Here is a 57,671-nt window from a genome sequence, read left to right on the forward strand (position 1 = left end):
ACTGACTAAGAAAGCGGCTTTAGATAAATATCGGCAGTGCTATGTTTCTTTTTTAAAAAGACGCTTAGATAATGTTCCGTGGTACAAAAATTCCATAGACTAGTACACATTCGTGCAACATCGCATTCATGTTCGGCCTGGCCACAGGAATGCTTATTTGTTGTAGCGCGTTACTTATTGTCAATGTTCTTTATGGGTTTTATCTATTATTCCCAAAAGCGTCATTTCAATTTGATTGTTGTTAATTTCTTGTCAAGAAAGAATTGTGTGAAATTTACACTTTATCCTTTAGGTTATCCATAAAAACTTCTGAATTCATAATGTTGCCTTCACTTCGATCTATACAGGCTTTTATATATTCAAAATGTTTTTTATCCAATTCATCCGAACTGTTGGTCGCTGTGTTATTAGCAAACTCATGGTCTTTACTCATCAGAAATAAGTATATGTACATTTGATTTTCAATACTTTCTTTAAAGTATGCTTCAAAATAAACTTTTTCATTTTCCAATGTTTTCTCAGCACTTTCTTTATTAGCCTTTAAAAAGGCTAACCATTCTTCGGCAATGCGCTCTTTTCCCTTTATTACTTTTAATCTATATAATTGCACATCCATATGTATTGTCTTATTTTTTATTAATTGTTATTTTTTTATAAATCTATTCAATGATATTCAATTTTTTGTATTTTATTCAATTTGTTATTTTACAATCAATTGTAAAAAACGGAGATAAAGAATATGACGAAATATGGTGCGTATTCGATATGGATGTGCAAAAAGGCCAAAAGGAATTTTCAGATTTTGATAGTGCTATTGATAAGGGTTTGAATACCTTACTTATTTAAAAGTAATTTAACCGCTTTGTCAATGCTCATGCCCGATTGTTCAAGTAATTCTGATGCTTGCTCGGAATTTAAATTGAATTGAGATGTAAGTATATTATGGGCCCGATCCACTAATTTATTATTTAAGCATTTCATGTCAATCAGATAAGAACCTTTAACCTTACCTAAACGGATCATTAGTGTGGTAGATAAAAAATTAAGAACTTTTTTCGTCGATGTTCCGGCCTTCATTCTGGTAGATCCTGCAATAACCTCATTACCTGAATGCAAAGGAATTATATAATTACAAAATGGAAGCTTCTTGTAAAGAGCCGATGTCATGATAAAAATGGTTAAAGCAGCGCGACTTTGGGCAAATGCCAGTGCAGATTGAACATAAAATGCCGTTCCACTAGCAGAAATTCCAATTACAATGTCGTTTTTGTTGATATTTAGCAGTAACATTTCTGGCGCTGCACTGGCATCCTCTTCAAAATTCGATTCAATTTCATAAGCAGCATCAACTATACCCCCGGCAACGAGGGTAATTATATGACTTTCAGGAAAACCGTAGGTGCAGGGAATCTCAACAGCATCCATGGCGGCAATTCTTCCACTAGTTCCTGCACCTACATAAATAATTCTCCCCCCTTTTTCTAACCTTGTAACACATTCCTCGCATACGTCTGCTATAATGGGCAAGTTAGACTTTAACGCCGTTCCCGCTTCTTGTTCTGCTTTCCAAAGTGATTCAATTATTTTAGAACTACGCATATTTTCAAGCTGCATTTTATGGTCATATGGCATCTCTGTAACGAGGGTATTATAGGGTGGCTTCCATTGTTGTTTTAGTGCAATTGAGTTGGCATTTGCTAAAGCAAGAACACCGATTAACTGCAATTGATTTCCTTCTTCCGCCCTCCTTACTGTCAATGCATGATCACTATCTTTTAAAAAATCATCGATCGTCTCTTGCAACCTTTTTTCTAGCGGAAAACTCGCATAGCAACTTACGTCTGCTAATCCTCCACAAATAATTATCTCATCAAGTCCATATATGATTGAAGTACTGTATATGATGCATGCCAATTCAAGTATATAAGCTTCCCGTAAGTCTTGATATGATTTTTCGCAAAATATGTCAACAAGATTACTATTTTTCGATTTTGCAGCCAGTTTAGATGCGCTGGCTAATTCATTGAAGTCACCATAAATAGTTTTAATACTGCCTATGAGTGGCAATAATTTAGCAGGTCGCCACCTTCTGCCATTTCGCCAAATTGAGAGTCCTAATCCGGTACCAATAGGCATAATACCAATGGCTTTCTTCCCATTAAGATATCCTGACTCCGCCAGACCTATCGCGGCAGCATCAGCATCATTTATCAAACTTACAGTCGTTTGATAATTGTTTTCCAATGCATATATCCAATCACGGCTTTTTAATAAATTCAAATAGGGATCGATAGCTATTATTTTAGTGCCCGCATAATCGACAATACCTGTGGTTGAAATTCCTATCCCCTTCAGTTCGCCTTTATTTATATTGAATGAAGTAATTATTTCATCAAGACTTTCAACTAAATCCTTCGGATTGGCATTTGCTTGAAATGGACTTTTTACTTTTTTTACTTCAAGATATTTCATCTTATTAGCAGACTTATCTGTCGATTTGAATAAGCCTTTATAATAAGTACCTTTAATCCAGGTTCCTCCTATATCAAATCCTAAATAGCTCATTTGTATCAATAATTATTAAGGTAAAGTTATTTCTTCGCCATATTTAATCCAAAGCGTTGTAGCCATATCCACTGATTCTCCAATGGGTCTATGCGGAAAAATATCTTTGGAACTTGACCATTCTTCCATCCGGTCTTGAAGCTTATCTTGGAATTTAATTTCGACTGATTCAGTCTTGATGATGTGATGCATAATTTTTCTTTTTTAATAATTCAGATTTCTTGAATTTATAAACAGACATTTGTTCCAATCCCGGATCCGGAATGATAGATCTTATGATACAGGCAACAATAATGTATGGTTTAATGCCAATTTTAATTGTAGACCGGATTCGAACCTATATCAGTACATGGCACAATCGGGTAATTAACTGCATTTAGATCAAGCGCATTATCTTTATCATCATCAAAAAAAGTTGATTGCATTGATGTACCAGGATCATCTATGACATATTCGTATGACATCTCGGTGAATGTTAGATTTTGATTTTTATCTATATAGTAGGGGGTTGAGGTTAAATTACCCCACATGAGCGGAAATTTTTTTTAAAGTTTTGAGGTAGTTTTCGTACCGGCGACATTCATTCGGCAATGAGCTGTAAAATGGCTTAGCGTCGAAGGAACCGTTACAATCCGGGCCTTTGGCAATGGCAATACCACTTACTACACTGATGAAAAAATTCAATCTTTTAAAGCAACAAGGGGCGCAATAGAAGAATGATGATCCTTAACTATGGCCTTGCCGCTTCATACGCTTTTTGCAGGAATTATGCCATTGACAGAACCTATGCCCCGGATATTTTAACGCTAAAAATCCCCGCCTCAATTTCCGTTTTACATAACCCAGCTCACTTGATTTTACAATACTTTTTTTATACATTGAAAAATTTATTAGCTGATCACATGAAAACTGTTAGCACGGGAATTCCCCTTTCACAGAAAAATGATCCAATTGAACGTAAGCACCCCAGTAAGAATAACTATCCCTGGTCCGAGTCAACCGATTCTGAAATATGGAAAGCATACAAAGGGGGAAATAAAGAGGCTTTCATATACATATACAAGACTTACAACCAACTCCTTTATAATTATGGAATGCAATTTTGTTTCAACCATGAAATGATCAAGGATTGTATTCAGGAGACATTTTTTTATTTACAAAAAAAATCAAAGCATCTCTCCGAAGTCAGGTCGATAAGATATTATTTGTACAAAATCCTGAGGCGCAAATTGATGGCAGACATGGCGGAAGAGAAAAAATACCGGTTGATCAAGGAACCGGAAGGTAAAAAGTTCGAGATCATTATTTCACCGGAACTAAAATTAATCGATGCTCAACTGGATGAGGAAAGAAAAAGTAATTTACAAATGGCATTAAACAAACTTCCCGAAAGACAAAGGGAAGCAATCCTGCTTTTTTATTATGAAGGCTTCACACATGATGAAGTGGCACAAATAATGGGATTAAAGACTGATAAATATAGCAGAAAACTTATTTACAGGGGCATTACCACACTGAGAAGGCTTTTGTTGTCAGCAGTCTTATTGATGTTTGGCTACCATATCACACCAAAACTTTTAAAAAAAATTTTCGCTCATGTGGGGTAATTTAACCTGAAACCCCTACTACATAGATAACAATCAAAGTCGATTTGGATTTATTTATGTAGTATGAAATACGAAGCGTATAAGGTAGAAGACTTTATTCAGGATGAATTCTTTATTAGCTGGGTACGGGAACAAAGCAGTGAAGCCAATTATTTTTGGGAGAATTGGATAAAAACACACCCCCATAAGAAGCGGGAAGTCGCTCTGGCCAGAGAGATTATTATTTCTCTGAACTACGGCCAAAAATTTAATTTCCCTGAGGCGGATTCCAACGAGGTATTGGAAAACCTCATCAGAGAAAACAGCAATTTCGAAGAAGCTCTTCTAAAAAAACCCGATAGATTCATATTACTAAGACGGATTGCCGCAATAATTACCATTTCCATTTTAGCAGCCCTGAGTTTCATTTATTTCAATATCCGTCAAGATCAGACCATTGCTCCTGGCTTGCTCACAAAGTCGAGTGTGGGCAAGTTCAGCAGTACATATACCCTGGAGGATGGCTCGGTAGTGAAGCTCAGAGGGGACAGTTATATCCGGATACCTGAAAAGTTTCTTGAAGATATACGCGAGATCCATCTTGTTGGGGAAGCCTATTTTGAAATAGCAAAAGACAAAAGCAGACCATTTTATATTAAAACCGGGGATGTCACAACCCTGATTACCGGTACTTCTCTGGGAATAAAATGTGATACACTTTTGAATAAAATCCAGGTGATGTTGGTCAGCGGTGAAGTAATTGTGAATGACATAAATGGAAATTCCATTACGCTAAAGCCCAATGAATCGGTAGTTTATCATGAAAACCGGATCTCAAAGGAAAGCTTTGACTATGAAGTAAGCCTGGGCTGGACAGAAGGTAAATTGGTATTTGCGGAAGCTGAGGAAGAGGAGGTAATCCGTCGGTTGGAGCGCTGGTACCGGGTTAAGTTCGTGCTACCGGATGGTTACTTCTTCAAAGGGAAGTATAACGGACGGTTTAATAACGAGAGTTTATCAAATGTGCTGGACGGGATCAATTATACCTCCGAAAAATTCAATTACAAAATCCATAAAAAAGAAATAATAATTACACATTAATCAATAAAGAAATGTTTAAAACAAGCTAAAAAGAGCCGGATTTAATATAAATATCAAATCCGGCTACCTATCCAATATCTCAAATATCCACAAATCGAATATTGAATAGGTTTCATTAAAACTATTACATTTTAATACCTCTAAATTATGAATGAAAAATTACTAAGACAAATCTTGGTCATGTCTAGGCACCTATTGTTTGGTATAATTTTACAGACCTTCTTGCTTAACTTGCTTTTGGCAAGAAATGGAACTGCTCAAAATGAAAGCATACACAACGTTCGGGTAAGCTTAAATTGGAAGAACGTCAATTTGGACATGGCGCTAGCCGATTTGGAAAATAAAACGACATTCAGTTTTACCTACAATAGCGCTGTTATTGATAAACTTCAAAAGTTTAATATCAGGAGCAGGAACCAATCTCTGGCCCGGGTGCTTATGTTGATGTCCAAAGATGCTAACCTAAAATTCAGAAGGGTCAATGAAAACATCCATGTCTCACTCAAAACAGATAATTCTGATCCCTATTTACATAGTAAAGAATATGAAAATTACGATCGGATAATTTCCGGTAAAGTTACCGATGAGAATGGTGAAGAATTGCCAGGTGTGAATATCAAGGTAAAAGGTTTTGAAATAGGAGTGGTAACCAACGTGGACGGCACCTACCAACTAAGTGTTCCCGATGAAGCCACCACGCTTATTTTTTCCTATATCGGCTATATTAGCGAAGAGATATCGATAGCAGGCAGGTCTGAGATCAATATTAACTTACTTCCGAACGTAGAAAAGCTGGATGAAATTGTTGTAGTCGGTTTCGGTACGCAAAAGAAAGAAAGTATAGTAGGGTCCATGTCATCAATAAAACCTTCGGAATTAAGAATCCCTGCAAGTAACCTTACCACTGCGCTTTCAGGTAGAATGTCCGGTCTTATATCCTATCAAAGAAATGGAGAACCAGGAGAGGATAATGCACAGTTTTTTATAAGAGGGGTAACGACCTTTGGGTTAAAGACAAGTCCTTTAATCCTGATTGATAACGTCGAATTATCAACTGATGATCTTGCAAGACTTCAACCTGATGATATTCAAAGCTTTTCAATTTTGAAGGACGCTACCACAACTGCCATATACGGAGCGCGTGGCGCCAATGGCATTATTCTGGTGACTACAAAAGAGGGTGTACAAGGAAAAGCGAAGGTTACTGCCCGCATTGAAAATTCATTTTCCACACCTATTAAAGATATTAAGTTTGCAGATCCTATCACCTATATGAGATTACATAATGAGGCTATAAGAACGCGCAATCCGCTGGAAGCATTACCGTATTCCGAAACAAAAATAGCAGGTACAATTGCAGGGGATAACCCTGTCGTGTTTCCTGCTACTGATTGGCAGCGTGAATTATTTAAAGATTATACAACCAGTCAGAGAGCCAATGTTAATGTTAACGGTGGCGGGGATATCGTAAGGTATTATTTAGCTACATCATTTAGCAGAGACCAGGGGGTATTGAGCGTGGATGAGCGCAACGATTTTAACAGTAATGTGGATCTGAAAAGGATATCTGTCAGGTCGAATGTAAATATCGATATGACCCGGTCTACTGAGGTAATCATAAGATTTAACGGAACATTCGATGATTACAGAGGTCCCATAGATGGAGCAACCGATATTTATCGCAAGGTACTCAGAACAAACCCGGTGCTTTATCCAAAATACTTCGAACCCGATGAAGATACAAAATTTAAAAGACACATCTTATTTGGAAATTCCGGTGGTGAGAGTGGACAATTTGCTTTAAACCCTTATGCTGATCTTTTAAAAGGCTACCGGGACTATAGCAGAACTTTACTTCTTTCACAATTGGAAATTAAGCAAAACTTAAATTCAATTGCGCAGGGACTGTCAGGTCATTTGCTTGTCAATACCAACAGAAGATCTTTTTTTGATATCAGAAGGCAGTATGCGCCATTCTATTATTCTGCCTTGTTTAATAGAGAAACCAAAACGCATAAATTACTTCCGCTCAATGAAGAATTCGGTAGAGAAGATTTAGATTACAGTGAGGGGCCGACCGATGTAAGCACTTCATTTTATCTTCAGGCTTCCGTGGATTATAAGCGAATATTTAATAAAAAACATGAAATAAGCGGATTGCTTGTTTATCTGCAAAGATCTTCTCTTAGAAACAATGCCGGAAATCTTCAAAAATCCCTTCCATTCCGAAACATGGGACTTTCCGGAAGATTTACTTATGGATTAAATAGTAAATACTTTGTAGAGTTTAATTTTGGTTACAATGGATCCGAAAGATTTGCTAAAAATAACCGTTTCGGATTTTTCCCGTCATTTGGGGTGGGGTGGTCTGTCTCGGATGAACCATTTTTCGAAAACCTCAAACCAACCATTTCCAGACTTAGAATAAGAGCAAGCTACGGTTTAGTGGGTAATGATGAAATTGGCAGTGAAGATGACCGGTTCTTTTATTTATCCCAGGTCAACCTGGATAACAACGCTCGTGGAGCGCTTTTTGGAACAGATTTAGACAATTTTAGAGCCGGAGTAAGTATTGACAGGTATGAGAATGAGTTAATTTCCTGGGAAACAGCTACCAAAGTCAATTTGGGACTGGAGATGAATCTGTTTGATGATAAGATCGTTATCCTGGCTGATGTGTTTAAGGAAAATAGGGAAAACATTCTTATGAATCGGGCTTTTATACCGCCAAGTTTGGGGTTAGAAGCTAGTGTAAGAGCGAATATTGGAAAGGCTGAAAGTCAGGGAATTGATTTTTCAATTGACTACAATGAGGATTTTGGCAATGCATTTTGGATGACAGGCAGAGTTAACTTTACCTATGCCGTCGGTAAATTCAAGTTATTTGAAGAACCGGATTACAGCCAAACTACTCCCTGGTTATCACGTAACGGGCAGCCAATTACCCAGGAATGGGGCTATGTTGCGGAAAGATTATTTGTAGACGAAGCGGAAGTATTGAATTCTCCCATGCAATTTGGTGATTACGGCGCCGGAGATATAAAGTATAGAGACATCAATGAGGATGGCGTTATTGATTTTAGAGATCGGGTGCCCATAGGACACCCAACCAGCCCTGAGATTGTATATGGCTTTGGTCTGTCAATGGGGTACAAAAACTTCGATATTTCATCATTTTTTCAAGGGTCGGCCAGAAGCAGTTTTTGGATAGACGCCGAAGCGACCGCACCGTTTGTGGATCCCGCATCATCAGGAGCTATTGAAAACAATGCGTTGCTTCAGGTATATGCAGATAGCCATTGGAGCGAGGAAAACCAGGATATTTATGCTTTATGGCCCAGGCTTTCCGCGCAACTTGTTGAAAACAACCTGCAAAGAAGTACCTGGTTCATGAGAGATGGTTCTTTTATCAGACTAAAGCAATTAGAGATCGGTTATACCCTTCCGAACACACTACTTGATAAATGGAAGATTGGGAATTTGAGGGTTTATGTGAGTGGAACTAATCTCCTTACTTTCAGCAAATTTAAATTGTGGGACCCGGAAATGGCCGGCAATGGTTTAGCCTATCCCATTCAGAAAGTTTACAATTTAGGTCTAATGGCTTCATTCTAATCTAAGAAATAATGAAAATGCTAAGAAATATTTTAATGGCCACAGCGCTCATTGTTCCGACGAGTTGTCAGGATTATCTGGACGTTGTTCCTGATAACGTAGCAACGATTGACAATGCTTTTTTTGATAGAGCATCCGCAAGAAAATATTTATTTACCTGTTACTCATATCTACCCGGCTTTGCTTCAATGACCAGTAATCCCGCAATTTTTGGAGGGGACGAATTTTGGATAAATGAAGAACTCAGAAGGAGTACTTATTCGATTCCTCAAAATATAGCCCGTGGATTTCAAAATGCCAATGCACCCTATTTGAATTATTACGAAGGTGAAAATGGTGCCAGCGCTTCGATTTACCAAGGCATAAGGGTCTGTAATACATTTATCGATAGAATTGATGAAGTGCTTGAAATGAATTCAATTGAAAAAGCACAATGGAAAGCCGAGGCTAAATTTCTCAAGGCTTATTATCATTTCTATCTTATGAGAATTTACGGACCAATTCCCCTGGTACAAGAAAATGTGCCGGTTAGCGCCGAGCCGGAAGATGTAAAATCAATAAGAAGTCCATTTGACGAATGTGTAGATTTTGTCGTTGCCTTATTGGATGAGGCTGCCAATGATTTGCCTAATGCTGTGCAGGATCAGGTCGATGATATGGGTAGAGTGACCAGACCTATTGCGCTGGGTATAAAAGCAAAAGTATTGGTAACTGCCGCAAGCCCGTTATTCAACGGGAATAGTGATTATTCAGGTTTTACAAACTCAAACGGAGCATTGCTGTTTTCCGCTTTTGATGCGCAAAAGTGGGCAAGGGCTGCAGCCGCAACGACCGAAGCCATACAAAATGCGCAGGAAGCGGGAATCACATTGTATCGATTTACGGATGATCCACTTAACGTCATATCTGATTTTACCCTACAGAAACTCACTTTAAGGGGAAGAGTGACGGAGAGATGGAATTCAGAGATAATTTGGGGAGATTCTAAAGGTAGCAGCAGCACGAATGCACTTCAGCGTTATGGGCAGGCCAAATTGATCAATGGCGTATTTTGGGCTGCCCCTCAGGCTTTATCACCTACATTTAGAATTGTCAAACAGTACTATACCAATCATGGCGTTCCAATCGATGAAGACAAAACCTGGACCGGAAAAGATATCTTAGCTTATAGAACAGCGGTTTCAGATGATAGTTTAATCGTAGAAGAAGGTGAAGAAATTCCGGAGCTGCATTTTGAGCGTGAACCCAGATTTTATGCTGATTTGGGTTTCGATAGAGGCGTGTGGTATGGTCAAGGCAGATTTGATGAAAACAATCCTTATTTTGTTTTTGCAAGATCCGGAGAAACTGCCGGAAAGAGAACAATTATGAACTTTAGCATTACCGGCTATTTCGCTAAAAAATTGGTGTTTTATAAGAATTCTTTTAGCACCGGTGACAATTATTCCGTGACAAATTATGCCTTCCCTATTTTAAGATTAGCCGACTTGTATTTGCTTCATGCCGAAGCCTTAAATGAAACCGGCGACCTTTCCGGCGCTCAAACCTATGTCGACCTTGTCAGAAAAAGAGCAGGATTAAGTGGCGTGGTTGAAAGCTGGGGTAATTTTGCCACTGATCCGGGTAAACCTACTACCCAAGAAGGTCTGAGGGATATTATTCAGCATGAAAGGTTAATTGAACTGGCTTTGGAGGGGCATAGATTCTGGGATATAAGAAGATGGAAAAAGGCGACTGAATTAATGAATGGCCCAATTCAGGGATGGAATATTGAGGGGAAAACAAGAGATGACTTTTATACCTTGACAGCGCTGTATGATCAGGAATTCGGTATGAAAGATTATTTCTGGCCGATTAGAACTTTTACTTTGACTGTGAATACCAATCTTGTGCAAAACCCAGGTTGGTAACAATGAAAATATGGTATACCATGAAAAAAAATATTTACTTTTTTGTGCTATTAATAAGTACAACAATATTTTTCTTCCAATGCGAAGAAGATGAACGTTCACCTATCTACAATGACGGTGTTGCTCCCGGTCAGGTTATAATATCGGAGGTAAAACCAACACCGGGAGGGGCAATCATTAAATACAAGTTGCCAACGGACGATGATTTGCTTTTTGTGGAAGCGAAATTTACCCTGGAAAATGGCAGAAAAATGCAGGTTAGATCTTCAATATATGTTGACTCTCTTAGCCTTGAGGGATTTGGCAGCATCGGTAAATTTCCGGTAGCGCTTTATGCGGTCGATAGAGGTGGCAATAGATCAGATGCCTTAACGGTAGAAATCGAAACGCTTATACCACCGGTTAAGACTATTTTTTCATCTGTGGCATTAATAGAAACTTTCGGGGGTATCAACGTAAGCTGGAAAAATCCAGGTAAAGCGCCAATTTCAATTATAGTAATGCAAAGGCCCGATAGTCTGGAAGGCGTCGTGGAGTTGGAGGAGTTTGAAACGATTTATTCCGAAGGGCAGGAAGGAAGCCAGTCTTTGAGGGGTTTTGGTAGCACAGGGCATAGATTTGCAGCCGTGGTTAGAGATAGATGGGATAATTTATCGGATACCTTAGAGGCATCTTTAACGCCTTTGTTAGAGCAGGCATTAGACAAGCTGAATTTTAAGGAGATCATATTACCGGGAGATACGCCTGCCGTTCCCAGATGGAATCCCTCATCGAATTCTACTATGCCCTTATTGTGGGATAATAATTCAGCCAACAGACTGATTTGTCCGGATGGAGACATGCCCGATAATTACTTTTATACTTTCGATCTGGGAGTAGAGACAAAGTTGAGCAGGATGAAATTTTGGCAATTTACTCATGGCAATGGTACATTCCTGTACTTCGATGCTCAATATGAAGAATTCGAAGTTTGGGGGGCAAAAGAATTAGACCCCTCGGGAAGCTTTGAAAATTGGACAAAGTTACGCACTTGTCAGGTTGTTAAATCTTCAGGCCTTCCCCTGGGAAGAGAAAATTTTACCGTGGAAGATAGAGAGATTGCCTTTGCAGGTCATGACTTTGAATTTCCGGTTGAATCTCCGGAAGTAAGATTCATCAGAATTAAGGTTACCAAAACCTTTTCTAACCTAACATGGGCATCATGCGGTGAAATGAGCTTTTTCGGTCAAATAAATGAGTAATTGATATGAATAAATTTGATATGAATCTTTTAGGTTTACTGGCTTTACTGATAGTCATTGGCTTGTATTCATGTGATGATATGGACGATAACTTTGAACAATATATCCAAAATGGGGAGGTACTTTATCTACCCCGTCCTCTAAATGTTAAAACCAAATCCGGAAATAAAAGGATAGAAATAACATGGAAATTAACGAGTACTCACGATGTAAAAGAAGCCGTAATTTCTTGGAATGATGGTAATTTGGCAGTTCCTGTTAACGCCGAAGACACTGTCAAAAGTGTCATTATACCTAACCTGGCCGGTGGAAATTACATCTTTGAATTGTATACCCGGAATAATGCAAGTAATCAATCTCTGGTAACGGATGGAATTGTTGGAGTTGTGTATGATGAAAAGTTTCGGAGTAATTTGAAGGCAAGGCCCGTGGAGAAAATATATTTTGATGATCAAAACAGGGGTTATATGAAGTTTACGCCGGCAGGAGAATTAATACGTGATAGTGAGGTAAAGTATATTGATCTATCCGGAGCATTGAAATCAATAACGGTCAAACGTGACAGTATTTTTGTAGAATTACCAAACATTGACGCAACAAAAGGCATAGAACACAGAACCTTTTTTGTGCCAACCCCCTCTGTTAATGGTGTCGAAACTTCGATAGATGCCTTTGATTCGGATTGGTTTAACAATACCTATTCAAAATTTGCAGGGGTTTATCTATCTACCGGGCAAATGGACCATTATCAATTAGCTCAACCCGTAACCTGGGTAAGCTTTGAAAAAGAGTATGAAATGGTTAATGAGAACACCATCATTGGTCGTTTAGGGAATAATTGGCCGTCTTCACGAAACTGGAAGATTATCATTACAGTTAATGGAGACAATTCAATCGATTTAGCCCCCGCAGATGGACTTTCGGATACCTTGGAAAAAGTTGCTGATTCTGTCAACGCTTATAATCCTGCCACGAAGGAAATAGTATTAAACTATCGCCTATTCGAGGGGGGGTTTGTTCAATTTAATGAAACGCTTGTTTTAAAATAGCATTAAATAAACAACAATTTTTTTTGAGGTGGTCTCAGAGTCATTGAGACGGCCTCTACTTTTTTTACAAATCCGGTTTTGACTATTATTCTAAATATCAAATAAGAAAAAGCATTTTTTAAATAATTGACAATTTATTATGAAACATTCTTATTTTATCCACCTAACAGCATTTATAATCTTAATTTTCACATCCTGTACATTAAGAAACAAAGAAACTATAAGCCCTGATATCACTTCCGCCTATGGCGTTATCCAACGGACTATTCCCGGAATAGAGCAACATATCATCCTCGAAAAGATAGCAGGTAATGGTACCAATGATGTCATTGAACTTGAAACAAAGGCCGACAAACTGATCATTCGCGGAACAAGTGGAGTAGCCATGGCGTCGGCTTTCAATTATTACCTTAAAAACTATTGCAATGTTCATATTTCGTGGTGTGGTCAACAAGTGAATATGCCAGAGCAGTTGCCCACGGTAGATGAGAAGATAAGGATAGAAACGCCTTACCGGTACAGGTATTACTTGAACTATTGCACCTTTGGTTACACCATGGCATTTTGGGATTGGGAACGCTGGGAGAAGGAAATAGACTGGATGGCTTTGCAGGGGATTAATATGCCGCTTGCTATTACTGGCCACGAAGCAGTTTTAATGAAGGTTTATCAGCAATTGAATTTAACCAAAGATGAAATTAAAAACTTCATTTCAGGACCTTCTTATTTGCCATGGTTTATGATGGGAAATTTAGACAGTTTTGGCGGTCCTTTGCCGGATATATGGTTCGAAGAACAAGAGGCTTTACAAAAAAAGATCCTTAAACGGCAGCGATCCTTGGGAATGAAACCCGTATTGCCGGCATTCACCGGACATGTCCCGGAATCGATAACAAAACATTACCCCGATGCTAAAATTACCAAAATGAAACCCTGGGGGCAATTTCCGGGAACCCATATACTTTCGCCTGAAGATGAGTTGTTTCAGAAAATCGGCAGGCTATACATTTCGGAAACCATTAAAATTTTTGGAACAGATCACCTCTACAGCGCTGATACCTTCAACGAATTGGATCCGCCGACAAATGAACCTTCCTACCTGACCGAAGTATCCAAAGCGGTATATTCCTCGATGGCATCTGCCGATGCTAAGGCCATATGGGTCATGCAAGGATGGCTTTTTCTTCACCACTCCAAATATTGGACGCAAGACCGTATAAATGCACTACTCGCCGGTGCGCCTGATGATAAAATGATTATCCTGGATTTGTTTTCGACAGCAAAACCTGTTTGGAACAGAACCGAAGCCTATAACGGCAAAGCCTGGATTTGGAATATGTTGCACAATTGGGGAGGTAAGCAGGGAATGTATGGCAGAGCAACAAGTATTGTGGAAAATTTACCTGCAATTACTAAAAATCCTGATGCTGGTAATTTATGTGGCATAGGATTAACGCCAGAAGGAATAGAAGTAAATCCGGTTATTTTTGACCTTTTCGGAACAATGGTCTGGGAAAATGAAAGTATTGATCTGGATCAATGGATTGTGGGATATGTGCGCCGCCGGTATGGTACGGAGAATCCGGATCTGCAAGAAGCATGGCGCATATTAATCAATACAGTATATTCGTGTAAGACATTGCGCCACGGTCCGCAGGGGTCGTACTTAGCCATGCGTCCGACACCTTCATTCAAAGAGGGGCCATTTGCCCGCGCAAATATTTTTTATGACGTTGAAAAGGTGAAACAGGCACTCAATCATTTCATCAATGCAAGCGATGATTTCAAACATTTGGAAACTTTTAGGTATGATATAGTGGACCTGACCAGACAGGCTATGAGCGACAAATCCCAAGAGTTACTTCATGATCTGAAAAAGGCATACAACGAAAAAGATATTGAGGCATTTAAAGCAAGAAGTCAATTCTATCTCGATGCCATAAAAGATTTGGATTTGGTGCTCTCCTCCGATTCAATGTTTTTGGTAAGCACCTGGCTTAACAAAGCCCGCAACCGCGCCCATAATGAGGAGCAACTAAGACTTTACGAGTTTAATGCCCGTAATCTTATTACCCAGTGGGGGCCAAAAGACACAGGTTTGAAAGATTATGCACAACGTCAATATGGTGGAATGATGGGCGATTTTAACTACAACCGATGGAAATTGTTTTTTGATGACGTCAACGCAGCACTGGCGTCGGGTAGAAAACCGGACTGGAAGACAACCAATTCAAAAATAAGTGACTGGGAAAATGATTGGGCTAATAACACCGACCCCTATCCGACAAAAGTAGCCCCTCATTACATGGAGCATATCAAAATGGTATTTGAGAGATATCTGGCTGATTGATTTAAGCTTAAAGATAACAGCATAAAGTCCGTATGGCAAGAAGATTAATATCGAACTTTTTTGTCTCGGATTTGCGAGAAATACTAAAATTTAAGCAAATTGCTTAGAAGCCCCTCTGTATTGGCACAACGCATTTTTTTGTTTTCCTCCGGGCTTATCAATCAAAAGGATAGGTACAATTTGTACCCATCCTTTTGCAAGTTCTTTATTTCTTAACTTCATTCATTTGACGTATTGCCTAGGGTCTTTGCTATCCGTCAAAACTGCTACAACATCGTCTCCTGCGAAATACCATTTCTGGTCTTCTTCATTGAAAGTCGTATGTATTTTTTTATTTTGAAAGAGTTTAATATTACTCATTGCCTATTTGTTTTATCTTTTCTTCGCAAATCTCTTTCGTCAAGTCTTTGAGTTGACTTACCTTGTTTGCCAAATACTCCAAATCTGATTTGGAAATACTGTATTCATCCATTTTGTAACGAGCATCAATATAAGCCTTTTGTAAAAGTTCAAAAAGATGTTTCTCTTCATCAGTTTCTCTGCGAAAAATATGAAAGCGAGTATCACAATTTCTTACTCTCAAATCCAATCGTTCTAAATCATGCTCTTTGGGTCTGTAATCAGTAAAGACTAATAAGATGGCGGTGTAATATCTTTCAACAGATTGATGGAGTTGAAATGCTGCTAAGTGATAATATTGCTCCCCAAAGTTAAATTTATATGTTTCGAAAAAACCATTCGCACTTGTAAACCATTGATCAAAATAATCTTGTGCCTTTTGTTGAGATTCTTTAGGAGTTAACTTTTTAGGATTTTGTAATTTGAACTTACCGCTATCAAATAAGACTATCCCCTCTTGCTTGATATCTTTAAAAAAGTAATTACCCATGGTAAGCGCTCGATTCAGGTGTTTTATGGAATGAAAAATCAAGCTAATACTGGTCAAAATTTTCCCGACAGATTCCTTTGCGACTTTTTTTTCTATAGTGTAGTTATTCTTTAAATCATCATGAGTAGTAACCACCAAAATATCGTAATCACTTTTGTATTCATAAATTGTTCCTTTTTCTGCATACATATCTTCTACCCAATTTCCTCTGGCATAACTACCGAACAAAATTACCATTTCTACGCCTTTGCAATGCTTTAGTAATTCGGCAAGCAGATCGAGTTCCTTTTGTTTTTCTAGGGGTAAATGGTTGACTAATTCGTTCATAAATACAAGTTAAAAAAATATTCAGGCTTTTCAGTTTATGGATTCTTCTTTCGTCTCTATATTATGCTCCATAACGCCAGGTTAAAATCTGCAGGCTTGCTACATGTTTATACATATAAAAGTAGCTGATTCAAATGCTCTTTGCAAGTAGCTCATTAGCCAATGGGTCATCCGGATTACTTCATCTTGGTGAGCTTTCAACGTCTGTCAGCAACTGTTTTATATGATATAGTATTGGCTTTTCGGCCATAAACCACCTTTAAATTTAGGCTATTGGCCATAGCCAATGTCCCTGGAGTTTGGCTTTTTTTTCACTTTCTACTGTACACCAGCGCACCGGCGAGAGGATTAGTTTTATTTCTCTGGCTTTTGGTCTGATGCTGATTTTTGACGAAGCCGGAGAAATTGGTGCTCAGGGCTTTGGCCTACAATTCGACTCGGAGCCGATTGACCAGGTCTCTGCTGGTAAAACGGTTCAGTTTTTTTGCCGGATACCATTTGGGCCTGGGCAACATCGCGTTCCTGTTTTTATCTTTAAGGGAAATCCTTAATTTAACATGGGCTTCAGTCTATGTTAAGTTCAGGCCCAAAAAGTAGCAATCGAAAATCATAACACGTTTAGGAATACCGATTTTGAAATTATTGAAACTGTTTATGATGAAGTGCCTTTTTGTACTTTGAGGGTGACCAGACATCAGCCTTCTGATGTTTTCGGATTAGGGCATAAGCTAGCAGTTCTAGAAGAGAAGTACAGAAATGAGGGTAGCTTTTAAGCTACATATAGATAAGTGGAGTCAAATAAGAAATTAGAATTTAGAGTAATAGTAACCTTTCCTCGTTTTTGTGAATAAACGGCCGTAAGGAATAAGCCCACCGAACGACTTACCCCATCCAATCCAGTTCTTTAAATTTGAGAGTGTTTGGTATTTACATTAACTAATGAAAAAGGAACATTTCGAAAATTTTTGATGAAACGTCCCTTTATGTCGGGCCGACTGGCTCTCGATCGAACTTTTTCATGGAGGATTTGAAGAGGTTGGAGAGGTATTTTGAGTTATTTGAGTGATTAGTGATAATGTAGGCTTACCTCTCTTTCGTGTAAGGTCGAATTCGGGAGTGATAGGATAGCAAACAGCCATTTAGCATGTGTGCTCATTTTCTATTTAAGGCTCACTTAATTAACCCTAGTCACAGTCACAGATCCTGCGCATCCGCCTTAAAAACATGAAGGGCGTGGTCACAGACTAACGCCTAGGCATTTCCTTTTTTATGGAATACCATCACCTGGAGAGTTTACAGTTACAAAAACATATCTCTTTCCAAATAAATACTTGACTTTACCAATAGTGAAACTCGCTGAAATGACTAAAGATAAAATGCAACATCTTCTTTCCAGGCTACTGCTGACAGAACTACGCAAATTGGCTGGTAGGTTAAACTTAGATTTTAACCAAAATAAAAGAAAGAGAAGATGTTGTTAAATTGATTGTTGAGAATTGTGATGTGAATACCATTCTTGAAAAATTAGAAATTTCTGCTGAAACAAAATCTGAGGATGAGGCATTAAAGATTGCTCGCAAGAGACTCAGGGGTCAGAATCGAATGCTACTCATTAAGTTTTTAGGGTTATTGATCGGCGCAATAACCTTAAATTATGCTATAAAGAAATTCAACCTTTCTTTATACGCAATCTGTTCAAACTCATAAACGTCCAAGAGTACAGGAGCCTTTTTTCCAAGAACCAAGAAGTTATCATATTTTGACTGTATTATTTCCATAATTGTTTATATTATCACTCAATTAGGCAATTTAGTCACATAATGAAACAGGCAATACGGAAATCACCTATTCCCAAATCCAAGACTTATCGTATCCATGAGCTCATGGATCCATATTTCGACCCTGATTGGCATTTTCATTTGGAATACCAGTTGGTGGTTGTGCTGGAAGGAACAGGCACAAGGTTTGTCGGTGATAACATAAGTCATTTTGAAAGTGGCGATATGGTATTTACCGGATCAAACCTGCCCCACGTATGGAGAAGTGATGAGCAATATTTCCAAAATCTGGGATTGAGAACCCATTGCATAGTTATTTATTTTTCAGCCGATTTTATGGAAGAGGCCTTTTTGAACAAGGACGAAATGATGAACATTCGGGAGCTGATACATCGTGCAAACAGGGGATTGGAAATTACAGGCAACACCAGGGATATTGTCCGGAAAATAATGAAAAACATGCTACGCCAGGAAAGTTTTGACGGTGTTCTGTCTTTACTGCAAATCTTAAACATTCTGGCAGCCTCTGATGAAGTAGAATATATCAATAAGGAAGGCTACTTAAATACCGTTACTGATTCTGACTCGGAACGCATGCGTGCAGTGCATTCCTATGTGTTGAACAATTTTAAAGGTGACATCCGGTTAAAGCAGGCAGCATCATTGGCAAACCTTACTCCTACTTCATTCAGCAGGTACTTTAAAGCCCGGGCTAACAAAACCTTTTCGGATTTTGTGGCCGAATTACGTATTGGTCTGGCCTGTAAATTGTTGCTTGGTAAGGACATGTCGATTGTGCAAATAGCCTATGAATGTGGCTATAAGACCTTATCAAATTTTAATCGAAAATTCAGAGAGCTCACAGGCACTAGTCCACTAAAGTATAAGAAGGCATATAGTAGAATCAGGTAAGATTTACACAATGATTACGAGCCTGGTAAGAAGAGCAGGTAGATCACATCCGCTATTTTTCACCAACCCACTCCAAACTATTCCTTAGTATGGTCTGGTATGCTGGCAGATTGTGGGCTTTTTCATCATGCCCCAGGGTGTTGCACACTATTTTAGCCTTTGCATGTTTTACTGTCCATATTACCGGAAACTCCTCACCGGACTCCAGGCCCTTGCCTATAGCTAATACTTCAATGTCTACAGCATCAGGATCTTGTTCCCAACGATAGAGTTCATCGGTAATCCTAAATTTAGACGGTACAGCTTTCATAATCGGATGGTTGGGTTTTACAACCCTTACTTCAAATTCCTGGTATTTCTCGTGCGATCGAGATCCACCCCCAACGAGCTGTCTGTTGTACTCCGGCCAATCTTTCCAGTTGTACCAGGTAGCCGGGTGATAAATGAGCATACCCATTCCCTGGTTAACGCGGGACATGATTTTTTTACGTGTTTCCATATCAAATGGCTTATTGTTACAAATGTAGAGCACATCTGTATCTTCCAGTCTTTGTCCCAATTGTTGGGACTGTTCTGTATAAGTGACGGAAGCCTTTCCGTCATTACTCAGTATTTTTCCATCCAACACACCAAAATGATTGATAAAATCATGTGAACCACCTCCGCCCATCATCGACACCTTAATCGCATTGGGATCTTCTGAAAGATAGGTTCCGGGTGCATTGACTATTATCACTCCCTGCATAAGGCGCCAGTGACCGGGGAAGGTACATACAAATGGATAGCGCCCTGGCTTGTCCGGCACTTTAAACACAACAGAACCTGTCTCCCCGGGATCCAGCATTTTGGTCGTTCCCAAAACATACCTGGAATCGGGAACATAACCCGATTCGGCCGCATCAGGAGTTTGCAGGAAGCTATCGACCATTTTACCGAACGTTTCCAGGCTGCCTGCCTCGATAACGACCAAGTTATGAGGCATCTGGTCTTTATTGTTCAATACAATCTCAACAGTTTGACCGGCTGTAGCATAAAACACTTTTTTATCATAAGCCATTTTCTGGTTGACCGTATTCACTTCAAATACTACGTCAGCTTCAGGCTTAACTACTTTTCCGATACCCACATCAATATAGCGATCACCCCCATTATCATGGCAATGAACGGCAATTAAATTTTTCCCTTTTTTAAATAATTTCCCTAATTCCAAATCCAACCTAATATATTTATACGGCTTACTCACACCGTCCTCAGCAATTAGCAACTGACCATTGACATAAACCGAGTAGTTGTCATCATGGGTAATCTTCAGAACAGGCGCTTTTATCTGTTCGTTCAGATTTACCTCCCTTCTAATCCAAATATCGGATTTAGACCACATTGTTTTCACATGCAAGGCTTTTTCACTCCCAAAAAGCGATTGCCCATTCGACCAGGAAGAATCATCGAAATCATCTGCATACCAGTTATCATTGGGTTTGTTTTCGGTATAACGCCAGGTTACTTTCTTTTCTTCAGCAGAGGGAATCACCATTTCGACCATTTCCGGATCAATTATTTCATAATTAAGTTCCCGGTAATAAACTTTTATCGCAGCGCTTAACCATTTATCCGAGGTATTCACGGGATCTTTTGCGGCACTTTTTAATGCTTCATTCAAATCATAGGTTTCGGGAAGCTCGCCCGCTCTCAGTATCGCTGCCAGGCGGATGTGTAAGTCAGGGTCTTGCAACAGTTTAGACTTCACCAGCAGACTGGTTCCGGTCTCCGACTCAGGTAGCAGTGCAAGTCCTGCCCTCCTTACCGCACCTGACTTATTTGATAGTGATTTTTCTACAATCTCAGTATTTGATTCATTGAGTGCCCCTAAACCCTTCAATGCCCACAATGCGTGCACAGCTACGCCATTTAGCCCGCTTGATTCAACATTTTTCTCATTTCCGGCCAGCTCAATAAGTTTCGGAATTAACTCATTTTTATTGCCTTCGACAATCAGGCGTTGTGCCGTTATACGCCAAAACATATTGTCACTTTGCAAACCCTTGATCAGCTCATCCTTGTCATTCGGGTCAATTTTAGTTATATCCGGTTCATCACCGTCTTCATGTCGGATAATATAAATCCGTCCATGACGCTTATCCCGATGCGGATTGATATGAGCGTTACCTTCTCCTTTGTCGTCATTCCATATCTGGTTTTCCATTCCCCTCTTGTCAGGATTGTGCTGGATTACAGGGTTGTACCAGTCGGCAACCCAAAGATTGCCATCCGGGCCGGTTTCTGAAAAAACCGGCGATGTCCAGGCATCGGTACTGGCAAAAATATTCCCTCCGTCCACCTCCTTATAACCTGCCCCATCTTTCTCAATCTTAGCAATGTGAACAAGATGCCCGGTGGGTTCATTCACATACATCTGGTTTCTGTATTTTTCAGGATAGTTCCTGGCCGTATAGAAATTGGCACCGGCTGCTGCTGTATATCCACCACGTACATCAACCTGCTGCAGGGGTACAGTGCTGACAGGCGAAATTTCATAGTGCCCTTGTATAAAATCCGCATTGATGGCCCAAGAGGGTAGTTTATCGAGGTAATCATAGTGTCTTAAGGGAATACCTACATAACAACAGTGGTTGTTGTTGGCTGTTGAACCAAATACCTCGAATTCTTCTGTTATCCCCAATCCCCAGGTGTTGTTATTGAATTGTCCTACCGGTTCGAAATACTGACCATCTTTTGTAAAACGATACACCCCCATTTTGAAGCTGATCTCTTTTCCTCCAATTTGATTTTCAAAGCCGGAATATCCTACGGCACCCCAAATTAAATTATCTGGTCCGTAGCGCAGCCCGGAGGGACCTGCATGTGTATCGAAGGTACCGAAACCATCGAACAAAACTTTACGCTCATCCATTTTATCATCACCGTCAGTATCTCCCAGGAAAACCATTTCCGGCGCTTGTGCCACAATCACGCCACCTTTTACGATTACTATACCGGTAGACAGGCTTTGCTCCGTAGCATAATCCATAAACTTGTCTGCCTTGCCATCACCATCGGTATCCTCGCAAATGGTAATCCTGTCGCCTCCAACATCGTTATTTAATCCATGAGGATAATCCATGGACTGAATAACCCATAGCCGGCCACGTTCATCCCATGTAAAAGCAATTGGGTTGATGATATCCGGCTCGGATGCATATAAAATAGTTTCAAATCCTTCAGGCGCCTGGATGTGCTTTTGAGAATCTTCCGGGCTAAGGGGGTTCTGAATCCTTGGCTCGTCACCACTATAAGTCAATTCCGGCAACTTAGCTTTTTTAGTAGAGCATGCCGTGAAAAGAGTCAATATGAACAGAAATGATGATAAGTTAAAAATTGTTATTTTCATTTGTTAAGGATTTAAAATCACTAACTGCGGTATTTCCTTGATAGGCAACTGATTTAACTAATTATAAATCTGAAGATTCATTGAATTAACTTATATCCCGAATATTTAATTTTGTCGGTACCGTGAATAAGGCAAGTTTTCATATTCATCTATGGTACCCGCTTCCCACCCGCCGGAAGGAGTCAGCATAGCCAAAAATTCCAACTCGTCCTCCCCGGCGTTAAAAGTAGCATGTACAACATTGGGGTCGATATAAACAGAATCACCTGGTTTTAATAGCTGTTTTTCACCTTCAACCCACTGTTCTGCCGTTCCCTTTAAAATATAGATTATCTCATTCATCTCAGGATGCCGATGGAAGTTATGCATACCTCCTTTTGGCATCACTACTTTTACCAGATAGGTATCTGCCTGCTGTGTTATATCTGCATGGTAGTACCAATGATGATTTCTGCCCAACAGTTTCTCCCCGACAGTATCTTCATTTTTGACAAATCTCCAATATTTGACCATATTCAATTACCAGGACAATTTCAATGACTTAAACTTTCTGGTTAAGTCCGTCAGTGATTGCTCCACTCCCATTCTTTCAAGTGAAGAGGCACCAACGAATCCATGTGCGTCGGTCTTATCCAAAATGACGCGTACATCATCCGGCGTATTGACCGGGCCTCCATGTGCCAGGAAAAAGGTATCCGGGTTAGACCTCTTGACAGCATCGATTATGACCTGCGTCCGTTCAATCGCCTCATCCATGGTGCAGGTAGCACCTTGTACGCCGATCGAGCCACCTACTGTGGTTCCGACATGGGCAATAATAGCATCAGCACCGGCATCTGCCATTTGTACAGCTTCTTCAGGCCTGGCAACATATACTATAGAAAACAGGTCCATTTTGGTAGCAAGGCCAACCATATCGACTTCTTTTTGGAAACTCATCCCTGTTTCCTCCAATACATTTCTGAAATGCCCGTCCACAATAGAATGGGTAGGAAAATTGTTTACTCCCGAAAAACCCATATCCTTCACCTGTCCCAGAAAATGCCACATTCTTCGTCGGGGATCCGTTCCGTGTACACCGCAGATTACCGGTATTTCCTCTACTACCGGCAGTACTTCGAATTCCCCTATCTCCATCGCTACCGCATTAGCATCCCCATAGGCCATCATGCCCGCGGTAGAGCCGTGGCCCGACATTCTGAAACGACCGGAATTGTAAATAATAATCAGGTCAGCTCCTCCCTTCTCGATAAATTTAGCGCTGATACCGGTTCCTGCCCCTGCTGCTATAATAGCTTCATTTTTATCTAATGTGCTTTGTAATCGTTCTCTAACCTCCTGTTTTATATAGGGATTTCCTTTCCCCGTCCATGGATTTGGCATTGTGTAATAAAGTTTATAAGGTCTGTATTAAATCTAGTGTTACTATTCTTAAATTTCTTCTTGTTTGTATCCTCCTTGCCTTCTAAAATATAGTATCAAAAATAAATAACCCACCGCCATGACCCCAGGCACTATTGCAGTCAAAATGAGTGCTTTGCCAGCACCATAAAATCCTGCTTCATTGACTGGTTCGATGTCTTCAGAGGCAAAATCTTTGGCTTTGGTCCACCATGTATTCAAAGCGGTTAAATTGGCACTATTACTCAAGGCTCTCCCCGAACTCTCCCACCTTTTTATATCCGATTGTAACTGGGCTCCATTGTCTTTTAATATGGCAACTTTACTGCCGTCAAGACCTTTTATAGGTTTAAAAATCAAAAAGTGATTTTCATGATCCGCCTGGTACCGGTCGTAACTTTGAGGCGCCTCCATTTTAATTTTTTCAGAGGCATAATAGTCCTGCTTGTATCCAATGCCGGGGCCTCCCAAAAATCCGGCCGACAGCATTCCAATGCCTCCTATCATTCCCATAGTAATTGCTCCACCTTTGGGAAATCGCTCGCCGACAACGCCGAGCATTGTTGGCCAAAAGAATGTTTTACCTATTCCATACATTGTCACCGCCACTACCATCACCATGCCGGTGGTAGAATTTCCCAGAATGAATAATCCGATAGCCCCTAAAACAGCGCTGACAAAAAGTAAACCGAGTGGAGAAATACGGTCGACTATAGGCCCTGCGAAAAAACGCAAGACAAACATCAATGCTGAGGTGTATACAAATAGCATCACACCTTTCGAGCCGCTTTGTAGTATGTTACCGGTGATATTCTGAATCCACATGTCAGTGCCCAATTCAACATAACCAACCAAAGCATGCAATAACATCAGAAATAATAAAATAGGCGAAGCAAATTGCAGGAACATGACTTTGTAACCGACACCTGCCGCCTTGGCTTCTGAGATTGGGAATTTTTCCTTGAAGATCATCACACCATAAATAAGTACCGGAATCAGGAAGAATCCCAACAGGACTTCCCAGGTAACATAGTCATGAAACGCCACAGAAAGCAATCCGCCAAGTATCATTCCTCCCGGCCATCCCGCGTGTAAAATATTCAGATAGTGTGTTTTATTTTTTGGATACAGTGTTGCAACCAGAGGGTTGATAACAGACTCACATATTCCGTTCCCCACGGCAAAGAGGAAAGTACCGGAATACAAACACCAATAAGCTGACGCTCTTCCCATGGATTCAAATACATATTGTGTGGATATGGTAATGACAAAGGATAAAAAATGCAGGAAAAAGGCCAGAACAATCAGGGGCTTGTATCCTACTTTATCAGCAATCAGGCTAAAAAGAATAATAATAATTCCAAAACCAGCAAATCCTCCACCGGTTATAGTGCCCAATTCAGTCATGGTAAACCCAAATTGATTACCCCAATCTACCAGTATAGCGCCTCTAACAGCAAATCCCACTCCAGCCGCTACGATTGTAAAAAAACTGGCCCATAATAATCGACGCCTATGTATGTTATTATTTCCCATATCAGAATTTAAGGTCAGGTAGGTGCATGGTTATAGACTTTATAACACTTGAACCACAAAATAGCGAAAGAATTTTATAAATATCTTTCTGTTTTGTTGCCAATTCTGACTGTATTATATCTCAATTACACTAATTTAATCTGAAATAATAACATTTTAATCACAAAAAAAGACCTCTACTGAAATTCAAAACCTCTTGGATTTGACATTAGATTTTGCAGGCACAAATTATTTTAGTTATTTTTCGATCATTTTCAAAAGCACATTTAGAGATTGCTCCGCGAATAGCACATCATTGATATTGGCATCTATCTCTATCACCTTAATGGAACTATTGGCATGTTCTTTTATGGCATCAAACAACACCTGATCAATTTCCGGATTATGAAATGTCCCTCCTTCGCTGCTAATCCTGGATATTCCCTTTAGTGGTAGCAGTATGGCTACTTCTCCTTTTGAATTGTTTAATTTTTCTGCCAGTCTTGTTCCCAAAATTCTATTTTCCTCTTCATTGGTTCGCATTAGGGTTACATCGGGTGCCCAACTGTACAACTGTCGGGATCTGTATCTTTTCGGTACCGAATCCACGTGTCCGAAGTTTACCATGTCGAGGCAACCGGGTACAACTACCTGTGGAATTCCCATTTGAGCAGCAGCCGTAAGACGATCTGGTCCGGCGCTGCAAATGCCGTCACACAAATCATCAGCCAATTCGGTTGTCGTAATGTCTAAAACCGCGTCGAAGCAGCCTTCCAGAATCAGAGACTCCATGGCTCTGCCACCGACCCCAACAGCGTGGAAAGTGAGCACTTCATAAGCCTTTGTTTTTAGTATCTCTGAGCACTTATCCACACAGGCAGTAGTGTTGCCAAATATGCTGATGGCTATGCTACCGGATGTTTCGTACTGTTCTTCGATACCGGAATTGACCATTCCACATATTGCCCCCGAAGCCTGACTTATTATTGCTCTACTAATGCTATTGAGGCCTGCAACATCAACGACAGAGGGCATCAAAGTAATGTCTTTGCTGCCAATATGGCGAGACAGGTCTTTTGTTGCCAGCGTACTCAAGCAAAGTTTTGGTATGCCGAAAGGGATTGGCTGCATGGCCGACAAAGCGATATAGGTACCTCCACCTCCACCCATTCCAATGGCACCATCTATTTTTCCCTGTGATAAAAGTTTCTTTATAATATAAGCGGCCCCTTCACCCATTTTCTGAATAGCCTGTCCCCTATCTCCTGCTTCACGAAGTGCTGAAAGGTCTGTTTCTGCTGAAACGGCAACTTCCTCGGCTTCAAAATCCACCGGGAAGCGGTTTGTTGTGCCTAGTACACCTGTGTTGATAGATATGACCTCCACTCCCTGTTCCAGCAAGCATGAACGGAGGTACATAAAATCTTCACCCTTAGTATCAAAGCAACCAAGCATTACAACCGTTTTGTGATTAATAGAGGAATTGTTCTGTTTTAACATGTCAGTTTATATGGCTTTTGTTGGTTTAAACTTTATTCATTCTATTATTAATTTCCAAACAAATAATGCTTTTTATATTAAAAAATATCGAATTCCGCTCTCTCCAAACTTTTATCTTTTCCCCGGCTATTCCCTATTTTTCATCATCCCTGAATTTTAAGTCTCGAAATTGTAAACAGCGTGGAAAACTGTGAAGAACCCAATGTTACTTAGAGTTCAAAGCTCCATAAATCAAAAGGAGCTATATCCATTGCGATCGCCATACGGAAATTTAGCACGGAAACGTAGTTAAAAAAGACAATTGAGCAGTGTAAAATGAAGCGAATTGAATATATTGAAGCGACTTCGATATTATATATAATTGATATTCAATATATTATATCAAATAATAATGTATTTGGCTCCTAAATATCTATGCGTTGAATTGGTGAAAACATCATGTCTTCCACACCGTCAATCTTCACGCCGACCCGAGCATAAACATAAGACTGATCGGGGGTCATTTCCGGGATGCCGGTAGAGAGATCTATGTCAGAAAGATCCGTAATATCTCCACCCCCCAATTCAACCGAGCTTATACTTGTTTTAGCATCTACAAAATAAGTTTTGCTGATATAAAGATTCACGCGTTCGACATTACGTTGGTCCGCGCCGGTGATAATCTGGTCTAAACCAAAAGAGGCATTTACATCATTGCCTGAGGCATTGAATTGCGGATTGGAGATCATGTAATAGGGCAATACCTCTATGTCCAGTGTTCTGTTTCCATTCAAGCTGACCAGGATCGTATCTGAGTTTGTTTCCTGATTTTGAAGGGTAATGAATGGGCCCTGATGAGAGGGGATGACCAGCCTGTATTCGGCATCAAACAATACGGTGGAAAATCCCCCTTCCTGACTTACCGTTACTGTGATCGGTATCTCCTGTTCCCAACCGGATTCCCACAACTGAAACTCTACCTCATTATAGGCAATGCCAATGGGCTGTCCCTGGTATACAATTCTTCCTTCAAATATTGATCCCGGCTCTTTAAAATCGTCAAACTCACAAGATGCCATCACTACCAAACCAAATACTGATAGCATTAAATTTCTAAATTTTGATTTCATAAGGATGTAGTTTTAAGTAGTACTATTAATGATTTGGATTCCTGACCAACTTAGGATTTCGATTCAAAAGGTCATCTCCAATTCCGGAGTAGTAATTTCCCAGTCTGAATCTGTCCGGGTTGGTCGCTTGACTAGGTAATACCTCCTTAAAGACCCATTTGCCATGATTTGACTCACCCGGAGCATGGATTTTATAAGGCCATAAGCCAAACGGTCGTGTGCTAGGCTCCATAGCATTTCCCGGATCATTTGTAAGCGGTTCACTGGATCCGTCCCATACAATGTGAGCAAGCCTCCACCGTTTCATATCCCACAATTGATGGCCTTCGAAAGCCAGCTCAACTTTACGCTCGTGTACAATACGATCAAAGGTGATTTCACCAGGAGTAAGACCTGTAGGCATTCCTGCTCTTGACCGGACCTGATTCATATATCCGGCAGCGATATCAACCATTCCCAATTCGAAAGCAGCCTCGGCAGCATTCAGTAAAACCTCACCATAGCGGTATCTGACCCACCAAACCTCACTTTGAACGCCCCGTTGTCCGGATCCTGGCGTTGGATCAAGATACTTACGAATGTAAAAACCGGTCTGTGCACTAAACTCCAGGTTATCGATAGGACCACTGAAACCCACCACCTGGACATCTTCTTCTACACCAGGCAATGACGCCTTTGCTCCGAATTGATCTCCTGTGATCACTGTGTTATCAGACAGCAGATAACCAGCCCAGATCTCCACATCGGTTTCTTTGAAGCGGGTACCAGGAAGCAATACCGTTCCCCTCAACCTGGGATCCCGGTTTTCAAACAAGTCGGTAGGCTCATCATAATAGAGGTAATCCAAGTCATCAGTTGTTCGGATAGGGAGTGGTGAAAAAGTATTATCTAAAAGTTCAAAGGACTGCACTAAATTCAAAGATGGATTGATCCTGCCTCCTTCTTGTTCTTCTGACTGGTATCTTGGTTGGTTAGAAATGGTAAACCCATGTGTTTTCCCGCTTTGCAACTTAAAATCCTCTACAAAGATTACTTCAGGGTTGTTATTCTTGTCCAGAAATAAGTTGGCAAAATTGTCTCCCGGATCCGGATTCCGGTCATATAAAGCGTAACCGGACATTTCTGAAAAAGCATCTAACACGGTTTGATAATAATCCGCAGCCATGGTGGCAGGAATGCCTACCTCACCACCGGGCAAAGATACATCGGGTGTGGTTGCTCCATACTTGGCGATAGATCCGGCATAAAGTGCTGCCCTCATTGTCATGGCAAGTGCCGCGCCTTTGGTAGCACGTGCTTTAATAGAGGGGTCATCAGGAAGTATGTCTTTAATAGCTTGCATTTCACTGATTACAAAATCATAGATCTCATGCTCCTTGACCCGGGGATATTGCAAATAGGAAGGGTCGCCGCTATAATCGTAAGTGAGTGATTCCAGAATAAGGGGTACCCCTCCCATGCGCTTTACCATCTCAAAGTATACGGCCGCCCTCAGAAAGCGGGCTTCTGCTAAGAATCGCTCACGTACATCTTCGGATAACCGAACGGCTTCCTCTCCTTTTGAGATAAACAGATTGATCTCACGTATGAATCCATAATCCCAATATCCCCAATCAAAGTAGCTCCAATCCTGGTTATGGTGACGCCCGTACGATCCAAAAGAGGAGGCAAATGCTTCATCAAAGTTGGTAAATTCTGACCAGTTTTCAATGGTTTGGTAATCGGGGTACCGGCCATATAGATCAGCCAGAACCGCTAGTACAAGGCCTTCACTCTCCCAAACCTGTTTATCCAGGAGAATATTCCTGGGATCTTTATTTAAAAATTCATCATCATTACAAGCTACACCCAAAAAAAGTAGTAGCAATATCATTATTAATAAACTGTTTTTCATATCGCTGATTATTTAATCACAGATAAAAGGATTATCTATGAGTCATTTAAAATGAAATATTTGCACCTACATTTAACAGCCTGTTTTGAGGATACTGGAGGCCATTTTCATCCAGAATCTCCGGCTCAAGGCCCAAGTGCTTTACATTGTCAAATGAAAATAGGTTGTAAGTATTCACATATACTCTTACCTTTTGAAGCTTTACCTTACTAACCAACGCTTCGGGGATCGAATAACCTAACTCTAAAGTTCTCACTCTCAGATAGCGAACATCGGTGATCCAAAAGTCAGAATCCCAATAGTTGCTATGGCCTCCCTCATTGAACCGAAGGGCCGGATATTTTCCAGGGATCCACTCACTGTTCGGGTCAAATGGATCGGCTCTGTGCCAACGGTCGTCATAAAATTCCTTGAGCAGGTTGCCCGTGTTCTGAAAAGCGACTCTCATCTCCCATCTTTGCACAAACGAATACATAGCTCCTCCGGAAAAGTCCGCTCTGAAATCAAAGTTCTTCCAGCCTAAAGCCATGTTGAAACCAAAATTAATCGCAGGATTGCGGTCTCTTGCGTGACCGATAGGTCGCCTGTCTGCTTCATCAATTCGCTTGTCACCGTTTATATCTCTATAGATAAGGTCACCGGGAAGAAGGGTTTTATTTCCTTGTCCGTCAATGTTTACGGGGTAGCTGTTAATCTCTTCCATAGATTGAAATTGTCCAATCGTTTCGAGTCCCCAGATGGTTCCGCTCCATCGGTTTTCCCAGCTTTCCGTATAATATTGTAATGAATTTCCATAGTCCAATTCCGGTTTATAGCGATCGAGGAATCTGGATCTTGAAAAGGAAAAATTAGTGCCAATATCAAAGGTCAAAGCACCTGCATTTCCTGAATATGTCAATGATGCTTCTCCGCCAATTTGTGCATCACTCCTCAGGTTTTCCGGTGCCGGACCATGGCCGAGCAAAGCCGGGAGAAGTACATCTTGTCTTATTTGCGGTAATCCGCTACGTTTTCGGTAAAAATAATCAAGGGAACCGCTTAGCTGGCCATCTAAGAATATCATGTCGACCCCTATATCGGTAATTTTGCTGGTCAACCAGCTAATATTATCTATAGGAATTCCCCGGTCCCTGGCTCCGTTAATCAATTCACCATCGAGGATCACTTTTGATGAGGCGTAATTATAGCCTGTGATATAATCAAATGATCCAATACCTAATATTCCTCCATTGTCATCACCTAACTCACCATATGAGGCACGTATTTTCAGATCATTAATGACTTTTGATATCCCTGATGACTCATAAAAACCTTCACCACTGATTCTCCATCCCAGGGACACCGAAGGGAAGATCCCCCATCGTTTATTGGATTTAAATTTCCATGAAGCATCTCTTCTGCCTGCAAGTTCTACAAGATATTTACCATCATAGTCATAGCTGATCCTACCTACATACCCGGCTCTTGCTTCTTCAAAGTCACGATCATTGTAAGTATCCATATCTGCGAACTGGAGAAGAGGAAGTTCATTGGTTTTAGGTACTGTATGAACCCATACTTCTATGTTTCGTCTATCTATTCGCTCGGCTACCAAGGTAGCGGAAATATTATGATCCCCAAATGACCCTAAGTAATCCAGTTGGATCTGTCCCACGTTTTCAAGTACTTTGCGCGTTCCCCGCTCCCTCCATGGATTAGTACTGCCGGCGGTTCTGATATACTCATCGTTTACCTCATCATAGGTATAAGCATCATAAGTATATTCATGACCATTCATCAGACGATCTGCAAGATAATACGAATAAAGTCCTTTGACTTTGAGTCCCTTTAAAGGAGTATCGTATTCGGCGTTAAAGTTGAGCTGCATAACGCGCCAGTCCTCTCTCCAATACCCGGAAATCGCCTTATTGTGAATCGCCCAATTGGTTTCTGTATGACCCTGGTCCGCAGGATAATCCGGATTATCATTGGCATAAGGCCGTTCCATAGGTCGGTTGCGGAAAAGCGCAAATCTTGGCAGCCAATAATCGTCGGCTCCGGGGATACCCGGTTGATCACGGGTTTCAATCCTTCCATTGATCTGAGTTCCTATTTTAAAGCGATCATTGATCTGTACATCCACATTGGACTGGAGATTGGTTCTCTCAAAAACATATTCTCGTCCAAGTACTGAAGACTGATCCAACCGGCCCAGGGAAATATAATAAGAAATCTTGTCAGACCCTCCGGTTGCATTTACATTGATTGAAGTTAATGGCGCATTTTCTTCAATGATAAAATCATACCAGTCAAAACTTTGATAGCCTTTCTCGGTACCTTGTTGCCACAAAGCCAGTTCTTCTGAAGTAATATCAGTGGTACCATTCCGGTTCACATCGGCATCTACTTTGCCGGTCATCCATTCTCCTGCATTGACAGTCTCAGGAAAACGCGACCAATTTTGCCAACCGGTATATACATCAATGTTAAACTGGTTACCACTGGATATCCGACCTCTTTTGGTGGTTACGATCACCACACCATTGGCCGCACGGGAACCGTAAATTGATGCCGATGCATCCTTAAGGACTGTAATGCTCTCGATATCGTTAGGAGAGATATTATTGAACTGGCCGGCGTCCTTTTGAATACCATCTATTACATACAAGGGATTACCCATATTACGTATCTGGATATTAGCGCTGGAGCCGGGCCTGCCATCTGCCTGGCGGAAAGTAAGGCCGGGTATCTTTCCTGCGAGCATGGCACTCGTAGTAACCGCATGAACACTTTCCAGGTCTTTGGCAGTAACATTAGAGATAGCTCCAGTGAGCGAGTTCTTATTTTTGGTCCCATACCCTACCACAACTATTTCTTTCAGGCTTGTCAGATCCGGTTCCAACATCATATCAATCGTTGATCGATTACCAATTTCTACCTCAACAGACTTATAGCCAATGAACGATATGATAAGGGTTTGAGCTTCATCCGGAACCTCAAAGCTGTAGTTCCCATCCACATCGGCGATGGTCCCTATTGAACTTCCCTTAACTGCAATTGTGGCACCAGACAATCCTTCTCCGTTTTCATCTGTAATCCGGCCTGAGATAGTTTTGTCATCTTGTCCAACAAATTCTTCTACGAGACCATTGTTGATCCTTCTTTTTTTAACATGGATGTTCTCGCCGATCCGTCTAAATTGAAGATCAGCTTTTTGCGAGATCTGTTCCAGTATTTTGCCAAGGTTTCTATTCCCGGATAGGGTTACCCGCTTGTTTGTCAGGAATTTATCATTGTAAGTGAAAACAAAATTTGTCCTGGCCTCAATATCTTCAAATACATCGAGGATCTCAGCGTTCTTTACATTGAGATCGATCGCTACTTCATACAAGCTTTTATTCTGGGCGCCAATATCTTCTGCATGGAGCAGCGAAACAAAAAGGGCCTGCAAGAATAGTATGTAGAACAGGGATTTCGACACAATCAGTATTTCCTTCAGTAGATTTTTTTTCATACTTTTAAAGGGTTTTTAGTGAACATTTGAATAGCTAAGAACCAGCCCTTGCAGCCGCAGTTCCCCAACTCGATGGATGCGAGGGTTTTGGTTTTTTGCCGTCAAGCCGGCATTCTTTTGAACCTAAACCAGATTCGGTAGATGAATGATCTTAGTTATCTTCATAGATTATTATTTTTTTATTATTAATAGAATACTTAAAATTTGATGTATAACTTATCCCTTTCAGGATCAGCTCAAGAGACTTGTTTTTGTAGCTTCCACTGTATTTTCCTTCCAATTTCACTCCCTTTGATACCTGTATCTCCACTCCATACCAGCGCTCCAGCTTTTCGAAAATGTTCGGAAGAGTTTCATTATCGAATGTGAGAATACCCTTTGTCCAGGCGATGAAATTAGCTTTGTCGAGTTTTGTTACCGTAATTTCTTTTGCCGACTTGCTAAACGTGCCCATATCGGAAGGCAGAAGAACTTCCGAGGTGCCATTGGGGCTATTGATCTCTACCTTTCCGGTCACCACACTCACCAGAACCTTATCGTCCTCAGTGTAGCTGCGCACATTAAATGAGGTCCCGAGCACTTTGGTGGTGAGACCTGAGGTTTTAATCAAAAAAGGCCTGTGAACATCGTGCTCAACATTAAAAAATGCCTCTCCTGATAAAATCACCTCACGGGCATCACCACTGAATTTTTCAGGATAAGTCAATGAACTTCCTGCATTGAGCATGACCCTGGTGCCATCGGACAACACAATATTTTTCTTCTGACCATACACTGTTTTGCTTACCAGCATATGCTCGGAACTGTCATAACTGTCAGGTCTGAAATTACTCCTTTGGGTCATCATCAAAGCAGCAGCCAAAATCAGCACTATACTGGCAGCTACTTTCATAACATCTTTCGTAAGCCATGGAGTCGATTTATTATTTTTAGCTTCGTTGAAACGAAGAAGGGTTTCAAACATGGCTGAATATTCCGGATCACTAAGTTTAGCTTTATACGCATATCCAACTGAAGTGATTACCTCACGGGCATGCTCCACTTCTTTTAACTTATCAGTATGGTCAAATAGCCATTGTTTCCAGAAATGATCCGACTTATGATCAGGGTGCAATACCCATTCTACAAAGTATTCATCCTTGAGAAAATCACTTACATCAAAATCTTTATAGTCCATTAATTATCAAAAGTCCTTTACTGTAAAAGTCCAGGACTATCTCAATGACCATAGCAAAGTGAAATATTTATAATTTATTAAATAAATGAGAAAATTTATTGCAAAATAATTAGCGAAAGCATTCTTATATTAACGATTTAACAACAGTGGTTAAAGTCAAAAAAGTAATCATTGTATCACGATAAGGATCCAGAAGTTCCCCAAGAGAGTCGATTGCACGGTAAACCAAAGCCCGGGAAGACTTTACTTTGATACTCAACATTTCAGCGATTTGATTGTATTTAAGACCTTCATAAAAATAGAGTACCAAAGCTTCCCGCTGTAGTGGTGGCAGCTTATTCAGGCTGTCTTGAAGGATCCGTTGTTTATCCGCGTCGAGCTGAGCATTGATCATTTTTGTTTCAGCGGAAACGGAAATCGTAAATAATGCCTTAGGGAGAAAGTTTTCTGACGGTCTTTGTCTATTGTTCTTCTGAATAGTCTTTATCAGTTTGTTTCTGAAAGACTTCAGCAGATAAAACTTGATGGATGAGGTTGGGCTGAGATGGTCTCTATGTCTGATCAGCTCCATGAAAAGATCCTGCAAACAATCCTTTATCAGGTGTTTGTCAGAAGAAAACTGAAATCCATAGTTGAAAAGCAAATTGGTGTAATTTCTGTAAATATAGGTAAGTGCGGATTGGCTTCCGGATTTGAATTGCTCCCATATAAGATCTTCACTTTCGTTTGGAAGCTTTTCATTCTCAAATTCTTGAGATTTAATTAGCAGCTTATCGAAGCTTTCGGAAGCTATCATTAAATTTATTTCTTTAACAGACTTATAAATCTATTAAAAAGTAGCTTACATATCAAGTTATAAGATCATTAACAGGTGAGATTTGATGACCCCAAAAAACATTTTTACAGATAACCTGTTCCAAATTTTGCATAGCTTGAACTAATTGGGTTTTCATGTCATCTGTACTTGATTTTCCATCAGCGTTTACTGCTACTACCTGCCCGGAAACATAGATTGTACCTTCTGCCTGGTTTACTTCAACTGCTTGTACATACCTGCGTTCATCCTGCTATTGCCAGGGATTAATTACTCGTTTTTCCATTTGTTTTGCTTTTTTAGTTTGCGCCACTGTTGGTACAACAGTTAATAATGCTATTGCTAAAATCCATCCTATATTTTTCATGAGTTTATTTGTAAATGTTTACTACAAAAATGAGCACAACGCACACATTTTTTACGTGACAAACCTCACAATTACAAACTGACCGAGGTAAGACTATGAAGAAAGTCTGTTAAGCGTTTCGCGCGAAACACCCAAATAGGAAGCAAGCTGGGTTTTAGGCACTCTCTGAAATAGTGGTTTAATCCGCTCAATCTTAGTTTCCTACCTTTCCGGAATCTCCAAAAATTATATTCATTATACAAGCCCCCAAAAAAACATCTGAATATTTCATACTTCGGGTATCGATCAGGTGTTGTTTAATGCAAAAAGAACATGCCAGTGGTTCCGTTAAGGTGATAAAGACAGATACTAATATCAATAATGTTTTATTTGCCGAGCAATCTGTAAATGTGCTTTTAGAAATGATCAGAAAATGAATAAAATAATTTGTGCTTGCAAAATTCAATATCGAATCTAAATCCAAGAGGTTTTGAATTTCCGAAGATGTCTTTTTTGTGATTAAAATGTTATTATTTCAGATAAAATTAATGTAACAATGATATAATACAGTCAGAGTTGGCAACAAAACAGAAAGATATTTATAAAATTCTTTCGCTATTTTGTAGTTTATGTGCTATAGAGTCTATGACAATGGACTTACCTGACTTTAAATTCTGATATGGGAAATTCTACCACTGGCATAGTGATGGCAGTGGTGGTGACAATTTATGGAATAGGTATAACAGTCTTTTGGCCAACAATGCTGGGCGTTATCAGCATGCGATTTCCCAAAGGCGGAGCAGGTTTTGTGTATATTTTTTTTATCGCTAAAAGTGACGAGCAACCAGATATTCAGGACTTGAATAACATCAATCTTAGCCGTGAAATACAGAAATTAACACCTGTACAAAGGATTAAAATTCTACCTGTTGGCCTTGATTAGCTGCAATTGGTAGAGATCGTCATTTTCGATGACCTATCTTCTTAACACGGTCGGGATGAACAAATGTGATCAACAGCGCACATAATCTTCCTGGCAGCGGTAATTCATTACAGATTCTCAACTGTCGATTTGTAAAATAATTCATCTATTAATCACCAAAAGTATGTTTAAAGGAACAAATTCATTTTTAAAAAGTGTAACTTGTTTGTGCTTTTTACCAATGCTGTTATTTGCATTACAGACACGCGCCCAAATCACCTGGCCCGCCGGTCAGCTTCTTCCCTCTTTTCCCGCTACAGCTCCCACACAGGATTTAATTTATTTACGGACTAATCCGGCCGAGGAAAAGTACTTGTTTTCGTCTTTGAAAGGTATTGTCAACATGACATCCCCTCGCATATTTGTTTATGATGGTGATGCTCATGCCGAAGGTCCCTATACATGGCTGCAGTCTTTAGGGTTGAACTGGGTAGAGCATTCCGATAACTGGTCTTTGATTACGAAGTATCGCGATGAAATAAATGGTTTAATTGTTTACGATTCGGCACAGATTCATACTGTTAATCTGGCCACTGCCTTAGCCAAGGATCTAAAGGCGGTCATTGCGTCTCCTTCGTTGTTATCAAAGCTGCAATCGGCCCCTTATAATTTACCGGTGCTCGCGGACTTACGCGGCCAGTTCACCAGTAAGTTAGACGTGTATCAAACTTTATTTGACACGTATTGGCCAGCTATGGATCATCGCCTGCTCACAGGGTTAAACCCCGAAGTACATCAAGCCTCGCTGCGCGAATACGCGGTTGCTATAGAGGGTGCCGTCGTTTGGCTTGACCCTGACGTACCAGACGAAAGCGAATTGCTGAATAAATTTTTATCTTCTATGCCTGCCGGTGCCAACTACATGGGGTGGTGGCCGGAAGAAGAGCCGGGCGTATCCAGGGTATCCACCTATGGGATTACTACCATAGCGAGTGACTGGTGTGCCAACTTAACGGTGCATAGTGGTATGCCCCGGACAATCGATGTGAAACCGATCCCCCCCAAGCCCAAACTCGAAAATAAAATTTATGTGGCGTTTACTTTAAGCGATGGCGACAACCTGCAATACGCCGAACATTTGATGCGTAAGCTTTGGGATAACCCCGATCGAGGCAAGGTTCCCGTCGGCTGGACGTTATCACCGGCGATGGTGGATGCCATGCCAGGTGCCTTGAATTTCTATCATCAATCTTCCACACAAAACGACAACCTTATTTCCGGTCCATCCGGATATGGCTATACTTATCCAAATGAGTGGACCGATCAAAATTTGCTCAACCAGTTTGCTGCCAAAACAGAAGAATACAACGAACGCGCCGGCTTTCGTGTGATTACGGTTTGGAACGGTATAACAGGTGGCATTAGCCAAAATACAGGTGAAACATATGCCACTTATGCGCCTTCTTTGCTTGGTTTAACCGGACAGAACACGGGAGGCCCATTGAGTATTTACAATAATAGTTTACCCGGTAAGCCGCTATCCTGTAACTATTGTACTAATGAACAGGGTATGAAAGACCACATAACTTCTGCGTCTATTGGATGGGATGGTACTGAACCGAGATTCGTTATTATTCAGGCTCAACCCTGGACAGGGAATAACCCTACCACTTTCAAAAATGTCATGAATTCACTCAATTCAAACTATGTTGTGGTCCGGCCCGATCACCTCTTTCAACTCCTGCGTGAATCAAAAGGGCTGACGGTAGACCCCTTTGGCGATCCGGTGGCTACAGTGTATGCTGACTGTGGCTACTCCGGAACAGAAGCAGTGCTACCCGTCGATAATTACACATCGGCTAAATTGCAGGAAAAGGGAATGGCAAGCCATGACATATCCGCTTTAAAACTCGCCCCCGGATACGAAGTGGAATTGTTCAGAGAGGATAATTTTACAGGCCATTCTGTTATCGTCAACTCAGACTCAAGTTGCCTGTATCAATGGGACAACAAAATAAGATCACTAAAGCTACGAGCTATCACTACCGGTGGCGACGGCCTGATCGGAAATTATTTCAACGGAATGAATTTTGAAACCTATGTAAGCACCCGTAAAGATGCTTCCATTAATTTTAACTGGGGCGACAGATCGCCTATGGAGGGTGTTGGTAATGATTCTTATTCTATTCGATGGACAGGTTTTGTTGAACCGCTCTTTACAGAAAAATATACATTCTACCTAACCAGTGACAATGGGCGCCGGCTCTGGATTAACGATCAACTCGTTATCGATAAATGGATTGACGACTGGGATATTACCTACACCGGGGAAATTGAACTGGAAGCCGGGAAAAAGTACACCATCAGAATCGAATACTTTGAAAATTTCGGTGGCGCTAATTGTAAATTCGAATGGTCTAGCCCATCACAAGCCCGGGAAATTGTGCCGCAGTCTCGACTTTTTTCAAGACTAACACCGCCTGTCCATGGCGACGGAGAAGGACTGACCGGAGACTATTTCAATGGAACAAATTTTGAAACGTACGTCAGTACGCGCATTGACCCAACGATAAGCTTCCTCTGGGGCGGAGGTTCTCCGATGGACAGTATTAATAATGATTTGTACTCTATTCGTTGGACGGGGACCATTCAGCCTCGCTATTCAGAAAACTATAAGTTCTATTTAACGAGCGACAATGGTCGTAGGCTCTGGATTGACGATCAACTAATCATCGACAAATGGATTGACGATTGGGGCATTACCTATACCGGAGAAATAGCGCTGGAAGCCGGGAAACAATATAAGATCAAAATCGAATACTTTGAAAATTCGGGTGGAGCGGATTGCCAGTTTGAGTGGTCAAGTACCTCGCAGCCACGGGAAATTGTTCCATCATCACAATTTTTCCCAAGATTTATTGAGGGAAATGGAGACGGGTTAACGGGCACCTATTTCAATAGAATAAACTTTAGAAGATATGCCGGAACACGTATTGATTCTGTTGTTAATTTCAACTGGGGGGAAGGGTTCCCCTTTGGAAGGTGTTAACGGTGACACCTTTTCTATTCGTTGGACGGGCGCTATTCAACCCCGCTATACAGAAAAGTATACATTCTATTTAGCCAGCGATAATGGACGCAGACTATGGGTTAATGGTCAATTAGTCATTAATAAGTGGATTAATGACAGTGCTACATATTCGGGACAAATACGATTGGAAGCCGATAAAAAGTACAAGATCAAAATTGAATATTTCGAAAGTGTGGGTAATGCAAATTGTGTCTTTGAGTGGTCAAGCTCATCGCAGCCTCGCCAAATTGTGCCGCAGTCACAGCTTTACTCCGTAGCTGAAGATCCCGTTGGCGGTGGAGATGACGGTGAACATTGTTGGCATATCTTCTTTTACCCCAATCCCGTGCGGGAAACCTTGTACTTAAGGAACGTAGACTCACCAGTTGATATTGCCGTATTAAACAAGCTGGGACGCCAGATCATGACCGCCCATGGAACCTCATTGGATGTTAGCGATCTTAATTCCGGCACCTATTATTTAAAGGTTAAATCAAAAAGAGGCTGTCGAGTATTTAGATTGATAAAGCAATAATGAGATTTTGCTAACAGGGCAAACGCATGGTTTGCCCTGTTTTGATTGCATGTCAGTGCCAAGTCAACTATTTTTGCCAAGTGCTCTAAATTACCCCCCATTTCAAGAAGGAGAAAAAATTATACTTTCGAAAAAAGGGCTAATAGAATGGTTAAAAAGCGGTAATAGAAAAACCAGCCAGCAAATTGAATCCGAGTCAGAAGAATTTTTGCAGAAAAGAAATTAGGAATTAAATCAAAAACCCAACCGAAGAAGTTGATTTATTTAAGATTTTTCACACATACTAAAAATACCAATGTCGACGATTTTTTTTCGTTGATTGAGGAAAAATGTTAAAAAAAAGATGGTCTGGGAAAAATTTTGAGAGTTAAAAATATATGTCACCCCATAAGATCCATTGTTCTCAAAATATTTCCATAAAAAGTAGGTTTTTCCTATTCCAAATTTTCCGGAAAAATAATTCTGTCATTTCCTTTTAATCGAAGATGGGAATCAAATTGTGTGAAAGGAAGATCTCCTTATTCACGGGAACCTAGCAATGATTTAAACCCGAATGATGTAATAGAAATCTATTCCGCATCCCAACTGAGTCATCTAATGCGTTTTATACTTCCATATCTGCTTTTGTTTTTGTGATGCTAAATAATCAATTATTCTATAATCAAGCTAATGCACCAAATAGTATTGCCCAGACCATTCGGGCATTATTTCCTCTCTTGAGAAACGCTGTGGCATTGCAGTTAATGCTGCCTTTTTTCTCAAACAATTATTTGCAAATTTGGGACTGGATATTATGAAAACTGCATGGAACAGGCAGAGCAAATTACCTTGCACCACTCAACTATTATATTCAATTTAAAATGCTGATATTTGTGAAGGGCACAAAGTATGTTTAAATGAGAGAACAAGTTCGCCAATGGATATCAGCTATTTCTAAGGGGGATGAATCGGCATTTAAAGAATTTTTTAATTATTACCACCCACGTTTGTATGGATACGCTCTGACAATGATTCAATCTCACAATCCCTCAGAAGAAGTAGTTTCTGATGTTTTTATGAAGGTATGGACCGGTCGTAAAAGGCTTTCTGCCATTGAGAACGTAAACCACTATATGTTTCGAGCGGTAAAGAATCAGGCTCTCAATTACCTTGAAAAAAGAAAACTGGAAACAGTCGATCTGGACAAGGTGCAAGATAATAAAATAGGGGACTTTATTCAACCCGACCTGTCGGTTCTCAACAGAGAACTCGCAGATCAAATTCAAAGCGCCATAGAAAGCCTACCGCCGAGATCAAAGCTCATATTTGGTTTGATAAGGATAGACGGTATGAAATACAAGGAAGTAGCAGAACATCTGGACCTTTCTGTGAAGACTGTTGAAAACCAAATGACCATAGCAATCAAAAAACTCAGAGAGAAATTGTCTCCATATTTCAAAGATAATCCACAAAAACTCTATTTCTTATTGTCATTATAGACTTTTGTTCAGTTTCCACCTAATGATGCCTAACTGGAACTTTAAACTTCTTCCCGGCGACTTTCATTATGCTAACCAGGTAAATTATCCGATTTGAAATAATAAATACTGATCGGGTTTTCAATCTCTCGGTTTTTAACTCAGCATTCTTTGCAAATTATCTAATATTAAGATATTGATTTATAGATTATTATGACTGGAGTTTTATAAATATCTTGTCCCTTTTGGGGGGTAAAAGGAAATCTCCTGTTTATTCTTCAAAACATGTTTTTAGGCAAATACAGTTTGAATGGAACGCGAGATTGAAAACCTGATCTTAAAGAAGCTCACTGATGATATCAGTGTTCAGGAAGATAGCCAGCTTAGGAGTTGGCTGGAATCATCAAAAGAAAATGAAAAGGAATTTTCTGGTTTTCAGAAAGCCTGGGAAAAGAGCCGCTTGATTTGGCAGGCTGATCACACAAAGGAATCCTACCAAAAGTTAGCGGAGAATCTCGAATTTGATGATACTTCCACTAACGCTAAAATAGTAGCATGGCAGAGAAGTTCAAATATCCGGAGAGTGGCGGCCGTAGTTGCACTCCTTCTTGGAATTTCATTTGCAATTTACTTTTTCAATATTCAACCTAATGCCTCAAATCCCGAATTAGTGGTAAGTACCATTGTAAAAAACATCCCAAAAGGAAAAAAGTTGCAAACAAGACTACCGGACGGTACCAAAGTTATGTTGAATTCCGGTAGTTCTCTTGAATACCCGGAAAACTTCCGGGAAGAAAGGGTAGTGAAGTTAGCCGGAGAGGCATTTTTCGAGGTAAAAAGAGACGAAAGCAGGCCTTTTATAGTGGAATCCAAAGATTTAGCCGTAAGGGTGCTTGGAACCTCATTCAATGTGAGCGCCTACCCAAAAGATGAAACTATATCAGTGGCCGTTGCAACAGGAATTGTTGAAGTAAAAAGCAAAACAAAAACTACAGGATCAATCCTTGCTCAGTTGAGTCCGAATGAAAGTATCAACTATATGAGAAGTTCCGGTCAATATTCGGTAGATGAATTTGACGATGACCATTTCTTCGCCTGGAAGGACGGTATTCTTGATTTTAAACAGGCTGATTTTGATGAAATAGTAGAGAAGTTGGAGAGATGGTATGGTGTTGAGATTGTCATCGAGACGCAACATCATATCAAAAGTGGGTTTTCGGGACGCTATGAGAATGCTACGCTTGAACATGTCCTGGAAGGCGTAAGTTTTGCCAACGACTTCTCTTTTAGTATTGAAGGTAATAAAGTAATTATCAAATAAATTATGACGATGCAGGCCCAGGATACATCATAAAAAATGAGCCTTAAACCCCAGGGGTCTAAGGCTCAGAGGGCACCTCAAAAGTTGCTTACAAACTTTGGTCGGTACGAAGCACCAAAAGAGGATGCTATTGATTAAAACTATGTAAAATCAATAACCTAAATTATGAAATTAAAACTACTAAGACAACTGTACTATATGAGCAGGTTGGCTTTTTACAGTATAGTAATACAATTCACGTTAGGAGGAATGTTGGTTGCAGGGGATCTCTCGGCGCAACTGAAATCCAAAAGCCTTGAAGAAATCAACTGGAACCTCAAGATTCCTGAGGCTAGTTTAGACGAAGTTTTATCATTGGTTCAATCCGAGACTGGTTTCAGTTTTGCCCTGAATGAAAACTTGGTTAATAAGGATCAAAGAGTAAAAGTTAAATTCAAGAAAGGAACGCTAGGAGATTTACTCAGAGCGCTTTCGAAAGAAACGAATATTAAGTTCAAGCGAATCAATGATCAAATACATGTAGCTACCAACACAGGTAGAGGTGAAAGGGTGGAAGACAAATATGAATCTATAAAAGCAGATATAACAATCTCCGGAAAAATCACTAATGAATACGGTCAGGCGTTGCCCGGGGCATCTGTGGTACAAAAGGGTACCACGAATGGCGCCATCACAGACCTTGAAGGTAATTACAAACTAACTGTACCGGAAGGCGCAATAATTACTATCTCTTTTGTGGGGTACATTACCCAGGAAATCCCGGTAGGAGCACAAAGCACCATTAATGTGCAAATGGAACCGGATTTCGAGCACCTGGAAGAAGTAGTGGTAATCGGTTATGGAACAACTCTTAAAAAAGATCTGACTGGTTCGGTATCTTCGATAAAAGCAGAAGATGCATATGTGGCACCGGTAGCCGATCTGAGCCAGGCTTTGCAGGGGCGTGCTTCAGGTGTGTTCGTTACTTCGATAGACGGTGCACCCGGAACAGGTACTACTATAAGGATAAGGGGGGGAAATTCTATTACAGCAGGAAATGAGCCATTGTATGTAATAGACGGATTCATTGGTGGCGGAAATTTATCGACGATCAATCCGAATGATATTGAATCGATAGAGATATTAAAAGACGCATCTTCCACAGCAATTTATGGAGCCAGGGGCGCCAATGGTGTTGTATTGATTACGACCAAAAAAGGTAGACCCTACGAGAAAAGGTTAAATATTAAGACATCAATGGGTACACAGGTTCTACCTAAAAAGCTGAATTTGCAGAATGCCAGGGAATATGCTGAATATCGAAACAAGTTCGTCCCTGGCTTATTTGACCTGAACAACTTGCCCGGAGGTGATACTGACTGGCAAGAGGTGCTAACTCGTTCAGCCTTAATTTCAGACAACCTTGTGTCTTTGTCATCAGGGAATGAGAATACGCAATTTTATCTTTCCACGGGTTTTTTAAATCAGGAAGGAATATTGCTCGGAACTGCATTTGAAAGGTATTCTCTTCGATTGAACCTCGACCATAAAATATCAAAAACGTTCAAAGTAGGGACAAATCTTTTCTTGACCCATTCATTAACGGATAATTCGGTTATTTCTGGTCGTAACGATATAGCACGGGAGGATCCCTTGAAGCCTGTATTTGATGAGGAGGGCAACTTCCAGGTGTTTAACGTAGGTATCGATAATGGAGGTGGCAATCCATTTGCAGATGCCCGGTTGATAACCAACGAGACCATCAGGGACAGGGTTTTGATAAACAACTATATCGAAGCTGATATTATCGAAGGTTTAAAATTAAGGACTACATTGGGCGGTGACTTCAGTTTTGATAAAACCAATATTTTTATACCATCCACGGTGCCTGATCAAATAATTGCCAGTAGGTTGGGCAGTGGCCAGATAGGCAATGCAAGGACAGTTTCTTTGCTTAATGAAAATACGTTGAATTACCTTAAAACTTTCGGTGATCATTCATTGAGCGTATTGGTTGGTGCTACCGCCCAGACTTCCCAAACCGAGTTATCAACGATTAACGCCGCAGAAATACCCAATGATGGTGTTGAGTTCAATGCCGTGGAGCTGGCACCTTTGGAAGAAACAACTATTGACAGCGGGTATTCTGAATTTTCTCTGTTCTCTTTGCTAGGTCGCATCAACTATTCGTATAAGGATAAATATTATTTGACTTTTTCAGCAAGAAGGGACGGTTCGTCAAGACTTGGAATCAATAATAAATATGCCACATTTCCTTCGGTCGCTGTTGCCTGGAGATTATCGGATGAACAATTCATGAGCGGTGTTGATTTTGTGAATGATCTTAAACTAAGATCGAGTTACGGAATTACAGGTAATTCCGGAATTGATGAATTTTCAACACTAGCACAGCTGGGGACTTCACCTGTGCTCGTTAGAGGTGGAGTTCCCTCGGTAGGGCTGCAACAGACTGTCCTGTCCAATCCAAACATTAAGTGGGAAACCACCCGTCAATTTGACTTGGGTCTTGAAGTCTCGCTCTTCAACAGCCGTTTAAACTTAGAATTCGATTATTACTATAAAAGGACCAATGACTTACTTTTAGATGTAGAGGTTCCTTTCTTTACGGGTTTCGCAACGCAATTACAGAATATAGGCGAAGTTGAAAACCGGGGGTTCGATTTTAGCCTGAACGCTTTTATAATAGATGGAAATGACTTTACATGGAGCACATCGTTCAATATCTCAACCTTTAAGAACAAGGTACTTGATTTAGGAGGCAACGAATCCGTAATTACCAATAGATTACCCAATCCTTCAAATGATATTACCAGCCAGCTTATAGTAGGTGAGCCTGTGGGTATTTTTTGGGGGTTTGAATTTGAAGGCATCGACCCTGCAACAGGAGATGCGATGTTTGCTGACATAAGCGGACCTGATGGTGTGGTTGATGCGAATGACCAAACGGTAATAGGATCGGCGAACCCGGATTTTTTCGGAGGTATACAAAATACGCTTACCTATAAGCATATTGACCTGAGTTTCTTCTTACAGGGAGTATTTGGCAACGAAAATTACTATTTGGATTTATTTCAGGTAACAGGCACCCAATTGAATTCATTTGCCGACCTCAGGGACAGAATATGGACACCCGAGAACCCGGATAATGCTCTTATTCCTGGATTTAACAGTGCATCTTTCAACAGCTCAAATAGCTTTTTTGTAAGAGATGCAGGTTTTATCAGGTTAAGGACCCTCCAGTTGGGATATACACTTCCGGAATCGGTACTCAAGGGTGTGAATAATCTAAGAATCAGTTTTACAGGAACAAATCTGTTTCTGTTAAAGGGTGGAGACTATATAGGATACGATCCGGAAGTAAGTGGTTTCGGCACCGATGACGTACTTAGAGGTTATGACAATGTGAATTATCCTCAAAATAGATCATTCGTTTTTGGTCTGGATATTACTTTTTAAAAATTGTTGACAAAACAGAAAGACATATAATTATGAAGACTATATATAATATTTATATGATGTCAATTATCGTTCTATTGACATTTTTGGGATGTGATAACTTTTTAGAAGAGGAACCCAGAGGGTTAATTACCCCTGATGAGTTCTTTAACAGTGAAGCCGAAGCCAACTTAGCGATAGACGGATTAGTTGCAAGAATGCGAACCGGCGAAGTTACAGGGGAACATATGGTTTATTATCAATTTTTAGGTACTGACCTTGGGGTCGTCGCCAGGAATCAATTGCCTGGAATCAATTTGGTTGGCGTCTATGATTTTGATTCATCCAATGGTAGAGTAGCTATTATGTGGAGGGAGCTCTATGCAGGTATCAAGGACGCAAATTTAGTAATTAATCGTATTGCTGAATCTCCTTCTTTGAGCGATGAGGAAAAGGGAAGGTTAATTTCCCAGGCTCAATTTTTCAGGGCTTATATTTATTATCGGCTTACCACTATGTGGGGAGATGTACCTTTTTGGAAAGATGAAATAGATATTGAAGAAGTTTCCTTGTTGGGAAAAACGCCTGCATCAACCATACAGGCTGATATGATTGGCGAACTTCAATCTGCTATTGATTCTGGCCTGCTATCTACCGGTAGATGGAACCAAAATGATGGTAAAGTTACTGTTTGGGCGGTAAAAATGCTCAAGGCCCATTATCATATGTGGAGAGCTGAGTACAATGCGGCACGGACCGAATTAATCGACATTACTCAAAATTCACCACATGGACCGGACCTGGCTCCTTTTGGGGATATTTTCAGGGAAGGAAACGACCTAAACAACGAAATTATTTTTGGCGTTGAATTTCTTCGGGGAATCATTTCCAACAATATCCACAATGTTGCCCATCCCAATGCAGGTGCAGAAGCAGATGCTCCATTCGCTCTACAGGCATTCGAAGAGCTTGATATATTTACCAGAGCTGCTCTAATTACATTGCGAAGAAGTTTTGCTGATTCATTTGACCCTAATGATGCCCGATTGCCATATACGGTTTTCGATAGCCATACCCTTGCAGATGGTACAGCGGTAGCATTTAACCATATTTATATTACAAAGTTTTTGCGAGCTAAGGTTCCTGTCAGTGATCCTTTATTCATAAACCCGGAGCCTGATGGCCAAACTAGTCAACCAAACCGCCTTATGCGATTGGCAGATGCATACCTAATGCTGGCAGAAGTAGAATTTATGATAGGTGGGTCAAGCGCTGCCGCATTGGCGGCTATTAACAAAGTAAGGCAAAGAGCAAACCTTCCGGATCTTACCACCTTGACTTTAGCCGATATCCGGCAAGAACGTGCCTGGGAACTGGCAGGTGAAGGTTTTGGCCGTAAAACGGATCTGATCAGATGGGGTATTTTAGAAAGCACAGTAGCAGCATTACCGGCAGCCGAAGCGGCTGCAGGAGCGCACCCTCAGTCTCAGGAGAGGGCCCAAGGGGAAGCAGATAGGATTGCAGCCGCACCCGGAAAATTTTTGTTCTTGCCAATACCATTCGATGAAATAACCAAAAGTGAAAATTTAGGTGGAACATTAGTGCAAAACCCAGTTTGGATGGAGTGACGTCTTACTACCTGGCACGACTATTCGATAAAAAGCCCGAAGCATTGACTCCAGGTTTTTTATCATGTTCGTGGCCTAGTTCATACCCGTACTTCAATGGCTTGGTATGTTTTGCCGATGTTATGACTGCGTTATTCGAACATAGTGGCTACCCACTATCAATACATAACAGGAATGACGTACAAAACGCGATCACCAAGGACGATAAGTTTTCAAAAGAGGCTTCAGAGTAATAGTACAGTACCTTGAAAATAACTTTTATAATAATAATCACTTAATGAAAAAAGAGGATCAAAACAAAAAAACCAGAAGGGAATTTATCAAACAAGCCACTTTGTCATCTGCTACTGTAACACTGCTTCCGGTCAACAAGCTCTTTGCCAATAAAAGTCACGAAGGATTTCCTGGAGGTTTCAATGCCCCTGACAGCCTCTACCATGGCGATCAATGGGAAAGCCTGAACCCCGGCTATTGGCAGATAAAAGGCAATGCGATCCGCCGCAGGCTTGTAAATGTAGGCGACCGTTGCAGAAGGACAGGCTTCCCCTATCATTACAAAAACGACGGCAAAAGTATGAACACCAGCTACGACCCCTCGGCCCCATTCGGGATGCTCTGGAGAAGGGAATGGTACATGAAAGGAAGCTTTGGAATCAAAGCAGAATTTGTTATGAAAGGCTATGCCGAAAAACGCCCCGAAGATGATGCAAACTGGAAAATGTACCAAAAAGGTTTTGGTGCTTTTGGGTTGGCCATCGGTGCAAAAACCCTGTTTGAAGCAGGTATCAGAACTAACGCAAGTCCTGATAAAAAGTCCATTATGGCCGTTTGGAAAGATGACGATACCTTCAGTCTAGGATATCATGTAAATAACCCAACGGAAAAAAGCGCCATTGCTTCTGATCGTGTCAGCCAGCAATTGGTTCAGGGTATCAAAATACAACTCAGCATTACGGTAACGCCGCAAGAAGGGGGCAAGTCGTTGGTGAATGCAACGCTTCAGCAAATAGTCAAAGGCAACACCATCAAAAAAACGCTTTCCGGAGAGGTGGAGGCATCACGGGCCGAAGGCTACATAGGGCTGTGTGCACAAGGCAATGTGGATTTTGAAGTGATTCGGTTCGAAGTTGAGCAAGGAAAAAACAAACCTCTGAACACGCCTCTCAATGAATGCCACATGGCCTACGCCCTAGGCGATACGCTTAGACAGGATAAGAATGGTACATGGACCTGCCGTTTTATATCCCTATTCAGGAACGACGGCCAAAAAGCCGAAATACGAATAAGTGATGCTGAAAAACCAACTAGCGGATGGACTAATGTTCCCCTGGCTGGATCAGGTAATATTGTAAATAACGACTTTAGAAGGAACACGGCCATCATAGAGGCGAAATTTCCGGGTAACCCTGCTGATAAGACCTTTTATTATACCATCTGGAAAGACGGGAAAGATGTGACTGCCGATTTACGTGTTGGTACCAACAGTATAGGCCCGGGCACGGGCATGGTTGGAGATGTGCCGGCTGTGGGTAGCTATGTAGGCAGGTTGCCACGGCTAAAAGCCCCATACAAACTATGCGGGTTAAGCTGTCATGCTATTCATGGCAACTATACAAGGTTGCCTATTGGTGATGTCAGGAAAACCGATGGTACGTTCGATCCCTATTTCGTCAGGGACCAGCCTACCTACAATTGCTTCAAGCACCTGGAAGACTACAATTTTCAAGTAATGCTTTGGGAAGATGATGTATGGTACATGGAATTGCTGCAATACCCATTGAGTACCGATGATGCTTATAAAATCGTCACCATCACACTTGGAGGGCCAACGTCCAGGTGGCAGATGATGCGGCATTGGAATGTCATAAACCCGGGGGACCATGACCATGGCATGGATGATACTAAAGGCCCGGAACAACTCCTTTTGAGGCGAAGAAACGGTTTGGGGCAAGACCCTTCATACATGATCAGGAACTTCCGGATCGTAAGCCATTTAATGATAGGCAAAGAAAACCCTGCAGGCACAGACAACCCCAAACGCTGGAGAAAGTGGAAAATGCCCAACAAAGACTTTACGCTGGCGATATGTGATTCCAGACTGTGGCGAACCTCCCAGGACACAGATATCTGGGATGATAACGGCTGGGGAGAATTTAAAAACCTGTATTCCAGGAGAGACCCGACAAGGACCCTTTTAGGTGAGGAACAGTTTAACTGGCTGACAAACCTGATCAAAACCGATTCATCCCGCCTGATTACACTTACTGGCATCAATGGACTGCATGCCATCTGGCAGTCAGGATTTGAAAAAAATGATGATGGGGAAGCCAATCGTATCGCGGCAGACTATGCTTACTGGGTAAAAGCAGGAGTTGACAGGGTGATCGATCTGTTAGGCTCCAGGTCCGGCGTGACCTCAGTTTACGGTGATGTGCATGTGGGATCTATTGTAAGGAACCGAAAAGAACGTATCTACGAATGTAGTTTTGGTCCTATTGGTAGGTCGCGGGGACGTGAACCGTATGCGGGCTGGAACCGGCAAATGAGAGACATGCATGGCAATGACTTGGACGGTGTGGCACTTTATCAACAGGATCACCACTCCCCGGAATTGAGCAAAGGCACAGAACAGGGTGAACCCTATTATTGGAATTTCCTGGAAATGGCTTTTGACACAGGACCAAATGATCCGGAGATTAGTCTTAAAGTCAGAAATATGGTTGACCACCCGGATGAAAAACCAAGAGGTGATGGCCATGTAGAAAAGGTCAAAGCTTCGGAAACAGGAAGACCGATAGCTTCTAAGCTACCGGAGATAAAGACCTTAGCTCTTGCCGATGTGCAATTCGATCGCACGGATGGCACACCTATTCAGGCGATAAGAAGTTTGACAGATGGTACCATACCATTGATCGGCTTAGTAGAAGTTAAGCCCGGAGAGAAGATAAGAATGTCTGCTTTTGATGGAAAACAGGCAGATGCACAAATCATTGTTACAAAAAGCTGAGAATATCAGCAGTCATAAAATTTAATACATAAAAACTGTTGTAAAAGATTATACATTAACATGAATACATTACAGAAATTTACTTTGGTTGTTGCTATGGTGTTTTGTTCCATGGCAAACTATGCCCAGCAATACGAAGCGCATTGGGAATCACTATTGCGTCATAAAACTCCTGATTGGTTTATGGATGCCAAGTTTGGCATTTTTATCCATTGGGGGGTGTATTCGGTCCCTGCTTTCCACCCGGACAGGGGTTATGCAGAACACTACGCGAGTTCTATGTACCGGGGAGGTGCTGACACCAGGTACCATGAGGCTACTTATGGCAAACTAGGGGAGTTCGGTTACAAGGATTTTATTCCGGAATTCAAAGCCGAAAAATTCAATGCTGAAGAATGGGCCGAACTCTTCAAAAATGCCGGTGCTAAACTGGTAATACCTGTGGCCGAACACCACGATGGTTTTGCCATGTGGAACAGCGCTCTTACCAAGTGGGATGCCTATGATATGGGTCCCAAAAGGGATGTGATAGGTGAATTGGAAAAAGCCATCCGTAGACGTGATATGAAATTCGGAGCTTCTTACCACAGAGAAAGGCATTTCTCCTATTTCACAGAACATAAGTACGAAGCTGTGGAGAATCCTAAATTTTTAGCTGGTGTGCAGATGGAAATTGATAAGGCCCCCGAAACTATAGGACTGTATGGACCGCTGGGATTAACCGACGAATTTATGAGTGATTACAAAGCGCGCTGGGATGAAATCTGTGAGAAATACGGTCCTGATATTTTTTGGTTCGATGATATCCCTTCATTTTATTTGAGTCCGGATGGGCCTAATGTCAGGAAATTTCAAAAGCTGCTAAAACAGATGGTGGCTGAGTACCTGAATCGTGAGGAAGAATGGGGAAGGCCACTGGCCGTTAACAATAAAGGAAGGCTGGAAGCCAATTTTCCGGAAACATTTGGAATCCGTGAATACGATTACTTTTATATTCCGGACATCGATACCAGAGCCTGGATGGACTCCAGGGGTATGGGCGATTCCTATGGGTTCAATAAAGTCGAGGACGAGGAAGACAGGTACCCTTCGACACATGATCTTATTCGTCACTTTGTAGATGTGGTAAGCAAAGGAGGAGTATTTCTGCTTAATGTTGGTCCCAAGGCTGATGGTACCATTTCAGAAAATCAGCAAAAGCGCCTTAAAGGTATCGGGAAGTGGCTTGCCGTTAATGGCGAAGGTATTTATGGTACACGGCCATGGAAAACATACGGAAAAGATAATATCCGGTATACTACTAAAGGGGACGACTTGTACATTATCTCTACCATGTGGGGGAGTAAACATCTTTACGTCTATGACATCAATTTAAAGAAAGGGACAAAAGTAAAATGGTTGGGTAATGGTGAGAACGTGAGTTGGAGTAACTATGATCACCATCTGAAGATCATGCTACCTTTAAAAAAATCATATGGATCGGGAGATCCCTTGAATGCCGCATATGTGTTTAAAGTGGAGGGGTATTTTGCTGAATAAATGTAATTGCGGGCAACCGCCGAAAAAAAATGAAACGTTTTATTTTACTATTGACATTAGAAATCTTTCTTTTTGGGGCAATTCAACTTACTGCCCAGGAGAGGCCACTAAACTTAAATAAATCTGAACGCGAAAAATGGTTTTCGAAATTAGGTTTTGGCATGTTCATCCATTGGAGTGTGGATGTGCAACTGGGAATGGTGATTAGCCATAGCATGGTCGGAGCTTCGGATGATTATTTGGAACGCTACGTCAACGAGCTTCCCAAGACCTTTGACCCGAAGTTATTCAATGCCAAAGAATGGGCAAAGGCTGCACGTTTGGCCGGAATGGAATATGTAGTGTTCACGACCAAGCACCACAATGGATTTTGCATGTTCGATACCGAAACCACTGATTTCAGTATTATGAATACGCCTTATGGAAAAGACATTACAAAGCAAATCGTAGATGCTTTCAGAGAAGAAGGGCTTGCTATTGGCCTTTATTTTTCACCTGACGACTTTTACTTTCTATACAAACAGGGCACTCTCATATCAAGAGACCGAAAAGAAGCCATTGCCTCTGGCAACGAACCTTTGAACAAATACGCCAAAGCACAAATAAAGGAATTAATGAAGAACTATGGAAAGATTGATATCATCTTTTTGGACGGACGTGAGCAATATGCCAAGACCGAACTGGCAAAAGTCTGCTGGGAAATGGACCCCAATGTAGTTGTGACGCGAGGAGCCATTGAAACCCCCGAACAAGAAACCCCTAACGAACCCCTTCCCTCACCGTGGGAAGCCAACTATACCTTTGGTGACCAATGGCAGTATCGTCCTACCAACGAAAATTACAAGTCTGCAAACAATGCTATCGTAAAACTCATTGAAATCAGGGCCAAGGGAGGAAACTTCTTATTGAACTTTGGTCCCGATGAGCTCGGAAGATTTCCACAAGAGCAAAAAGGTGGATTAAATGAGATCTCATTGTGGATGTTCATCAATAAGGAGGCTTTCCATAACACTGTTCCGTTCAAGGTCACCAACGAGTCCAACATCTGGTTCATGCGAAAGCCAGAAGAGAATACGGTCTATGCCTTTATCATAGAGGAAAACTGGAAATTCGGAGAACGAAAGAATTTCAACATTAAGTCATTGCGGGCAAATGACGGTACCAAAATCTCTGTTTTGGGACACAATGGTCTCGTGTTGGAATACAACCCCCGGGTAGACCCTGAACCAACAGTGAAGAATACACAAGAAGGTATTGAGATTTCTGTGATGCGTGCACATAGAATATATAATGATCGTAAATGGCCCAACCCCATTGTGGTTAAGCTTGAGCATGTTGACTTCTAAAAGATGATCAATTAAGATTATACTTCAATTTTTTATCTCCAGTGACATATTATGTCACTGTCAGAGGCTATTATTGTAGTAAACGTTATTGGCCGTCATGGAATTAAAACTTAACACGATAGCTCAAGAAGATACAGCGTTTTTAAAAGCAAGGTTGGCCAACGGTGCCAACCTTAAATCCACAAAACAATTTTATAAACCGATGAAAAAAACCGGCTTAACCTTAACACTAAGTTTATGGATGATACTAGGACTTTTTGGACAAAATATATCGACTGATCCGGACAATCCCGTCAATGAAGAAAGACCTGGGTTAGTTAACAATTTTGATTGGAGAGATAGATTAATCAAGGTATTTCATCCTGATGGTGGTTATGTGGATGGTATCAATAATCCGATCCTGTTAGGGAATCCGTTTTATGAAAGAGAGGAATATCAAAATCATTTTAATTTATTCAACTACGACTTGTCCCTACCAACTGCAGAGGAAGCAGGCAAATTATACTTTCACCCGAAAGACGGTTGGGAATTATTGCACAAAAATAACGGTTTTGAACCAGACGAGGTAACAAAGATACTGATCCGTTGCTAAATCGCGTGGGGCCCTATTTCATGCTTTATAATCGTTATACTGGAAAACTTCGGGTATTGGCCTCTTTTGATGGCATTGGCGCTAATGATAACATTGTCACGACCCTAAATTCAACAGGTGCACCGAACCTGGTCTATAATGGTTTATTCAATAATTACGGGGAAACCTCACAGCCGCTTGACCGTAAAACAGACGTCATTGAAATCTTGGAAGCCTCTAAAGCTCCTATCAACAGAGGATTCATCAGTTCGGATTTTCAGATGAGTTATGACCCTGGTACTTGCGAGAATCAATCGGAATTAATAGTTAATTTTGCCACCCTTAACACGACGAATATGACCCTTGAAGGAAGGTTACTGGCGACATCTATTCCATTAAATGGGTCCGGAAACAATCCGCTCTTGAATAGGCAAAATTTTCTTACCTCAGTTTATAAGGATGGCTTTACTGTAAAGGGCGGCATGCTTACTTACAAAAACATCGATTCGCTCGTTAAAAAGTATGAGTTACCCAAGCTAACGGTGTTTGAAAAAACCGCTTTGGCGGGATTTAAAGCCGCTGTAAAGGGAGTGTCTTCTTTTTTAGATAAAAGTGTGATTGGTACAGGTGTAGCCATTGTTATGGACAGTGTGTTTAAAAAGTTGCCTTTCTATAAAGATCAGGAAAGTGTAGGACTTGGTATTATGGCTGCAGGGGCAGAGGCTTCTTTAACTTTTAAATCAAATAATATTACAATAACTGACGGTGGTTATCTCGGTCCTGGTGTTACATTAAAAGTAGGAATTCCTTTGCCTGATAGGCCGAAAGCGCAACCAAAATCTGACACCTACATCACTAATTTTTGCAACACCGTTTATAAGGGAAGTGAATACAATGGCACGGTAAGCTTTGCCAGGAACGTATCTGTTGCGTCTTTACAACCGAGCTTGGAAAATTCAGCTTTACTGGATAGTTTGTCAAATGGCGTTATCATCTACCCGGTCCCAAATAACGGAATTTTCACAATTAGCTTCGAAGAACCGGCAACAAATTGTCAGGAGATTAAAATACTATCTTCCAGTAATGAAGTCGTGTATAAAAATAAATTAAAAAACGCTTCGTTAAACATTGAATTGGATTTGCGTGGTTTTAAACAGGGGTTTTACTATGCCAAATTCTATTTTAAAAAAGGCATCATTACAAAAAGAGTATGGGTTCAATAAAGCGATTACCTTGTCTACTGATATTAGTATTGATTTTTTCATGCTGCGGCGATTGTGATGACTTCGCATAGCTGACCATCATAGAAAAATATGGTCTGGATTCCTGGGAAAAACAAGGGCTTATTAAAGGAGACTTGTATGTATCAGGCATAGATGTCCCGCTTCACGCAGATCTGCAAACCAATACAAATAGAGAAATTGTCATAAATAATTTATTGGAAGGTACATATAGATTTGAATATTATGTGAAACCTTATGGGACTCAATATTGGCCTACTCCAAGAGATACTGTTTTTCAGATCAAGGAAAGTCAGCACCTGACGCTAATTATTAAATGAAGCTAAATTACAAAAGATAAACCGCCACCGGCAGTTTTATTGGGCTGGCCCACAGATCAATTTGAACTATGGAAGTAGGGGAGGGGTTTATTTCTGGGAAGATCAAAAATAGGTTTTTCTCCTCTATAGCGATCTTAGAGCATTGGTAATTAGGGATATTCGTTAAAAAGAGGGAAAAATACGTTAACCAAATTTTATTTGGTGTTTAGGAGCTAGTGCTGCTGTGTTTTTTGAGTGGGTTTAGGATAAGTGGCCATTTTCCACGGGGATATCGAGGTTTTCAGACGCACTTTTCCATTCAACCATTTGATTGTCAGTATTTTGAACAGGGAAAATAATTAAGCAGCTTGTTTAGGAACCTTGGTATGTAGTTCTATACAGGAGGGCAATCGAACTCCTTCATGGAAAGCATCAAAGCTTAAATGCTCCATAAAATTGATACCCCCTACCTGGATCATGTTCACCTTAGGGCCAAACTCTACCCTTTTTATTTCTTTGCCACGGACAATAAGCCGAATGTAATCCTTATCGATACTAACCATCTTATCGGTTGGATGCTCACCGGTTTGATATTGATAGCTTTGCTGTCGGTAAATTTGCTCAATAATGGCCCTTCTTTTATGATAGCTGGCAGGTAGTTGTATCCTATCAGGTAAATGGCTTTCCACCCTATCGAGTTGTTCAGATAGTTTGTTCAGTAGATATAATAAACTTTTGATCCTTTTTTGCTTGAGCTGATAAGTCTTCTTTTTATTTTTTTGATACGATAAATACTTCGACTTTTGATCAGCGTATTTATTACCGGGCATCCGAAGGCCGCCAGCTTGCAAGTCTTTTTCATCTGTTTATAAAGCCATTCACAGCATTCCCATAATAGTCTTTCTTCGGTAGGATAGCGCATATAGCGCTCATAAGCAGTAGCATCGGTAAGTAGCACGTTGGTATCGGTCAGGTAGCGGCCCCAAGCAAGAGCCAGGATCGATTGTACAGCGGCAATGTCCAACTTTGAGGCCAGCTCTGAACGAATATCACTGATCAACTTGAAGCCTGGAACACGGTCACCGGGCTTAAAATAAACCCCACAAAAAAACTGAAAACTGTAATCAGTGCTTAACCGCTCCATCAGTTTACGATCCGAGTAACCCGTATAGGCTTTCAGCAACATTAAGGCCACTTTTCCCTGCGTGGTGAAAATAGACTTCCTACCTCTTGAATGTTTACTTCTATTAAGCTGCTTTAAAAAATAATAAGAAAGACCTTTCCACGGAATGGCCCCATGCAATTGTCCTAACCTGGATTGTTTAAAGGATTGGTAATAC

General features: G+C 40.8%; 38 protein-coding genes and 1 pseudogene (1 of these 39 running past the window's edge). 21 read left to right on the forward strand and 18 right to left on the reverse strand.

Features of this window, described 5'->3' with window-relative positions; translation table 11 throughout:
* Positions 1-274: 274 nt before the first annotated feature.
* The 3 genes from AC04NP_RS23495 to AC04NP_RS23505 all read right to left on the reverse strand — a co-directional run bounded on the left by AC04NP_RS23495 (position 275) and on the right by AC04NP_RS23505 (position 2,757).
* Positions 275-616 (reverse strand): DUF6176 family protein, encoded by a 342-nt coding sequence (locus tag AC04NP_RS23495; RefSeq protein WP_482862426.1) that lies wholly within the window; start codon positions 614-616, stop codon positions 275-277.
* Positions 617-834: 218 nt separating this feature from the next.
* Positions 835-2,565, reverse strand: a complete 1,731-nt coding sequence (locus AC04NP_RS23500) for an N-acetylmuramic acid 6-phosphate etherase (protein ID WP_482862427.1) — start codon at positions 2,563-2,565, stop codon at positions 835-837.
* A 15-nt stretch (positions 2,566-2,580) separates the two neighbouring features.
* The gene (locus tag AC04NP_RS23505) at positions 2,581-2,757 is read right to left on the reverse strand and encodes a hypothetical protein (protein ID WP_482862428.1); all 177 of its coding nucleotides are present in this window, start codon (positions 2,755-2,757) and stop codon (positions 2,581-2,583) included.
* 710 nt (positions 2,758-3,467) lie between these two features.
* Between AC04NP_RS23505 and AC04NP_RS23510 the strand changes: the two genes are divergently transcribed.
* From AC04NP_RS23510 to AC04NP_RS23540, 7 genes are all read left to right on the forward strand, one after another.
* Positions 3,468-4,172 (forward strand): RNA polymerase sigma factor, encoded by a 705-nt coding sequence (locus AC04NP_RS23510; protein WP_482862429.1) that lies wholly within the window; start codon positions 3,468-3,470, stop codon positions 4,170-4,172.
* Between the two features lie 63 nt (positions 4,173-4,235).
* Complete coding sequence (locus tag AC04NP_RS23515; protein WP_482862430.1) at positions 4,236-5,252, forward strand: FecR family protein; 1,017 nt, start codon at positions 4,236-4,238, stop codon at positions 5,250-5,252.
* Between the two features lie 180 nt (positions 5,253-5,432).
* The gene (locus AC04NP_RS23520; protein ID WP_482862431.1) at positions 5,433-8,867 is read left to right on the forward strand and encodes a SusC/RagA family TonB-linked outer membrane protein; all 3,435 of its coding nucleotides are present in this window, start codon (positions 5,433-5,435) and stop codon (positions 8,865-8,867) included.
* A gap of 11 nt (positions 8,868-8,878) precedes the next feature.
* Positions 8,879-10,777, forward strand: a complete 1,899-nt coding sequence (locus AC04NP_RS23525; RefSeq protein ID WP_482862432.1) for a RagB/SusD family nutrient uptake outer membrane protein — start codon at positions 8,879-8,881, stop codon at positions 10,775-10,777.
* 20 nt (positions 10,778-10,797) lie between these two features.
* Positions 10,798-12,018, forward strand: coding sequence for a DUF5000 domain-containing lipoprotein (locus AC04NP_RS23530; protein WP_482862434.1), 1,221 nt, complete (start codon positions 10,798-10,800; stop codon positions 12,016-12,018).
* Between the two features lie 5 nt (positions 12,019-12,023).
* Positions 12,024-13,067, forward strand: coding sequence for a DUF4998 domain-containing protein (locus AC04NP_RS23535; RefSeq protein WP_482862435.1), 1,044 nt, complete (start codon positions 12,024-12,026; stop codon positions 13,065-13,067).
* 139 nt (positions 13,068-13,206) lie between these two features.
* Complete coding sequence (locus AC04NP_RS23540; RefSeq protein ID WP_482862436.1) at positions 13,207-15,417, forward strand: alpha-N-acetylglucosaminidase; 2,211 nt, start codon at positions 13,207-13,209, stop codon at positions 15,415-15,417.
* A 90-nt stretch (positions 15,418-15,507) separates the two neighbouring features.
* Here the strand turns inward: AC04NP_RS23540 and AC04NP_RS23545 are convergent, their stop codons facing one another.
* Together AC04NP_RS23545 and AC04NP_RS23550 are read right to left on the reverse strand one after the other, a co-directional pair.
* The gene (locus AC04NP_RS23545; protein ID WP_482862437.1) at positions 15,508-15,639 is read right to left on the reverse strand and encodes a hypothetical protein; all 132 of its coding nucleotides are present in this window, start codon (positions 15,637-15,639) and stop codon (positions 15,508-15,510) included.
* A gap of 130 nt (positions 15,640-15,769) precedes the next feature.
* Entirely contained in the window at positions 15,770-16,633 is an 864-nt protein-coding gene (locus AC04NP_RS23550; protein WP_482862438.1) for a HEPN domain-containing protein, read from the reverse strand.
* 299 nt (positions 16,634-16,932) lie between these two features.
* Between AC04NP_RS23550 and AC04NP_RS23555 the strand changes: the two genes are divergently transcribed.
* Both AC04NP_RS23555 and AC04NP_RS23560 read left to right on the forward strand, forming a co-directional pair.
* On the forward strand, positions 16,933-17,184 hold the full coding sequence (locus tag AC04NP_RS23555) for a hypothetical protein (protein WP_482862439.1): 252 nt from the start codon (positions 16,933-16,935) through the stop codon (positions 17,182-17,184).
* Positions 17,185-18,453: 1,269 nt separating this feature from the next.
* Positions 18,454-19,323: an AraC family transcriptional regulator gene (locus tag AC04NP_RS23560; RefSeq protein WP_482862440.1), complete on the forward strand. Its 870-nt coding sequence runs from the start codon at positions 18,454-18,456 to the stop codon at positions 19,321-19,323.
* Between the two features lie 52 nt (positions 19,324-19,375).
* Here AC04NP_RS23560 and AC04NP_RS23565 read toward each other — a convergent pair whose 3' ends face one another.
* The 11 genes and pseudogenes from AC04NP_RS23565 to AC04NP_RS23615 all read right to left on the reverse strand — a co-directional run.
* Complete coding sequence (locus tag AC04NP_RS23565; protein WP_482862441.1) at positions 19,376-22,711, reverse strand: PVC-type heme-binding CxxCH protein; 3,336 nt, start codon at positions 22,709-22,711, stop codon at positions 19,376-19,378.
* 105 nt (positions 22,712-22,816) lie between these two features.
* A complete protein-coding gene (locus tag AC04NP_RS23570) occupies positions 22,817-23,224 on the reverse strand; it encodes a cupin domain-containing protein (protein WP_482862442.1) in 408 nt (135 codons plus the stop codon).
* Between the two features lie 6 nt (positions 23,225-23,230).
* On the reverse strand, positions 23,231-24,094 hold the full coding sequence (locus AC04NP_RS23575) for a phosphoenolpyruvate hydrolase family protein (protein WP_482862443.1): 864 nt from the start codon (positions 24,092-24,094) through the stop codon (positions 23,231-23,233).
* 48 nt (positions 24,095-24,142) lie between these two features.
* Entirely contained in the window at positions 24,143-25,648 is a 1,506-nt protein-coding gene (locus AC04NP_RS23580; protein ID WP_482862444.1) for an MFS transporter, read from the reverse strand.
* A 237-nt stretch (positions 25,649-25,885) separates the two neighbouring features.
* Positions 25,886-27,127, reverse strand: a complete 1,242-nt coding sequence (locus AC04NP_RS23585; RefSeq protein WP_482862445.1) for a Tm-1-like ATP-binding domain-containing protein — start codon at positions 27,125-27,127, stop codon at positions 25,886-25,888.
* 404 nt (positions 27,128-27,531) lie between these two features.
* Entirely contained in the window at positions 27,532-28,236 is a 705-nt protein-coding gene (locus AC04NP_RS23590; protein ID WP_482862446.1) for a DUF3823 domain-containing protein, read from the reverse strand.
* Between the two features lie 25 nt (positions 28,237-28,261).
* Complete coding sequence (locus AC04NP_RS23595) at positions 28,262-30,130, reverse strand: RagB/SusD family nutrient uptake outer membrane protein (protein ID WP_482862447.1); 1,869 nt, start codon at positions 30,128-30,130, stop codon at positions 28,262-28,264.
* Between the two features lie 46 nt (positions 30,131-30,176).
* Entirely contained in the window at positions 30,177-33,623 is a 3,447-nt protein-coding gene (locus tag AC04NP_RS23600; RefSeq protein WP_482862448.1) for a SusC/RagA family TonB-linked outer membrane protein, read from the reverse strand.
* 151 nt (positions 33,624-33,774) lie between these two features.
* On the reverse strand, positions 33,775-34,800 hold the full coding sequence (locus AC04NP_RS23605; RefSeq protein WP_482862449.1) for a FecR family protein: 1,026 nt from the start codon (positions 34,798-34,800) through the stop codon (positions 33,775-33,777).
* A gap of 124 nt (positions 34,801-34,924) precedes the next feature.
* Complete coding sequence (locus AC04NP_RS23610; RefSeq protein WP_482862451.1) at positions 34,925-35,596, reverse strand: RNA polymerase sigma factor; 672 nt, start codon at positions 35,594-35,596, stop codon at positions 34,925-34,927.
* A gap of 52 nt (positions 35,597-35,648) precedes the next feature.
* Positions 35,649-35,846 (reverse strand): annotated as a pseudogene (locus AC04NP_RS23615) (RidA family protein); the annotation flags it as partial.
* Positions 35,847-36,639: 793 nt separating this feature from the next.
* Between AC04NP_RS23615 and AC04NP_RS23620 the strand changes: the two are divergent.
* The 12 genes from AC04NP_RS23620 to AC04NP_RS23675 all read left to right on the forward strand — a co-directional run bounded on the left by AC04NP_RS23620 (position 36,640) and on the right by AC04NP_RS23675 (position 56,014).
* Positions 36,640-36,903: a hypothetical protein gene (locus AC04NP_RS23620; RefSeq protein WP_482862452.1), complete on the forward strand. Its 264-nt coding sequence runs from the start codon at positions 36,640-36,642 to the stop codon at positions 36,901-36,903.
* Positions 36,904-37,123: 220 nt separating this feature from the next.
* Positions 37,124-39,931 carry a PA14 domain-containing protein gene (locus AC04NP_RS23625; protein ID WP_482862453.1) on the forward strand — a complete coding sequence of 936 codons (2,808 nt, stop codon included), beginning with the start codon at positions 37,124-37,126 and terminating at the stop codon, positions 39,929-39,931.
* Entirely contained in the window at positions 39,861-40,487 is a 627-nt protein-coding gene (locus AC04NP_RS23630) for a PA14 domain-containing protein (RefSeq protein ID WP_482862455.1), read from the forward strand. The genes AC04NP_RS23625 and AC04NP_RS23630 overlap by 71 nt, the downstream gene beginning before the upstream one ends.
* A gap of 896 nt (positions 40,488-41,383) precedes the next feature.
* Positions 41,384-41,965, forward strand: coding sequence for an RNA polymerase sigma factor (locus AC04NP_RS23635; protein ID WP_482862456.1), 582 nt, complete (start codon positions 41,384-41,386; stop codon positions 41,963-41,965).
* Positions 41,966-42,254: 289 nt separating this feature from the next.
* A complete protein-coding gene (locus AC04NP_RS23640) occupies positions 42,255-43,265 on the forward strand; it encodes a FecR family protein (protein WP_482862457.1) in 1,011 nt (336 codons plus the stop codon).
* A gap of 165 nt (positions 43,266-43,430) precedes the next feature.
* Positions 43,431-46,721 carry a SusC/RagA family TonB-linked outer membrane protein gene (locus tag AC04NP_RS23645; protein WP_482862458.1) on the forward strand — a complete coding sequence of 1,097 codons (3,291 nt, stop codon included), beginning with the start codon at positions 43,431-43,433 and terminating at the stop codon, positions 46,719-46,721.
* Positions 46,722-46,753: 32 nt separating this feature from the next.
* Positions 46,754-48,328: a RagB/SusD family nutrient uptake outer membrane protein gene (locus AC04NP_RS23650; protein ID WP_482862459.1), complete on the forward strand. Its 1,575-nt coding sequence runs from the start codon at positions 46,754-46,756 to the stop codon at positions 48,326-48,328.
* A 277-nt stretch (positions 48,329-48,605) separates the two neighbouring features.
* The gene (locus tag AC04NP_RS23655) at positions 48,606-51,335 is read left to right on the forward strand and encodes a hypothetical protein (RefSeq protein WP_482862460.1); all 2,730 of its coding nucleotides are present in this window, start codon (positions 48,606-48,608) and stop codon (positions 51,333-51,335) included.
* Positions 51,336-51,395: 60 nt separating this feature from the next.
* Positions 51,396-52,874 (forward strand): alpha-L-fucosidase, encoded by a 1,479-nt coding sequence (locus tag AC04NP_RS23660; RefSeq protein ID WP_482862462.1) that lies wholly within the window; start codon positions 51,396-51,398, stop codon positions 52,872-52,874.
* A 29-nt stretch (positions 52,875-52,903) separates the two neighbouring features.
* Positions 52,904-54,220, forward strand: a complete 1,317-nt coding sequence (locus AC04NP_RS23665; RefSeq protein ID WP_482862463.1) for an alpha-L-fucosidase — start codon at positions 52,904-52,906, stop codon at positions 54,218-54,220.
* Between the two features lie 97 nt (positions 54,221-54,317).
* Positions 54,318-54,812 (forward strand): hypothetical protein, encoded by a 495-nt coding sequence (locus AC04NP_RS23670; RefSeq protein ID WP_482862465.1) that lies wholly within the window; start codon positions 54,318-54,320, stop codon positions 54,810-54,812.
* A 20-nt stretch (positions 54,813-54,832) separates the two neighbouring features.
* Positions 54,833-56,014, forward strand: a complete 1,182-nt coding sequence (locus AC04NP_RS23675) for a T9SS type A sorting domain-containing protein (RefSeq protein WP_482862466.1) — start codon at positions 54,833-54,835, stop codon at positions 56,012-56,014.
* 676 nt (positions 56,015-56,690) lie between these two features.
* On the opposite strand, the gene AC04NP_RS23680 is transcribed toward AC04NP_RS23675, so the two are convergent.
* Positions 56,691-57,020: a hypothetical protein gene (locus AC04NP_RS23680; RefSeq protein WP_482862467.1), complete on the reverse strand. Its 330-nt coding sequence runs from the start codon at positions 57,018-57,020 to the stop codon at positions 56,691-56,693.
* A 26-nt stretch (positions 57,021-57,046) separates the two neighbouring features.
* On the reverse strand, positions 57,047-57,671 hold the 3' portion of the coding sequence (locus AC04NP_RS23685) for a transposase (protein WP_482862468.1). 56 nt of this gene lie beyond the right edge of the window; only the last 625 of its 681 coding nucleotides appear in the window; its start codon lies off the right edge, out of view; its stop codon occupies positions 57,047-57,049.

The sequence above is a fragment of the Agaribacillus sp. DX54 genome (genome assembly GCF_056858335.1).

Bases quoted from the DNA above. Each gene is read 5' to 3' on its own strand.
- AC04NP_RS23495 (WP_482862426.1), bottom strand. From the start codon at position 616: ATGGATGTGCAATTATATAGATTAAAAGTAATAAAGGGAAAAGAGCGC.
- AC04NP_RS23500 (WP_482862427.1), bottom strand. From the start codon at position 2,565: ATGAGCTATTTAGGATTTGATATAGGAGGAACCTGGATTAAAGGTACT.
- AC04NP_RS23505 (WP_482862428.1), bottom strand. From the start codon at position 2,757: ATGCATCACATCATCAAGACTGAATCAGTCGAAATTAAATTCCAAGAT.
- AC04NP_RS23510 (WP_482862429.1), top strand. From the start codon at position 3,468: ATGAAAACTGTTAGCACGGGAATTCCCCTTTCACAGAAAAATGATCCA.
- AC04NP_RS23515 (WP_482862430.1), top strand. From the start codon at position 4,236: ATGAAATACGAAGCGTATAAGGTAGAAGACTTTATTCAGGATGAATTC.
- AC04NP_RS23520 (WP_482862431.1), top strand. From the start codon at position 5,433: ATGTCTAGGCACCTATTGTTTGGTATAATTTTACAGACCTTCTTGCTT.
- AC04NP_RS23525 (WP_482862432.1), top strand. From the start codon at position 8,879: ATGAAAATGCTAAGAAATATTTTAATGGCCACAGCGCTCATTGTTCCG.
- AC04NP_RS23530 (WP_482862434.1), top strand. From the start codon at position 10,798: ATGAAAAAAAATATTTACTTTTTTGTGCTATTAATAAGTACAACAATA.
- AC04NP_RS23535 (WP_482862435.1), top strand. From the start codon at position 12,024: ATGAATAAATTTGATATGAATCTTTTAGGTTTACTGGCTTTACTGATA.
- AC04NP_RS23540 (WP_482862436.1), top strand. From the start codon at position 13,207: ATGAAACATTCTTATTTTATCCACCTAACAGCATTTATAATCTTAATT.
- AC04NP_RS23545 (WP_482862437.1), bottom strand. From the start codon at position 15,639: ATGAAGTTAAGAAATAAAGAACTTGCAAAAGGATGGGTACAAATTGTA.
- AC04NP_RS23550 (WP_482862438.1), bottom strand. From the start codon at position 16,633: ATGAACGAATTAGTCAACCATTTACCCCTAGAAAAACAAAAGGAACTC.
- AC04NP_RS23560 (WP_482862440.1), top strand. From the start codon at position 18,454: ATGAAACAGGCAATACGGAAATCACCTATTCCCAAATCCAAGACTTAT.
- AC04NP_RS23565 (WP_482862441.1), bottom strand. From the start codon at position 22,711: ATGAAAATAACAATTTTTAACTTATCATCATTTCTGTTCATATTGACT.
- AC04NP_RS23570 (WP_482862442.1), bottom strand. From the start codon at position 23,224: ATGGTCAAATATTGGAGATTTGTCAAAAATGAAGATACTGTCGGGGAG.
- AC04NP_RS23575 (WP_482862443.1), bottom strand. From the start codon at position 24,094: ATGCCAAATCCATGGACGGGGAAAGGAAATCCCTATATAAAACAGGAG.
- AC04NP_RS23580 (WP_482862444.1), bottom strand. From the start codon at position 25,648: ATGGGAAATAATAACATACATAGGCGTCGATTATTATGGGCCAGTTTT.
- AC04NP_RS23585 (WP_482862445.1), bottom strand. From the start codon at position 27,127: ATGTTAAAACAGAACAATTCCTCTATTAATCACAAAACGGTTGTAATG.
- AC04NP_RS23590 (WP_482862446.1), bottom strand. From the start codon at position 28,236: ATGAAATCAAAATTTAGAAATTTAATGCTATCAGTATTTGGTTTGGTA.
- AC04NP_RS23595 (WP_482862447.1), bottom strand. From the start codon at position 30,130: ATGAAAAACAGTTTATTAATAATGATATTGCTACTACTTTTTTTGGGT.
- AC04NP_RS23600 (WP_482862448.1), bottom strand. From the start codon at position 33,623: ATGAAAAAAAATCTACTGAAGGAAATACTGATTGTGTCGAAATCCCTG.
- AC04NP_RS23605 (WP_482862449.1), bottom strand. From the start codon at position 34,800: ATGGACTATAAAGATTTTGATGTAAGTGATTTTCTCAAGGATGAATAC.
- AC04NP_RS23610 (WP_482862451.1), bottom strand. From the start codon at position 35,596: ATGATAGCTTCCGAAAGCTTCGATAAGCTGCTAATTAAATCTCAAGAA.
- AC04NP_RS23620 (WP_482862452.1), top strand. From the start codon at position 36,640: ATGGGAAATTCTACCACTGGCATAGTGATGGCAGTGGTGGTGACAATT.
- AC04NP_RS23625 (WP_482862453.1), top strand. From the start codon at position 37,124: ATGCTGTTATTTGCATTACAGACACGCGCCCAAATCACCTGGCCCGCC.
- AC04NP_RS23630 (WP_482862455.1), top strand. From the start codon at position 39,861: ATGCCGGAACACGTATTGATTCTGTTGTTAATTTCAACTGGGGGGAAG.
- AC04NP_RS23635 (WP_482862456.1), top strand. From the start codon at position 41,384: ATGAGAGAACAAGTTCGCCAATGGATATCAGCTATTTCTAAGGGGGAT.
- AC04NP_RS23640 (WP_482862457.1), top strand. From the start codon at position 42,255: ATGGAACGCGAGATTGAAAACCTGATCTTAAAGAAGCTCACTGATGAT.
- AC04NP_RS23645 (WP_482862458.1), top strand. From the start codon at position 43,431: ATGAAATTAAAACTACTAAGACAACTGTACTATATGAGCAGGTTGGCT.
- AC04NP_RS23650 (WP_482862459.1), top strand. From the start codon at position 46,754: ATGAAGACTATATATAATATTTATATGATGTCAATTATCGTTCTATTG.
- AC04NP_RS23655 (WP_482862460.1), top strand. From the start codon at position 48,606: ATGAAAAAAGAGGATCAAAACAAAAAAACCAGAAGGGAATTTATCAAA.
- AC04NP_RS23660 (WP_482862462.1), top strand. From the start codon at position 51,396: ATGAATACATTACAGAAATTTACTTTGGTTGTTGCTATGGTGTTTTGT.
- AC04NP_RS23665 (WP_482862463.1), top strand. From the start codon at position 52,904: ATGAAACGTTTTATTTTACTATTGACATTAGAAATCTTTCTTTTTGGG.
- AC04NP_RS23670 (WP_482862465.1), top strand. From the start codon at position 54,318: ATGGAATTAAAACTTAACACGATAGCTCAAGAAGATACAGCGTTTTTA.
- AC04NP_RS23675 (WP_482862466.1), top strand. From the start codon at position 54,833: ATGCTTTATAATCGTTATACTGGAAAACTTCGGGTATTGGCCTCTTTT.